Annotated in this window: 56 protein-coding genes, 1 tRNA gene and 1 pseudogene (1 of these 58 running past the window's edge); 26 read left to right on the top strand and 32 right to left on the bottom strand. The window is 40.7% G+C overall.

Going from position 1 to position 57,671, the window contains the following annotated elements; all coding sequences use genetic code 11:
- From AB5062_RS09815 to AB5062_RS09800, 4 genes are all read right to left on the bottom strand, one after another.
- Nucleotides 1-2,361, bottom strand: the 5' portion of a protein-coding gene (locus AB5062_RS09815; protein WP_032952483.1) for a TonB-dependent receptor. Its footprint begins 1,029 nt before the window's first position; only the first 2,361 of its 3,390 coding nucleotides appear in the window; it begins with the start codon at nucleotides 2,359-2,361; its stop codon lies beyond the left edge, outside the window.
- Nucleotides 2,362-2,376: 15 nt separating this feature from the next.
- Entirely contained in the window at nucleotides 2,377-3,546 is a 1,170-nt protein-coding gene (locus tag AB5062_RS09810) for a FecR family protein (protein WP_032945111.1), read from the bottom strand.
- Between the two features lie 103 nt (nucleotides 3,547-3,649).
- Nucleotides 3,650-4,201 (bottom strand): RNA polymerase sigma-70 factor, encoded by a 552-nt coding sequence (locus tag AB5062_RS09805; protein ID WP_005841792.1) that lies wholly within the window; start codon nucleotides 4,199-4,201, stop codon nucleotides 3,650-3,652.
- Between the two features lie 79 nt (nucleotides 4,202-4,280).
- Nucleotides 4,281-6,785: an endonuclease MutS2 gene (locus tag AB5062_RS09800; RefSeq protein WP_057280878.1), complete on the bottom strand. Its 2,505-nt coding sequence runs from the start codon at nucleotides 6,783-6,785 to the stop codon at nucleotides 4,281-4,283.
- 148 nt (nucleotides 6,786-6,933) lie between these two features.
- On the opposite strand from AB5062_RS09800, the gene AB5062_RS09795 reads away from it, so the two are divergent.
- From AB5062_RS09795 to AB5062_RS09780, 4 genes are all read left to right on the top strand, one after another.
- A tRNA-Ser gene (locus AB5062_RS09795) sits at nucleotides 6,934-7,018 on the top strand.
- A gap of 327 nt (nucleotides 7,019-7,345) precedes the next feature.
- On the top strand, nucleotides 7,346-8,551 hold the full coding sequence (mef(En2), locus tag AB5062_RS09790; protein WP_005924254.1) for a macrolide efflux MFS transporter Mef(En2): 1,206 nt from the start codon (nucleotides 7,346-7,348) through the stop codon (nucleotides 8,549-8,551).
- Between the two features lie 24 nt (nucleotides 8,552-8,575).
- Complete coding sequence (lnu(AN2), locus tag AB5062_RS09785) at nucleotides 8,576-9,088, top strand: lincosamide nucleotidyltransferase Lnu(AN2) (RefSeq protein ID WP_004308783.1); 513 nt, start codon at nucleotides 8,576-8,578, stop codon at nucleotides 9,086-9,088.
- 10 nt (nucleotides 9,089-9,098) lie between these two features.
- Nucleotides 9,099-9,242: a hypothetical protein gene (locus AB5062_RS09780; protein ID WP_004308782.1), complete on the top strand. Its 144-nt coding sequence runs from the start codon at nucleotides 9,099-9,101 to the stop codon at nucleotides 9,240-9,242.
- 292 nt (nucleotides 9,243-9,534) lie between these two features.
- On the opposite strand, the gene AB5062_RS09775 is transcribed toward AB5062_RS09780, so the two are convergent.
- From AB5062_RS09775 to AB5062_RS09730, 10 genes are all read right to left on the bottom strand, one after another.
- Entirely contained in the window at nucleotides 9,535-9,888 is a 354-nt protein-coding gene (locus AB5062_RS09775; RefSeq protein WP_004308780.1) for a nuclear transport factor 2 family protein, read from the bottom strand.
- Between the two features lie 88 nt (nucleotides 9,889-9,976).
- Complete coding sequence (locus tag AB5062_RS09770; RefSeq protein ID WP_005924248.1) at nucleotides 9,977-11,380, bottom strand: hypothetical protein; 1,404 nt, start codon at nucleotides 11,378-11,380, stop codon at nucleotides 9,977-9,979.
- Between the two features lie 211 nt (nucleotides 11,381-11,591).
- The gene (locus AB5062_RS09765; protein WP_004308778.1) at nucleotides 11,592-12,548 is read right to left on the bottom strand and encodes a toprim domain-containing protein; all 957 of its coding nucleotides are present in this window, start codon (nucleotides 12,546-12,548) and stop codon (nucleotides 11,592-11,594) included.
- 212 nt (nucleotides 12,549-12,760) lie between these two features.
- Entirely contained in the window at nucleotides 12,761-13,837 is a 1,077-nt protein-coding gene (locus tag AB5062_RS09760; protein WP_008766855.1) for an AAA family ATPase, read from the bottom strand.
- Between the two features lie 14 nt (nucleotides 13,838-13,851).
- Entirely contained in the window at nucleotides 13,852-14,160 is a 309-nt protein-coding gene (locus AB5062_RS09755; RefSeq protein ID WP_004308776.1) for a DUF3853 family protein, read from the bottom strand.
- Between the two features lie 224 nt (nucleotides 14,161-14,384).
- On the bottom strand, nucleotides 14,385-15,428 hold the full coding sequence (locus AB5062_RS09750) for a hypothetical protein (protein WP_004308775.1): 1,044 nt from the start codon (nucleotides 15,426-15,428) through the stop codon (nucleotides 14,385-14,387).
- A gap of 8 nt (nucleotides 15,429-15,436) precedes the next feature.
- Entirely contained in the window at nucleotides 15,437-16,732 is a 1,296-nt protein-coding gene (locus tag AB5062_RS09745) for a YhcG family protein (protein ID WP_005924237.1), read from the bottom strand.
- 63 nt (nucleotides 16,733-16,795) lie between these two features.
- On the bottom strand, nucleotides 16,796-18,079 hold the full coding sequence (locus tag AB5062_RS09740) for a site-specific integrase (protein WP_004308773.1): 1,284 nt from the start codon (nucleotides 18,077-18,079) through the stop codon (nucleotides 16,796-16,798).
- An 894-nt stretch (nucleotides 18,080-18,973) separates the two neighbouring features.
- On the bottom strand, nucleotides 18,974-19,417 hold the full coding sequence (locus tag AB5062_RS09735; RefSeq protein WP_005847401.1) for a PH domain-containing protein: 444 nt from the start codon (nucleotides 19,415-19,417) through the stop codon (nucleotides 18,974-18,976).
- A gap of 168 nt (nucleotides 19,418-19,585) precedes the next feature.
- A complete protein-coding gene (locus tag AB5062_RS09730) occupies nucleotides 19,586-20,020 on the bottom strand; it encodes a hypothetical protein (protein ID WP_005847403.1) in 435 nt (144 codons plus the stop codon).
- A gap of 530 nt (nucleotides 20,021-20,550) precedes the next feature.
- Here AB5062_RS09730 and AB5062_RS09725 point away from each other — a divergent pair.
- Together AB5062_RS09725 and AB5062_RS09720 are read left to right on the top strand one after the other, a co-directional pair.
- A complete protein-coding gene (locus tag AB5062_RS09725) occupies nucleotides 20,551-21,114 on the top strand; it encodes a Crp/Fnr family transcriptional regulator (protein WP_005848304.1) in 564 nt (187 codons plus the stop codon).
- 117 nt (nucleotides 21,115-21,231) lie between these two features.
- Nucleotides 21,232-22,383 carry an acyltransferase gene (locus tag AB5062_RS09720; protein WP_008670498.1) on the top strand — a complete coding sequence of 384 codons (1,152 nt, stop codon included), beginning with the start codon at nucleotides 21,232-21,234 and terminating at the stop codon, nucleotides 22,381-22,383.
- Nucleotides 22,384-22,555: 172 nt separating this feature from the next.
- Here the strand turns inward: AB5062_RS09720 and AB5062_RS09715 are convergent, their stop codons facing one another.
- Both AB5062_RS09715 and AB5062_RS09710 read right to left on the bottom strand, forming a co-directional pair.
- Complete coding sequence (locus AB5062_RS09715; protein ID WP_005847410.1) at nucleotides 22,556-22,981, bottom strand: Fur family transcriptional regulator; 426 nt, start codon at nucleotides 22,979-22,981, stop codon at nucleotides 22,556-22,558.
- Nucleotides 22,982-22,994: 13 nt separating this feature from the next.
- Nucleotides 22,995-24,713 carry a heavy metal translocating P-type ATPase gene (locus tag AB5062_RS09710; protein WP_008670499.1) on the bottom strand — a complete coding sequence of 573 codons (1,719 nt, stop codon included), beginning with the start codon at nucleotides 24,711-24,713 and terminating at the stop codon, nucleotides 22,995-22,997.
- A gap of 97 nt (nucleotides 24,714-24,810) precedes the next feature.
- On the opposite strand from AB5062_RS09710, the gene AB5062_RS09705 reads away from it, so the two are divergent.
- Together AB5062_RS09705 and AB5062_RS09700 are read left to right on the top strand one after the other, a co-directional pair.
- Nucleotides 24,811-25,629: an alpha/beta hydrolase family protein gene (locus AB5062_RS09705; RefSeq protein ID WP_008670500.1), complete on the top strand. Its 819-nt coding sequence runs from the start codon at nucleotides 24,811-24,813 to the stop codon at nucleotides 25,627-25,629.
- 4 nt (nucleotides 25,630-25,633) lie between these two features.
- Nucleotides 25,634-26,392, top strand: a complete 759-nt coding sequence (locus AB5062_RS09700) for an SDR family oxidoreductase (protein ID WP_005848295.1) — start codon at nucleotides 25,634-25,636, stop codon at nucleotides 26,390-26,392.
- Nucleotides 26,393-26,487: 95 nt separating this feature from the next.
- On the opposite strand, the gene AB5062_RS09695 is transcribed toward AB5062_RS09700, so the two are convergent.
- The 7 genes from AB5062_RS09695 to AB5062_RS09665 all read right to left on the bottom strand — a co-directional run bounded on the left by AB5062_RS09695 (nucleotide 26,488) and on the right by AB5062_RS09665 (nucleotide 32,733).
- Nucleotides 26,488-26,736 carry a cyclomaltodextrinase C-terminal domain-containing protein gene (locus AB5062_RS09695; RefSeq protein ID WP_005848293.1) on the bottom strand — a complete coding sequence of 83 codons (249 nt, stop codon included), beginning with the start codon at nucleotides 26,734-26,736 and terminating at the stop codon, nucleotides 26,488-26,490.
- Nucleotides 26,737-26,910: 174 nt separating this feature from the next.
- Nucleotides 26,911-28,071, bottom strand: coding sequence for a sodium ion-translocating decarboxylase subunit beta (locus tag AB5062_RS09690; RefSeq protein WP_005848291.1), 1,161 nt, complete (start codon nucleotides 28,069-28,071; stop codon nucleotides 26,911-26,913).
- A 1-nt stretch (nucleotide 28,072) separates the two neighbouring features.
- Nucleotides 28,073-28,504: a biotin/lipoyl-containing protein gene (locus AB5062_RS09685; RefSeq protein WP_005848289.1), complete on the bottom strand. Its 432-nt coding sequence runs from the start codon at nucleotides 28,502-28,504 to the stop codon at nucleotides 28,073-28,075.
- Nucleotides 28,505-28,527: 23 nt separating this feature from the next.
- Nucleotides 28,528-29,457, bottom strand: a complete 930-nt coding sequence (locus tag AB5062_RS09680) for an OadG family transporter subunit (protein ID WP_005847425.1) — start codon at nucleotides 29,455-29,457, stop codon at nucleotides 28,528-28,530.
- A gap of 27 nt (nucleotides 29,458-29,484) precedes the next feature.
- Nucleotides 29,485-31,038 carry an acyl-CoA carboxylase subunit beta gene (locus tag AB5062_RS09675; RefSeq protein WP_005847426.1) on the bottom strand — a complete coding sequence of 518 codons (1,554 nt, stop codon included), beginning with the start codon at nucleotides 31,036-31,038 and terminating at the stop codon, nucleotides 29,485-29,487.
- A gap of 102 nt (nucleotides 31,039-31,140) precedes the next feature.
- A complete protein-coding gene (gene mce, locus AB5062_RS09670) occupies nucleotides 31,141-31,554 on the bottom strand; it encodes a methylmalonyl-CoA epimerase (protein ID WP_117700366.1) in 414 nt (137 codons plus the stop codon).
- Nucleotides 31,555-31,710: 156 nt separating this feature from the next.
- Entirely contained in the window at nucleotides 31,711-32,733 is a 1,023-nt protein-coding gene (locus AB5062_RS09665) for a GNAT family N-acetyltransferase (RefSeq protein WP_228680446.1), read from the bottom strand.
- Between the two features lie 45 nt (nucleotides 32,734-32,778).
- Between AB5062_RS09665 and AB5062_RS09660 the strand changes: the two genes are divergently transcribed.
- From AB5062_RS09660 to AB5062_RS09635, 6 genes are all read left to right on the top strand, one after another.
- Nucleotides 32,779-33,315, top strand: a complete 537-nt coding sequence (locus AB5062_RS09660; RefSeq protein ID WP_005848283.1) for a nitroreductase family protein — start codon at nucleotides 32,779-32,781, stop codon at nucleotides 33,313-33,315.
- A gap of 2 nt (nucleotides 33,316-33,317) precedes the next feature.
- Nucleotides 33,318-33,644 carry a hypothetical protein gene (locus AB5062_RS09655; RefSeq protein ID WP_005848281.1) on the top strand — a complete coding sequence of 109 codons (327 nt, stop codon included), beginning with the start codon at nucleotides 33,318-33,320 and terminating at the stop codon, nucleotides 33,642-33,644.
- Entirely contained in the window at nucleotides 33,644-34,450 is an 807-nt protein-coding gene (locus tag AB5062_RS09650) for a Rossmann-like and DUF2520 domain-containing protein (RefSeq protein WP_008670504.1), read from the top strand. The genes AB5062_RS09655 and AB5062_RS09650 overlap by 1 nt, the downstream gene beginning before the upstream one ends.
- A 5-nt stretch (nucleotides 34,451-34,455) precedes the next feature.
- A complete protein-coding gene (locus AB5062_RS09645; protein ID WP_005847432.1) occupies nucleotides 34,456-34,974 on the top strand; it encodes an HAD family hydrolase in 519 nt (172 codons plus the stop codon).
- Nucleotides 34,975-34,991: 17 nt separating this feature from the next.
- Nucleotides 34,992-35,573, top strand: coding sequence for a Maf-like protein (locus AB5062_RS09640; protein WP_005847433.1), 582 nt, complete (start codon nucleotides 34,992-34,994; stop codon nucleotides 35,571-35,573).
- A 66-nt stretch (nucleotides 35,574-35,639) separates the two neighbouring features.
- Nucleotides 35,640-36,647, top strand: a complete 1,008-nt coding sequence (locus tag AB5062_RS09635; RefSeq protein WP_005847434.1) for a 2-hydroxyacid dehydrogenase — start codon at nucleotides 35,640-35,642, stop codon at nucleotides 36,645-36,647.
- Here AB5062_RS09635 and AB5062_RS09630 read toward each other — a convergent pair.
- Nucleotides 36,644-37,813: a DUF3843 family protein gene (locus AB5062_RS09630; RefSeq protein WP_032952479.1), complete on the bottom strand. Its 1,170-nt coding sequence runs from the start codon at nucleotides 37,811-37,813 to the stop codon at nucleotides 36,644-36,646. The genes AB5062_RS09635 and AB5062_RS09630 overlap by 4 nt on opposite strands.
- Before the next feature lie 118 nt (nucleotides 37,814-37,931).
- On the opposite strand from AB5062_RS09630, the gene AB5062_RS09625 reads away from it, so the two are divergent.
- The gene (locus AB5062_RS09625; RefSeq protein WP_005848274.1) at nucleotides 37,932-38,321 is read left to right on the top strand and encodes a DUF2721 domain-containing protein; all 390 of its coding nucleotides are present in this window, start codon (nucleotides 37,932-37,934) and stop codon (nucleotides 38,319-38,321) included.
- A gap of 1 nt (nucleotide 38,322) precedes the next feature.
- Here the strand turns inward: AB5062_RS09625 and AB5062_RS09620 are convergent, their stop codons facing one another.
- Nucleotides 38,323-39,498 (bottom strand): MFS transporter, encoded by a 1,176-nt coding sequence (locus AB5062_RS09620; protein WP_008670514.1) that lies wholly within the window; start codon nucleotides 39,496-39,498, stop codon nucleotides 38,323-38,325.
- Nucleotides 39,499-39,563: 65 nt separating this feature from the next.
- On the opposite strand from AB5062_RS09620, the gene AB5062_RS09615 reads away from it, so the two are divergent.
- Nucleotides 39,564-40,079 carry a TlpA disulfide reductase family protein gene (locus AB5062_RS09615; protein ID WP_032952585.1) on the top strand — a complete coding sequence of 172 codons (516 nt, stop codon included), beginning with the start codon at nucleotides 39,564-39,566 and terminating at the stop codon, nucleotides 40,077-40,079.
- Between the two features lie 133 nt (nucleotides 40,080-40,212).
- Here the strand turns inward: AB5062_RS09615 and AB5062_RS09610 are convergent, their stop codons facing one another.
- Together AB5062_RS09610 and AB5062_RS09605 are read right to left on the bottom strand one after the other, a co-directional pair.
- The gene (locus AB5062_RS09610) at nucleotides 40,213-40,575 is read right to left on the bottom strand and encodes a hypothetical protein (protein ID WP_005848268.1); all 363 of its coding nucleotides are present in this window, start codon (nucleotides 40,573-40,575) and stop codon (nucleotides 40,213-40,215) included.
- A 99-nt stretch (nucleotides 40,576-40,674) separates the two neighbouring features.
- Entirely contained in the window at nucleotides 40,675-40,962 is a 288-nt protein-coding gene (locus AB5062_RS09605; RefSeq protein WP_005847440.1) for a hypothetical protein, read from the bottom strand.
- A gap of 454 nt (nucleotides 40,963-41,416) precedes the next feature.
- On the opposite strand from AB5062_RS09605, the gene AB5062_RS09600 reads away from it, so the two are divergent.
- The 8 genes from AB5062_RS09600 to AB5062_RS09565 are packed head-to-tail and all read left to right on the top strand — an operon-like array spanning nucleotide 41,417 to nucleotide 50,812.
- Complete coding sequence (locus AB5062_RS09600; protein WP_008782093.1) at nucleotides 41,417-44,152, top strand: carboxypeptidase-like regulatory domain-containing protein; 2,736 nt, start codon at nucleotides 41,417-41,419, stop codon at nucleotides 44,150-44,152.
- 21 nt (nucleotides 44,153-44,173) lie between these two features.
- Complete coding sequence (locus AB5062_RS09595; RefSeq protein ID WP_032939627.1) at nucleotides 44,174-45,388, top strand: DUF4876 domain-containing protein; 1,215 nt, start codon at nucleotides 44,174-44,176, stop codon at nucleotides 45,386-45,388.
- A 38-nt stretch (nucleotides 45,389-45,426) separates the two neighbouring features.
- Nucleotides 45,427-46,977 (top strand): DUF6850 family outer membrane beta-barrel protein, encoded by a 1,551-nt coding sequence (locus AB5062_RS09590; RefSeq protein WP_008670521.1) that lies wholly within the window; start codon nucleotides 45,427-45,429, stop codon nucleotides 46,975-46,977.
- Between the two features lie 20 nt (nucleotides 46,978-46,997).
- On the top strand, nucleotides 46,998-47,582 hold the full coding sequence (locus AB5062_RS09585) for a hypothetical protein (protein WP_005847444.1): 585 nt from the start codon (nucleotides 46,998-47,000) through the stop codon (nucleotides 47,580-47,582).
- Complete coding sequence (locus tag AB5062_RS09580) at nucleotides 47,566-48,141, top strand: PepSY-associated TM helix domain-containing protein (RefSeq protein ID WP_005847445.1); 576 nt, start codon at nucleotides 47,566-47,568, stop codon at nucleotides 48,139-48,141. Before AB5062_RS09585 ends, AB5062_RS09580 begins: the two co-directional genes overlap by 17 nt.
- A 27-nt stretch (nucleotides 48,142-48,168) precedes the next feature.
- Nucleotides 48,169-49,056: an ABC transporter ATP-binding protein gene (locus AB5062_RS09575; RefSeq protein WP_005847446.1), complete on the top strand. Its 888-nt coding sequence runs from the start codon at nucleotides 48,169-48,171 to the stop codon at nucleotides 49,054-49,056.
- A 23-nt stretch (nucleotides 49,057-49,079) separates the two neighbouring features.
- Nucleotides 49,080-49,751, top strand: coding sequence for a hypothetical protein (locus AB5062_RS09570; RefSeq protein WP_005847447.1), 672 nt, complete (start codon nucleotides 49,080-49,082; stop codon nucleotides 49,749-49,751).
- A gap of 32 nt (nucleotides 49,752-49,783) precedes the next feature.
- Nucleotides 49,784-50,812, top strand: coding sequence for a DUF4857 domain-containing protein (locus AB5062_RS09565; RefSeq protein ID WP_005847448.1), 1,029 nt, complete (start codon nucleotides 49,784-49,786; stop codon nucleotides 50,810-50,812).
- A gap of 568 nt (nucleotides 50,813-51,380) precedes the next feature.
- Here AB5062_RS09565 and AB5062_RS09560 read toward each other — a convergent pair.
- Entirely contained in the window at nucleotides 51,381-52,391 is a 1,011-nt protein-coding gene (locus AB5062_RS09560; RefSeq protein WP_005847449.1) for a GGGtGRT protein, read from the bottom strand.
- An 18-nt stretch (nucleotides 52,392-52,409) separates the two neighbouring features.
- On the bottom strand, nucleotides 52,410-53,111 hold the full coding sequence (locus AB5062_RS09555) for an iron-sulfur cluster assembly scaffold protein (RefSeq protein WP_005847450.1): 702 nt from the start codon (nucleotides 53,109-53,111) through the stop codon (nucleotides 52,410-52,412).
- 236 nt (nucleotides 53,112-53,347) lie between these two features.
- Here AB5062_RS09555 and AB5062_RS09550 point away from each other — a divergent pair, with 236 nt between their 5' ends.
- On the top strand, nucleotides 53,348-53,857 hold the full coding sequence (locus tag AB5062_RS09550) for a DMP19 family protein (protein WP_005847451.1): 510 nt from the start codon (nucleotides 53,348-53,350) through the stop codon (nucleotides 53,855-53,857).
- A 169-nt stretch (nucleotides 53,858-54,026) separates the two neighbouring features.
- Here the strand turns inward: AB5062_RS09550 and AB5062_RS09545 are convergent, their stop codons facing one another.
- The gene (locus tag AB5062_RS09545; RefSeq protein WP_005847452.1) at nucleotides 54,027-55,406 is read right to left on the bottom strand and encodes a sodium/glutamate symporter; all 1,380 of its coding nucleotides are present in this window, start codon (nucleotides 55,404-55,406) and stop codon (nucleotides 54,027-54,029) included.
- Between the two features lie 214 nt (nucleotides 55,407-55,620).
- Nucleotides 55,621-56,235 carry a hypothetical protein gene (locus AB5062_RS09540; RefSeq protein ID WP_011965633.1) on the bottom strand — a complete coding sequence of 205 codons (615 nt, stop codon included), beginning with the start codon at nucleotides 56,233-56,235 and terminating at the stop codon, nucleotides 55,621-55,623.
- A 347-nt stretch (nucleotides 56,236-56,582) separates the two neighbouring features.
- Here AB5062_RS09540 and AB5062_RS09535 point away from each other — a divergent pair, with 347 nt between their 5' ends.
- Nucleotides 56,583-57,338, top strand: a complete 756-nt coding sequence (locus tag AB5062_RS09535; protein WP_005847454.1) for a hypothetical protein — start codon at nucleotides 56,583-56,585, stop codon at nucleotides 57,336-57,338.
- Between the two features lie 164 nt (nucleotides 57,339-57,502).
- Here the strand turns inward: AB5062_RS09535 and AB5062_RS09530 are convergent.
- Nucleotides 57,503-57,671: pseudogene (locus tag AB5062_RS09530) on the bottom strand (IS256 family transposase); the annotation flags it as partial.

The raw sequence follows: 57,671 nt of genomic DNA, 5'->3' as shown, positions 1-57,671 counted from the left end.
CTCCAAGTAACCACCACTAATGGAGCTTAATCCCATATAGCCGAAATAATCAGAAGGAAGAGTACCGTTTACACCGTATGATGCTCTTATACGCAAGTCTGTCAACCAATCTTTTACAGGTTGCATAAATTCTTCTTCAATAGTACGCCATGCTCCGGATACAGACCAAAATGTTCCCCAACGATTGTTACGGTGCAAACGTGAACTGCCATCAACACGAAAACTAGCTCCTAGATAATATTTATTTTTGTAATCGTAATTCAAACGGCTTAAATAGGATACCAGTCTGTACCTTGAATCACTTCCCCCTACAGATACTGTTTTCATTCCATTACTAATGGCATGTTTGTCGGGAGTTGTAAAATTGTAAGCTTCCCCTGATAAATAGTCATTGTAGGTATCATCAATTTCATATCCGGCAAGAAAGTCCAAATGATGAATGTTGTTGAAAGTAGTTAAATAGCTTAAGGTGTTACTCCATACCATTTTTTTATATTCTCTTATGCGTTTTACTACTTCTCCATTTTCATCTTCACCGTTGGAAGTACGTGGGTCATACCATTTCTCACCTTTTACAGTAGTGTAATCATAACTGAATGTTGTTTTGAATTTCAGATTTTTTATGATTTCGTATTCGGCATAAAGCGTATTGAATGCGCGTAGCATTTTTTCATGTTTATAATCGTATTCAGCTGATAATTTGGGGTTGCGGTCATTGGCTTTACGAATAAATTTACGATTCCAACTGCCATCTTCATTGTAGACCGGATCTGAAGGAGTAGCCCAATTACGTGAGGAATAGAAAGGAGATGTATAAGTGAATCCTTCGTCATAAACACTCTGATTTACATTTGAGAAAAGTATCTTGGCGCCTACAGTCAATTTGTCTGTTGCACTGAAATCTGCGTTCAAACGCCCTGTTACACGTTCCAAACCGGAACCTTGTACAATACCGTTCTGCTTCATATATGATAAAGAAGAGTAATATTTAAATTTATCGCTGCCACCGGCTAGTGATGCTTCATAGGTAGAATGATGTCCCTTTTGGAAAAGCTCTTTATTCCAGTCTGTGAAACCACACCATGGAATTGGAGCATATTTATCGATTTGCCCATCTGCATAAGTTTTACTTTGTGACATTAGCTCTTCCTCTGATATATTAGGATTTTTATCAGCTAGTTTACGTTGTTGATATAATATCAATCCATTGTAAATATATTCACGTCGTTCTTCTCCCCCCATAACTGGGCGATAATCCATTGCGAAATCATTGCTACCCCAGTCTGCTTTTAATGAAATTTGTGCTTTTCCGCTTTTTCCTTTCTTGGTGGAGATTAAAATAACTCCATTTGCAGCACGTGAACCATAAAGGGAGGCTGCTGCAGCATCTTTTATTACTGTAATATTTTCAATATCCGAGTTGTTTAATGTAGACATTATGTCAAATCCGGAGTCGGAGCTGGTAGCAGCAACAGAACCGGATTGGACGGGAACACCATCGATTACGTATAGTGGAGAATTGCTTGCATTGAAAGAACCCATACCACGAATACGGATAGAAGTGGAGGCACCAGGCTGACCTGAACTGGAAGTGACTTGTACTCCGGGAGCATTACCTTCTAGCAAACTGGAGAATGAAACTACGGGTAAATCTTTTAATTCTCCTGTCTTCACAGTAGAAGCAGAACCTGCGTATGCCGATTTCTTGAAAGTACCATAACCGGTAACAACCACTTCTTCCATAACATTATTATCAGGAGCCATGACTACTTTCAGTATCTTTCCGGCAGTGGCTTTTATTTCCTGCTTGCCATAACCTATATAGGAGATTATCAAAGTGGCAGGTATACGGTCTACATCTAATGAGAAGTGCCCGTCCAAATCTGTAGTAGTTCCATTCGTAGTACCTTTGACTAAGATATTCGCTCCAATAATAGGTTCTCCCGTCTCATCCAGTACTGTACCGGTTAATGTTGTTTTCTGTTGAGGAACAGCAGACTCTTTTTCTTCAATTTGCTTGATAGCAATAACGCCGTTGTGAACTGAATAGGTCAAACCGCTATTCATAAGACATTTATCAAGCACATTGGCTATTTTTTCGTTATTTACATTTAGGTTTTGGACTTTTATTTGTTTTACATCATTGGTGCTGTATACAAAAGTAAAGTCGGTTTGTCTTTGGATTTCCCAAAGAATTTCACTCAACGTGGCATTCTTGAATGAGGCTGTGACAGTGGCTTGTGCAAACACTTTGTTGGCAGCCTGCATAAAACCTGTGGTAATGATACAGAAAAATAGGAACGTAATCCACAAACGTTTACTACTTTTACCGTGATTGGTGTAGTTGTGTTTTTTGTCCATAATACATCATTTTTATTAGTTATAGAATGTGATTGTTTTGTTATTGACTTTTACGTGTACTTTTTGAGTCTCTTCCAACAAACGTACAAATGGAGTGATTTCCGAATACCGATCTACATTGCATCCGAAGCGTAGGTCTTTTATTTTCTCATTGGCAAAAATTACTTCCATGTCATACCAGCGTGATAGTATTTTCATGATATCTTCCAATCGCTGGTCTTTGAAATGAATTTTTCCTTTTATCCATGAGGTATAAAATCCGGCATCTACCATGCGTATCTGTATGCTGCTGTTTCCGAGGCTGATGGTAGCTTGCTGGGAAGGCTTTAAAATACAGCTTTCTCCAGTTTCTGTATTTACTTTGACAGAACCGTTTACCAAAGTTGTCTGATACTCTTCCTGTGGATAAGCAGAGATGTTGAATGTGGTTCCCAACACTTCTACTTGCATGCCTTGAGTGCATACTATAAATGGTTGCCCTGTTTTGCAGACTTCAAAATAGGCCTCGCCTTCCAGTTCCACTTTGCGTGGACCGTTATCAAATGTCACAGGAAAGCGGAGACTGGTCATTGCGTTCAGATGCACTTTTGTTCCATCACTTAACAATAGAGCATATTCTCCACCTCGTGGAGTTTCCACTTTATTATATACAGGCTTGTTTTTTGGGACTGTTTTTGATGTTACTTGGTAATTCAGCATTGTAGAGTCCATGTGGACTCGGGCTCCGTCTATTTTCTCAAGCAGACTCTCTGTTTCTTTATTTATATGGATTGTCTGGCCGTCCTCCAATGTCAGAATAGCTTGGGATTCCCCAGGTAGAATGGATTGTGCGATGAACTGTTTGTCCGAAAGAGAAACGGGCGAGGTGAATTTCATGGAAATACTTACAAAAAGGACAGGTAACAGAATGATTGCGGCATAACTTACTATTTTGATATATCTGCTTCTGTTATTATTTCTTTTGATTCGCTTTTCCACTTCTTTCCATCCGGATGAAGGATTGAATGCCGTATTTTTCCGGAAATGTTGCTTTTGGTTTTCTTCATCACAAATTTTCTTGAATAAAATCTCGTGCGCTGTAGATTCTTCTCTCCAAGCAGTTAGTTTTATTGTTTCTTCCGGGGTTATTTCTTCCGACAGATACCTTGCTATGAGGTTGGCTATATAGAAATCTTGTTTTATCATATTTTGACCTGTTTTTTATCTCTTTTATAATAAAACAGGTCTGTTTGAAATTTGGGTGAATAATAAAACGACTTTTTTTGAAAAAAAACAAATTAATGTCTTTTTATATAAAGAACAAGAGGAAGTAATAGTAGTCTTTCAAGTTCTCTCTGAGTTTCTTGTAGGCTATTTTCTTTAATGTATGGACTGTTTCTGTAGATATGTTTAGTCTGTCTGCTATTTCTGCGTTTTTTTTCCCTTCCAGAGATAGTTGCATAATGGCTTTCATTTGGTCAGGTAATTTATTTATGGCTTCAGAAACGATACGATAAGTTTCCTCTTCAACGATTGCATCGTGAAAAAAGGAATCCTTTTTCTTTTCGATGACATTTTGAGCGTATTCATATACTACTTTTGAATGCTCCAGTTCATTGAGTGCTTTATTGCGTACAGCTGTATATAAAAATGCTTTTACCTGATGCAGATAAAAAAAATCTTCTCTTATTTGCCATAGTTTGGCAAATGAATCTTGTACAATATCTGCTGAAGTTTCTTGGTTTTCTGTATATTGATTGGCAAATAAGCATAGAGTTACATAATATTTATTGAAAATATCATGAAACCCTTGCTCATTAAGCTTAATACTTATAGTTGTATGAGAAGTTCCCGCTGCCACCTTTGCTTTTAATTTTCTCTAATTTTAGTGCGAATATAGAGAAAATTAATTAAAAACAGCCTCTTATTCTATTAAAATATTATTTTAAGTCTACTACAGTAATACCTGCCCCACCAAATTGTACGTGTTCGTCTTGATAGTGTGCTACTCCTGGAACACTTCCCAAATAGCTGCGAATCAGGGTGCGCAGTATGCCTGTACCTGTTCCGTGAAGGATACGTACACGGTCTATTCCCAATAGTATGGCATCATCGATAAAATAAGTTACTGCCTGTATCGCTTCATCGCCACGCATACCGCGTACATCAATATCTTGTTTGAAATTTAGTTTCTTTTCATATACCCGATCTTGTGTTTCACTGCTGACGAAGGTACTTTTTACCATTGTTTTCTGGGTGGGCTGTATTGGTGTGCTACGTTCCAGCTTATCCAGTTTTACATTGGTTTTTATCATTCCGAACATAACTATTGCATTTTTGCCATTAATTCCTAGTACTTCTCCGACACTGGATTGACCTTTGATCTTTACAGTGCTACTTACAGTGATAGGCTGTTCTTTGGGTATTGACAGTTGGGAAGATTCCGTCTTGGCTTTATCCTTTTTGTTTTTTTTCCGCTCTTGTTTTTCACGGAGTTTTTCCATTTTCCGGATGATTTCATCTTCCTTGTTCTTTTTCTCGATATCTTCTATCTGATTTTTAAAATCAGTCAGTTCCTGACGTGCCGATTGTGTACGTTCTTTGTCGGCTTGTGCTTCCTTGATGATACGGATGGTATTTTCAATTCGGGCATTTGATTCCTGTATCAATCTTTCCGCATCTTCTTTGGCCTTTCGCAAAATCTCTTTACGACTTTTCTCCAGTTCCTGTAGTTCTTCTTCGTATTTGGCGATGGTTTCTTCCATCTGTTTTTCTCGTTTGCGGATGTTCTGACGCTTGGTTTCCCAATAACGTTTGTCACGTACGATATCTTGTAGATATTTATCAGCATTGATATATTCACTCCCTACAATTTCGGATGCGTCGGCTATTACTTCTTCCGGTAAACCTATTTTCCTAGCTATTTCTACTGCAAATGAACTTCCCGGATTTCCTATTTGTAATTGGAATAAAGCTTGCATTAAATGCCTGTCATATAACATGGCACCATTAACCACTCCTTCGTGATCTTCGGCAAAATGTTTCAAATTTTGATAATGAGTGGTGATAACGCCGAATGTGCCCTTTTCATTGAAACGTTTCAACACAGCTTCAGCTATGGCTCCTCCAATTTGTGGTTCTGTACCTCCGCCGAATTCATCAATGAGGATAAGGCTGCGTTCGTTACAGCTTTTCATCATTGTTTTCATGTTGGTAAGGTGTGAGGAGTAGGTACTCAGATCGTCTTCGATACTTTGTTCGTCACCTATGTCTATAAAGATACTGCCGAATAATCCGGCATGGCTACGTTCATGCATCGGAACCGGCATACCACATTGTAACATATATTGTAGTAATCCCACAGTCTTCAGACAAACGGATTTACCTCCGGCATTCGGTCCGGATATAATTAGAATGCGTTGATTTTTAGTTAGTTCTATATCTAGAGGAACAACCTTTTTATTATGCTTGGCCAGCGAGAGTTGCAATAGTGGGTGTATGGCCATGGTCCAGTCCAAAATCTGTTTGTCTTCCAATGATGGTTTGGTGGCGTTCGTCTGAATGGAAAAATGGGCTTTGGCACGGATGAAATCAATTTCTGCCAAAAATTCGTATGACTGGAGGATGGCGGGGACCTGTGGGCGGATTATGATAGAGAAATCTGTCAGGATACGGATGATTTCCCGGCGTTCTTCTCCTTCCAATTCCCGTATTCTATTGTTTGCTTCCACTACTTCGGCCGGTTCTATGAAAACTGTTTTGCCGGTGGATGATTCATCGTGTACAATTCCCTTGATTTTCCGTTTTAATCCCGGTGCGACAGGGATGACGAGTCTTCCGTCACGCATGGTAGGAGTTACATCTTTATCAACATAACCTTCTGCTTGAGCGTTGCGTAGAATTGCATTCAAACTGCGTGATATGCTTCCGGCTGTCGAGGCCAACTCTCTGCGGATGCGTAATAATTCGGAAGAAGCATTGTCTTTGATTTTTCCGAATTTGTCTAAGATGTTGTTAATACGCGTGATGAGTTGAGGAAACACGATAATATCTCCTGCCAGTTTTTGTAGGGCAGGGTAGGGGGAGTTTTCTTGTTCTTCGTCATTCGGGGTCAGTGTCAGAAAATGGATGATATCACGAATTGTTTCTAAAGAACGGCGTAAATCAAACAGTTCTTGCTCATCCAAATACATACCTTCTACGCGGATACGTTTTAGTGATGGTCGTACATCAAAAAAATATTGGTCGGGAAAACTGTCTTCCTCTTGTATGATGCGCATGAATTCCATCACCTGTTCCAGCCATTCATTAATATCCTTAAAGGATTCTGAGAAGTTCATTTCATCTACTCTTTCTTGACCTAATGTGCTGAGACATTTCTCTTTTAGTAAATGACGGATGGAATCGAAACCTATTTTCTGTTCGAAATTCTGAGGGTATATCATGATTTATTTCTTTCGTTTATTATTCGTATGCAAAAATACGATTTGAAAATTTTATAGCAAAAAAACTGGTAAACTATTTGCTTATTTAAAATAAAGTCGTACCTTTGCAGCGATTTCAACGGAAAGTACTTTTGAAAAAAGAAGTCTTGGAGAGGTGGCAGAGTGGTCGATTGCGGCGGTCTTGAAAACCGTTGTACTGCGAGGTACCCGGGGTTCGAATCCCTGTCTCTCCGCAACAAACGCTGAAAATCAGCAGATTGCAAAACAAACACCCAGTTTTACACCCAAGAATGTAAAGTCTGGTGTTTTTGTTTTATTTAAGATAATACAACCACTACATAATAAAAGAGTAGCGATATTAAAAGAATCCGATGAGAAAAGACTAATATTTATCTATCCATTCACTTTGATTTTTCAGGACTTTACATCGTCCTGAAAGTATTTGTTATTGTATTCCAACGTCAGGAGTGGATTATAATACAAGTTTTTTGTGTGGATAGAATTTCGTTTTGCTTAATGTACGAAAGTACTTATCTATAAACGCATGAAATATTAGCACAATGAATCATTGGAAATCAACTTTGGCCGTGATAGGAATAGGCCAACTCATATCTATTTTAACAAGTACGATTGTTGGCTTCTCCATTATTTTTTGGATTAGCAACGAATTTAAATCCCCGACAGCTTTATCTCTGGCTATTTTAGCTGGATTTTTACCACAATTTGTATTAGGCTTGTTTACCGGGGTCTATGTTGACAGATGGAATCGAAAGAAAACGATGTTTTATTCGGACTTGTTCATCGCGTTCTGTACCCTATGTCTTTTTATTGTGATAACCAAGGGTTATAAAGACCTTTCTTTTTTTTATCTATTGACTGCTTGTCGTTCAATAGGCAGTACGTTTCATGCACCTGCTTTACAGGCAAGCATCCCTCTACTGGTTCCCAAGCACCATCTTGTCAGGGTATCAGGTTTGTACCATTCCATTCAATCCTTCAGTGAGGTGATAGCTCCCGTTGTAGGGGCAAGCCTCGTTGTTTGGCTTCCCATACAGTATATTCTGCTCATAGATGTGATCGGAGCTGTTGCTGCTTGTCTGACCTTACTTTGTGTCCAGATTCCTTCTCTTCAAAAAACGAAAGTTCTTCCAGATTTCAAAAAAGAACTGACGGAATGTTGGCATACCTTGCGGCGTACAATGGGCATTTTGCCTTTATTCGTATGCTTTACGCTGGTGACTTTTGTCCTTATGCCTGTTTTTACGTTATTTCCTTTTATGACGCTTCTGCATTTCAACGGAAACATTTTGCAAATGGGAGTTGTGGAAATGGGTTGGGGCTCAGGGGCATTGTTGGGCGGTTTAGTACTTGCCTGTAAGGCTTTGAAAAGCAAGCAAACATTAGTGATGCATACGGCTTATGTGATATTGGGATTGTATCTGATTAGCGCCAGTTATTTACCATCAAGCGCATTTATAGGTTTTGTTTGCCTAACATTTACAGGAGGCATAGCCTATTCCATTTACCATGCGCTTTTCATCGCTATTATTCAGCAGAACTTGGCTTCGGACATGCTTGGACGGACTTTTTCTCTCATCTTTAGTTTGAGTACCTTTCCATCAATGCTGGGTATCGTAGCTTCAGGATATTGGGTGGAAGCATGGGGTATCACATCCGTCTTTATGATCAGCGGATGGGTTATCTTTCTGATTGGAGTGGGTGCAAATTTTATTTCTTCAATCAAGCAGTTGGATAATTACGCATAGTATTATTTATTAAAGAATTATTATATGACAAAGAAAGAACACACTACGATTACAGAGTTATTTCAAGTTTTGGACTTGTTGGAAAGCCTGGACATGCAGTTTTGGTTGGATGGAGGCTGGGGAGTGGATGTCTTGTACGGACAGCAAACCCGCTTGCATAGAGATATTGACATTGATTTTGATGCCAATTATACAGACCAACTCCTTGATCTTTTGCAGGAGAGAGGATATCAAATTGAAACAAATTGGTTGCCCACCCGTGTGGAACTGTATAGCAAAGAATTAGGCTATATTGATATCCATCCTTTTGTCTTGAATGCGGACGGCACTTCCAAACAAGCCGACTTGGATGGAGGCTGGTATGAATTTCAACCGGACTATTTTGGAACAGCAGTCTTTGAAGGCAGAAGCATCCCTTGCATTTCTGCAAAAGGGCAACAAGTATTCCATTCGGGCTACGATTTAAGAGAGAAGGATATTCACGATTTATCTATAATTAAACAATGTATAACAACAATGAGCCTAACAATTAGATAAGAACAAGAAAATGACAGAAAAACAAATTGTCTGGTATATCTTACTTACAGAAGTAAAGATAGACAGTGACACCCAGTCTGTCACATCCCTGAGTGTAGCTCCATTGGCAGTCTTGCCGGAATTCCAGCGTAAGGGAATTGGGGGGGGATGTTGATTCAGTAAGCCCATCAGAGGGCAGCACTTTTGGGTTACGGCACAGCAGTCGTATTGGGGCATAAAGAGTATTATCCTCGATTTGGCTATCGCAAGGCTATCGATTTAGGAATTGAATTTCCTTTCGAAGTCTCTCATGAATATTGCATGGTGGCTGAATTAATACCTGGAGCTACTGAGAATGTGAAAGGTATGGTTTGTTATCCAACTGACTTTAAATAGTTTAACAAGTAAAATTCATTATATAACTCGGACTGGGTATTTCAATTTCCCAGTCCGTATTCTGATAGTACTTATTCAATTGGAAGATTGTGTTGCTTCAAGAATGAAAGTTTATCCCAATACCCTCTTTGAAAGACGATTTTGTTATCTTTTACATGAAAAAATCCGCATCCACGAAGTCCAAGAGAGTCTTTCCATTCCATGATAGCCCATTCGCCATCTTCAAAAATATTTTCCACCATACAAACCATTTTAGCAGTGGCAAATTCATTCACAAACATTTTGTAGATTGATTCTTTACCTATTATTGGTTCGTTTGCGACTTGATGATTTACTGCATTAGTAGCATACAGCTCTGCTATATGATAAGCATCTGCTTTGTTAAAGCAATCTATCCATTTTTCCAAAACTTCTTTAGGCTTCATTTTTTATAAATTCTTAGGATTTTGATTCTGTAATAAAAACAATCTGTTTGGATGCATAGATACTTGATTTTATTAATAATAGGCTATTCTATATTCTAAATCCTCTGGATTTTTGCTCTCTCTGCACCGAGTTACGTAGATTCTGCTGTAACTTTTCCCATTGTTCCTTAAACCATTGTACTATGGGTTGTCGGTTTATGGTCAGCATAAGCTTACCACTATCCATCGGATGTTTCTCAACCCTAAAAATATCATTCTTGATGTCAAATTTCCACCTGTGTTCTTCGGAATAAATTTTGCCACTACATTGTATGGATTCTTTCTTTGTCAAGAGGTTTTCTATCATGTCTTTGGTAAACCCGATAACAGCGCATAATTTTTCCATTCTCAACATCTCTTTGAACATGGGAAACCATTTGTGGGCTTTTTCAAGCAAGGTGCTCAATCGTGATATTTCCTTGTCTTTGGCTTCAAGTTCTTGATTATGTATTCTTTGAAGATTACGAATTTGTCTGCTATGCTGTTCCTGTATTTGTTGTATCTGAATTTTTAATTCATCAGTAGCTTTGTCCCGTTTGGTAATTTCCTGATGTAGCTGCTCGATGTGATGTTCCAGTTCTTTCAGCTTACCGCTTCCGAAAAGAGAACCTACACCGCTTGCTATGGCGGTAGCAGCATTGGTGGCTGTTTTCTTTAGTTTGTCCGTGCGTATCTCTGCTTTTACCTGTTTGAGTTCCTGTTCGGCAAGGCTTACTTGTTGTTCCTTGTGTCGCTTGGTTTCCTCTATACGTTGCAGTTCGGCTTTCTGCTTCTCAATGATGAAATCATTTCGTTCCAGATGCTCTTTACCTGTGACAGCTTTTGCCTGTCCACGTTCCATCAGGAGAATATCGGAAGCAAGGGTCTGCATGGTTGCCATATCCTCGTCATTGAGCTTTCGGCTCTTTCCAGTTTCATGGTTCATCCAGTCGAATACGACATGAGCATGATAATTTGGTTTGAACCATCTGTTACCGACTTGGAAGCTCTCCTTGTCTTCTGCTTCCGGCTGACCGTTCAGCCAATGCCCTTCGTCTTTATGCAGGAAAATCTGTAGCGGAGTGATGCCCCAGCGTCTTTGGCACTCTTCACCGAATTTGCGTACATCAGCCAGTGTGGTGTCCGGTCTGATAAGCAATACTCCTTCACGGATGGGTGAGCATCCCGCCACCTTGATAATCTTTCCATTCTTTCCCTTGCGTTCCCTTTCCTTTTCCTGCATGGCACGTTCGGTCTTTTCCTTGACCATTTGCTTGATATTGTCATAATGAGTTCGCAGTTCGGGAGTGCCGAAGTCGGGATTTATCCACTGTTCGTTATCGGTGGAAAGTTCGGGAATGACATAGATTCTGGACTCCCCGATATTACGCATATACTCGGCAGTCCTTCGGTTGTGTGCCTCGCTCGATGCGATGTTGCAAGGCTTGATATGTATGCTTGATTTTGTTGCCATAGCTTCTTTCCTTTGTTTACAATTGATTTACTTTGCTCGCTTTCGCAGAGGGGTTCTTAGGGGTAACCCATAAGCGGAGATTGCAAAGAGAGGGTCACTCTTTGCTCGGGGTTCTCAGGGGTGAAACGCCCTGAGTGGGTCATTAGGGCAAAGCCCTAATCCCCTCGGGAGAGCCCACAACTACGAAAGCGAAGCGTGTAGTTATAGTGGGCTATAACTGGAAGCCGTTCTTCTTTTCCGGTGATTGGCTGCGCACCCCTTTGGCGGACTGGAGCTGCCTTTTTCTTTCAATCTGTTTCTGTAAGTATTCGTTCAAGTCCTTGCATCCTCTGTAAATCTGCGAAGCGTCCCGGATGTACCGCTCTCTGCCGTATTCCATGCGGATTTGCCGGAGTGCTTCCAGTCCTGCATGGTCGTTGTCGAAAAAGCAGTGGATGCGTTCGTAATTGCCCAACGGATAGAGAGCCTTGTTTACATTCGATACGGAGTTCAATACAATGTAGTCCTGCCCGTCCAATTCCGGATAATTTGGGCAGCTCTCTTGTCTCAATGTCAAAAAGGAGAGGTAGTCCATAAATCCCTCGAACACATAACAGGTATTCCTCGCTTTTCCCGACTGCCTGATGTGGGAGATTTCCTTTGGGGCGATGCAGCCCTTGAAATAGCGGTTGCGGATTTCATATCCACACGAACCATTGGGAAAGGCGATGGCAAAGTACCGCTTGCCGTTGTGAGTGAAACGTGCTTCACTACATTCTCTTTTCGCCAGTTTTATGTTAATTCCTCTACCTTGTAAGTAGGCAAGCAGGGCAGTAGATGACAGCGGAACAATCTCCAACTGTTGGAAGCTCGGCTCGGAAGAGTTTTGCTTTCCAAAAGAGAAAGATACCGGGCGCACGTGCGGTGTCTGCTCTGCTATCCGTTTCAAGATGTAAGGTACATGGTCGGTAGCGTACAGGTGTGCAGCCAGTTCTATGATACCACCACCTTTACCCAAACCGAAGTCATACCATTGTTCACGTTCGGTATTTACCTTGAACGAGGCTTCGGCTTCTTCCCTTAACGGTGATTTATACCACAGATTGACACCTTGTTGCTTGACGGGAGAATATCCTAAACTATGCAGATAATCCGCTATTCTGATTTGCTTGGCTGTCTGTATATCCATAAAATGATTGTTTTAGTAGTTGGTGAATTGGTTTATTTTTCTTTTTGCCCGTACCTTTTTAGGAAGTACGGTCTATAATCACTTCACTAAATTCTCGTATATATAGGATACGGTAATAAAGTGAAGTGATTTAGTCCCATTCCCCAAGCACTTCACTATATTCCTAATATATACACCCCGAGAATAAAGTGAAGTGATTGCAGGGAAATGGGCTAATAGTGGAAGTCAGGCATGAATGTGTATTTTCTGCCTGTCTCCTGCACTATCATCCGTTTGTTGCGGAGCATGGTGATGAGCGATACCGCCTTTTTATGGTTCAACTTTACACCCACTGACATATAGGTCTTGATTAAGGCATCTTCCAGTTCCTTGTAGCCGTATTCCTCTTTCAGCCCGAAAACGGCTTCCAATGCGATACGGTGCTGCTGCTCGGTGATATGCCTGTAAGGGTCGAACTTCTCTTCTTCGGGTCTTCCCGGCTTCTTTGTTTCAGGTTTGTATCCCTCAATGAGTTCGGGAAGGGCTTTGTCGTTGATACGGAATGCGAAAGGCTCAAAGTCCATTGCCCGGATGTGAATGGCTGAAACATGGCTGATGTCACCGTTGCCCTTGTCCTTTTCTACCTGCAATACGGTTTCCGCCTTGTTGTTCAACTCCGTACCAATGTGCCCTCTTGCGTTCTCATCCCCTTTGTTCTGATGCAGTATCGTATGGATATGTATCTGCCTGTCGTCCGTCCACTGCATCAGCTTGGATATGATGCGTGTTGATTCACTGGGGCTGTTGATGTCATACACCATATCCCGTATGCCGTCTATAATTACAAGACCGATTTCGGGTGTATTGTAAATAGCCTGTTCCACAATCCTGATACGCTGCTCAGGCGTGTATTTTCTTAAGGCAAGAAATTCAAGATTCTCATTGTCCCTATCATCTGGCAAACCAGCCATTCGCAAAATGCGCGTCATGACTTTCAGACAATGGTAAGGGCTTTGCTCTGTATCAACATAAAGCACTTTCCGCTTATCTTCAGGCAGTTCAGCCACATACCGCAGCACTGTGCCGTTCTTCAATGCAGCGGCTACGATAGCCGATACATTGAACGTTTTTTTACTTTTGGCTTTGCCGATGGATGCGCTGAAATTACCCAATGTCCCAATGACAGAATCATGTACTTTAAGGATTTCAGGTGCTTTCTCATAACTTTTCGACAGGCTCAAACGTGAGGCTTGCCAAAGGATTATGGCTTCTTCAGCCGATATTTCCTTAGTCTCTTTCATATAGTCCATAGCCATGCCTCCCGTTATTTCCGTCCTCCTGTTTTCTTTCCAGCCAGTTCAAGGGCAAGCTCAACATCCACGATAATCTTACGTCCTATCTGAGTGATTGCCTTGTCAATCTTTCCGCTTTTCTTGATACGGTTGGCGGTGGGTAGGCTGCACCCGAACAGTTTGGCTATGCCCAGTATTCCGTACACATATTTTCTTTCTGTGTCTGTAATGGGCTGTGGCTGCGTTTCCGTTTGACGGGAAGCGTGCTTACTTAGGAATATGAACTCTTCACCTGTCATCTGCCAGACGGGTTTTGATAATAATTCTTGAAGATTTTTCATCGTTCAATCTATTTAGTCGTTTAACAATCAGCCCTGCGCACTGGCTGTTATCTCTGTTCTCGAACGATGCAAAATTAGGTAGGGTTGTAAGTGGTAAGGATGTGGTTGATATAAATGGAATATCTTGTTATTTATCTGAATATCAGATAATAAAAATACCACTCAAAAATTTAATTTGAGTGGTAAAAGTGGTTGTTTCGTAAAATGTCAGGGCATATCACAGATTATCGGAATATACCATCCATTTCTTTGGCAAATTTCCGGTTGCTGTCACTGGGGAAATCGGAAACAGGCTCTTTGTACTTTGACTTGTAGTAGCTTTCCTCAATATCCAATATTTTCAGGATATTCCTCTTCCAATTCTCCCTGTCCTGTTTGGGCAGTTTTTCGCTCATCAGGAATATCAGATAGCAGGTACGTATTTTTTCTCTCGGTCTGATTTGGGGTTTGGTGTCGCTTGGTAGCAGGTTCATGCAGGTATAGAAATCATGTTCGGAAATATTCTCGAACTGTTCTCCCACGCAGGTTACATGAATGAGCGAAAGCAGTTCCATATTGAAATACTCAGTCTGTTTCGTTCCCAGCACTTCTTCCTGTATGTTGGGGGCATTTGGTTCTTGTTCGGCTGGCTCTTCCGGCTCGTTTGTTTCATCAAATACATATTTCGCCAATGTCTCTTTGAGGTGGCAGCCCAGCCGATAGATTTCATTGAAACGGCTTTTTGCATATTGCAGGGCTTTCTCTCTGGTCTGTTTTTGCAGATCGTAGAGTTCGGTCAGCTTGTTTTTTTTCTCCTCGTATTCATCTTTGCACCGTTCATATTCCATTTCCGCACGCTTTTCATCCTCTGCAGTGTGTTCCCGATAACCTATGGAATCGTATCGGTGGTATGCTTCGTTTAGCGGAGCATGGAGCTTGGTCGTCTTGTATTGCTGTTCTTCTATGGCTTCTTTATAGATTTCTGAAACTCGGAAGCAGATATTGTAAACGGTCTGTTCATCCGGCATACATCCTTTCTTGTAATAACTTATGTTTTCGCATACTTCCTTTTTCAGGCTATTCAGAATCAGTGTGTATTGCTCCTGTGGAAGATGAAACACCAGTTCAAGAATGGCTGTTTCAAGAACCGTTACATCATTGTAGTCCAGATAGAACTTGGTAATGAATTTCTGCTTTTCAAAAGAGAAACCTTTATTATCAAACCAGTCTTTATATATTCTGTTCAATTCTCCGTATCGGGGAATCAGCGTTGTAATTACATCTTTCATGGACGCAACTATTTTTGAGTGTTATTGTCTTTGTCAAGGAAAGAGGCCAGTTCTTCTTCCACTTCTTCCACGCTGGGCAACGCTGATTTCAGTTTCTCGGGAATCGCTTTGCTCAATTGGTAATCGCTGATGCCGATGGGCTGGTCATAGCCTGTCAATGCGTATTGTGCCACAACTTCGTCTTTTCCCTTGCATAGCAACAACCCGATAGTCTTGTTGTCATTCTCTCCCCTCAGTTTATCATCCACCACATTGATGTAGAAGTTCAGTTGTCCTGCATACTCCGGTTTGAATGGGGTAGCCTTTAATTCTACCACGATATATGCGTGCAACGGAATGGAATATAGAATCAGGTCGGCAAAGAAATCGCTGTTTCCGACTTGGAAGTGCTTCTGCCGGGCAACGAAGGCAAAACCGTTGCCCATTTCCAACAGGTAGCGGGTAACGTGTTTCACCAGCTGTTCTTCAATATCCCTTTCGTCTGCTTTTTCTTTGGCTCCTGCCAAATCAAAGATGTACGGGTCTTTGAGTAGGTAATTGGCAAGGTCGCTTTGTGGAGCCGGAAGTGTGGTCGTGAAATTGTTTACCTTGTTGTTGCTGATTTGTCGGCTATACAAATCACTGTCAATTTGCATTTTCAATACATTGCTGCTCCATCCTATTTCCACAGACTGCTTCATGTACCAGTAGCTTAGACCTAAAGGTAGCGAACTGTCAAGTATAGTCATTTGGCTTGTCCAGTTTATTTTGGCTATAGGAGAGGTCAAGAAAACTTCTTCTATTTCCCTGATTCCCATCCTGTAAATGGCAGACACGGTTTTTCCCACATCTTCAAATTGCGCAGGAACTTCCTGCGTAATTGCTAATGATTGACAATCAATCGATTGTATTTGCGCAGTAAGTTCCTGCGTAAATTGCTTGTCATTCAGTTTTAATACTTCATTGGTCACACTCTGTATGGTTGGGACAGACAGGCTTGCATCTGTTTCTATGAAACTTTGCAACGCTCTTAAAGGATATGCTTTTGCAAACTGGCACATATAGGTAAGGTTACGTTCCGAATAGCCTTTCTTTTCAGGGTAATGCAGTCGGATAGCCTTTGCCAACTGCTTGATGATTTTGCTTCCCCATCCGTGCAGCTGCTGGTGATAAAGGATGTAATTGCCTATCTTCCAGTAATGGAACAGCATTTGTGCATTGGCTGCAACAATCAGCCTTACTTGTGCCTGTTCTATTTCCGAACCGACCGCTTGTATGAATGTATCAAAATTCGTTTTCTCTATGTTGGATTCCTTGTTGCTCATATTGTGATGATAATTTCTACAAATATAGTCATTGGTAACTATCTATGAAACTGTTTGATACTTTTATAGTTGATTAAACTTGTTCATGGCATTTGCCTTAATATCATCCGCTATGTCAATGTAGGGTTTCATAGCTTTGTAGTCGCTGTGTCCCGTCCATTTCATGACCACCTGTGCCGGGATTCCGAGAGCCAGCGCATTGCAGATGAATGTCCTTCTTCCTGCATGGGTACTGAGCAAAGCGTATTTGGGTGTGACTTCATCAATACGTTCATTTCCCTTGTAGTAGGTTTCCCGTACAGGCTCGTTGATTTCTGCCAGTTCGCCCAGCTCTTTCAGGTAATCGTTCATCTTCTGGTTGCTGATGACGGGCAGAGCCATGTAATTCTCGAAATGGATGTCCTTGTATTTGTCCAGTATGGCTTTGCTGTATTTGTTCAGTTCAATCGTCAGGCTGTCGGCAGTCTTGACTGTGGTTATTTCGATGTGGTCGGACTTCACATCGCTTCTTTTCAGATTGCGAACATCCGAATACCGCAAACTCGTAAAGCAGCAGAACAGGAAAACATCACGCACACGTTCCAGGTATTGCTTATCCTTGGGTATCTGGTAGTCTTTCAGCTTGTTCAGTTCATCCCAAGTCAGGAAGATTACTTTTTTCGAGGTGGTTTTCAGTTTCGGTTTGAACGTATCGTATGCAATGTTCTGATGATGTCCTTTCTTGAAGCTCCAGCGCAGGAACCATTTGAGGAATCCCATTTGCTTGCCGATGGTGCTGTTTCTCATATCCTTGGTGTCACGCAGGAAGTTGACGTATTCGTTCAATCCAAACTCGTTGAAATAGTTGAACGTTGCATCCTCCTTGAACTCTTTGAGGTGGTTCCTCACTGCTGCAAATTTTTCATAGGTGGATGCCGTCCAGTTATTCTGGTTACCGCACTCTTTTACAAACTCATCGAACACCTCCCAAAAGCTGACAGGGGCTTCTTCCGGCTGTTCTTCGCTGGTGTCTTTCATTCTCATGTTGAAAGCTTCCTTCAACTGTTGGGTCGTTGGCATGACCTCCTGCACCTCAAATTCCTTGAAAATATTCTGGATTTCGGCATAGTATTTCAGCAAGTCCGTATTGATTTCGGCTGCACTTTGCTTTAGCTTGTTGGTACATCCGTTCTTTACCCGCTGCTTATCTGCATCCCATTTGGCTACGTCAATCCGGTAGCCCGTTGTAAACTCGATGCGTTGGCTGGCAAAGATGACACGCATACGGATGGGTACGTTCTCTACGATTGGCACACCGTTCTTTTTCCGGCTCTCCAATGCAAAAATGATGTTGCGCTTGATATTCATAATTGGGTGCGTTTGAAATTCTACACCCAAATATACACCCAATTATTGAGATAGCAAAAGACATTTAGAAACATTTACTTTTACTCTATATTGTAATTTACACTTGATTATCAGTCGTTTGCAGTTTTATGATATTCTGTGAAAGTATAAGTTCGAGAGCCTGTCTCTCCGCTGGAAAGAATTACAAAACAAAGAAAATCCCCTGTAAATTAATACTTTACGGGGGATTTTTTGTTTTTGGTGCATGGCAAATAAGCATATCACTTGCAACGGACTTTACTTTTATAAAGATCATTTTGTTTTCTGATAAATTTCCGGAAGTGTCTTTGACGTATTATCTTTTTCATTAGAAAGTTCGGGAGCATTTATGCCCTCATGCCCTCACTGTATGTATAATGGGTTTATTATGAATGACTTATATGATAATAGTAAAAAAAATTGCTCTCACTTATACTCTCATGCCCTCACTACGTTTTGAAGTTGATTTTCACATAATATGCTTGCTGTCAGCTATATATCCTTTTTTATAGACAGTTCCTGCCTGGTATAAAGTAGGGCGTTTTCAAGCCTTTTCCTCGTAAGAAATGCGCATGAAAGAGGAAACTTCCACGAAATGATAGCTTACGGATTCGCGGCAGCGGTAAAAAAGAACAAGACATTTTAAAAAAAGCTCTTGTTCTTTTAAAAAAAGGCGGTTATCTTTTTTAAAAAGCTCTTGATCTTTTTTTAAAACGCCCTTGTCTTTGATATGGAATTTTATTCTGGACTGAGGCATTTTACATATACATACGCATAAGCTCGTACGTACGTAGGTATAGCCTTGTATGGATGTATGTGCAAAAGCGTGTTTATACCCGTTCTCTTTGTATTTCTTTAAATGCTTTTCACTTATTCTTATTGAATTTGTGCATTGATTTCGTTTCTGAACTTTATAGGATTGGTGATAAAGTCAAATTTGTTGGTGACCCCGCCTGTAGTAACTACAATAGAACCAAAACCGAGCATACGTCCCATGAGGCTTTGATTAATCCGTATTCCTTCGCATTTGTTTAAAACCAATTCAAGGGCATCCCGGTTTAAAATACCGGATTTTAGAATGACTTTCTTGTTTGTGACAACATATTCAGCTCCCATCTTAAGAAGAATTCTTTTTATCAATTGGAATAATCCTGACAACAATAGAAATATGCTGACATAATAGAATAATCCGGTTTGTGCGGAAGAAAAGAAGGCGCTTAATAATAGTAGTATTACCGGATATGCAAATATATACCAGTGAATATCTGCTTTGTATTTAATTTCTTCACCAGCTTGTAGATTGTTTTGGATATAGCTCATCGTTTTTGTAAATTAATAAATTGCATAATTTTATTATCAAGAGACAAATATACAAATAATCAGAATGGTATGAAATAAATCTAGATTTATTTTAAGGCTGAAACTTAAAATAAAAACAATTCTTACTTGTTCTTATTCTTGTCAATCTCTCTCTTATTATCAAATGTTTTATTCTTGTACTTGCTGTTTCAAGAATTTGTAATCCTTATAATTTTTTCCTCTCTTTATTCGGAAAGTTAGTTTATGCCATTCATCTTTTGTTAGGGGGATATCCACGTTCATGCAAAAATAGCAGGTTTCGTAGCCAATAAGAGGAGAAATCCATATTTTTCCTATACATTCTTTCTTGCCGGAGTTGGAATAATATAAAAGACAGCGTACTCTTCTTATTTGTATGCTGTCTTCATTGCATACTTTGACCTCTATACGTTTACCTTTTCCGATGTTGTAGAATTGGGGAGCAGACATTTTTATTTTGTTTAAAATACTATCTTTATCATTTACACTGACTACGACGAACTTCTCTATATTGTTTGGCGATTGGGAGAAAGTGCTTTTTGTGGCAAACAACAATATTAAAAGTAATGTTATAATTTTTTTCATGTGATTGGACTTGTTGGTTAAAGCAGTAGCAGATTATTAATTAAGAATTTATTCTTCCGATAATAAATACTTCATACTGCAAAGTAAATGTTTTTTGTTTTAAGGGTTATAATTGTTAAAATGCAAAAATAGCCTGCATCCGCTAATCTGTCAAGGGCTGTTTTTCATAAAAAATGTTCAATTCTTTGGTATTTCTTTGGGGTTTTCTTGGTATGAAATTTCTGATAGATTATATGAAAAGTGATTTGGAGGCTATTGAAATACTTTTAGAGTTGGTGCATTAAGCGATGGGATGTTTTAAAAGTCTGGTTGGCATTTTAATGCTTTATCTTTGTAATTTGAACAAAAAGTAATAAATAAAAGAGGTATATGGACATTCTTGTATGGAGTGGTCTTGGAAACTCCGATTATTTGGAAAAATGATGTCGTTTTCCAATATATATTTGTACTTTTGGCTGAAAAGAAAAAAAAGGTATATCCCGTGTTTATATCGGGTGTGTTTATATGTATTTTAAATGGACTACGGTTTTATGACAAACATTATAGATAATATGCTCTCTTTGTGTCCGGTTTCTGAAGATACGATACAAGAACTGAAAAAATGTATGATTTTATGTCGTTTCCCTAAGAAATATCAGTTAATAAAGGAGAATACATTTTGTAAATCAGCTTATTTCATAGAAAAAGGAATGACACGTTCTTTCTGGCTTGTAAATGGAGAAGAAATAACAACCTCCTTTTCATGGGAAGGAGGTATTGTTTTCAGTATGGACGAGTTGTACTATAATAAGCCGAGCGAGGAATTTGTGGAAACGCTTGAAGATGTAGTTGTTTACAAAATATCATTAGCTGATTTAACCAGACTGTTTCAGACTAATATTGAATTGGCTAATTGGGGGAGGATTATTCATCAAAATGAGTACAGGCGTTTGCATCGTTCTCACAAAGAACGGCTGACTTTGCCAGCAAAGGAAAGATATGAGGAGTTTAAACAACAGTTTCCTCAGATATGCCAACGGGTGAAGTTAAGGTATATTGCATCTTATTTGGGTATAACACTTCCCACACTTAGTCGTCTCCGAGCTAAGAAATAATTTATGTATTGCTGATTTTTTGTCATAGGACAAATTTAAAAGCCTTTAAGTTGTGTAACTTTGCAGCATTATTAGTAACAGTTAAAAAGAATCAATTATTAAATCTATTAATTTATTATGGAAAAAATCTCTTCTGCAGCATTTACTGATACAAAGCCTCATTATGATCTTCTTGATGGATTGAGAGGAGTTGCTGCTCTTATGGTAATATGGTATCATGTATTTGAAGGTTTTGCTTTTGCTAGTGCCGGCAATATCGAAACTCTCAACCACGGGTATCTTGCTGTGGATTTCTTTTTTATTCTTTCGGGGTTTGTTATCGGTTATGCGTATGATGACCGTTGGGGGAAGAATTTCACTATGAAAGACTTTTTCAAACGCCGTTTGATCCGTCTTCATCCGATGGTAATTATGGGTGCTGTTTTGGGAGCTATTACGTTCTGTATTCAGGGTTGTGTGCAATGGGATGGAACGCATGTCGCTATTTCCATGATTATGTTGTCTTTACTTTGTACAATATTCTTTATTCCTGCCATGCCGGGTGTGGGATATGAAGTTCGTGGTAATGGTGAGATGTTTCCGTTGAACGGACCTTGCTGGTCCCTGTTTTTTGAGTATATAGGTAATATTCTTTATGCGTTGTTCATTCGTCGGTTATCTAATAAAGCATTGGCTGTGCTGGTTGTGATGCTGGGTATGGCATTAGCGTCATTCGCTGTTTTCAATGTGTCTGGTTATGGGAATATGGGAGTGGGATGGACACTCGACGGAGTGAATTTTTTAGGTGGAACTTTGCGTATGCTTTTCCCATTTTCATTGGGTATGTTGATGTCGCGTAACTTCAAGCCTATGAAGGTGAATGGGGCGTTTTGGATATGTACTATTATACTGATTGCGCTGTTCTCGGTTCCTTATCTGGAAGGATTGGAGCCGATTTGCATGAATGGTATTTATGAAGCTTTTTGTGTAATTGTGGTTTTTCCTTTTCTTGTGTGGCTGGGGGCGTCGGGTACTACTACGGATAAGCAGTCTACAAAGATATGCAAGTTCTTGGGAGATATATCCTATCCGGTTTATGTAGTACATTATCCGTTGATGTATTTGTTCTACGCATGGTTGATTGAGAATAAACTTTATACATTGGGAGAAACTTGGTATGTAGCTGTGGGTGTTTTTGTTTTGAGTGTCATTTTGGCTTGCCTGTGTCTGAAACTGTATGATGAGCCTGTGAGAAAATGGCTGACTAAGAAGTTTCTTGCTCCCAAATAAAAATACTGTATTTCTTGATTGATGTTCATTAAAAGGGCGGATACTATATAAGAAAATATTACAGCTTTGAATAACAGACAATTAGATGAATGGCATCCGATCAGTAAATTCGGATGCCTGCATTGGATTATATCAACTGGGCTTTGGGGTTGATTTCCTTTTCTGGCAATAGTTATATATGCTGATGAGAGCATTCCGAACATAGACCTTTCAGGACATAATTGATACTTTGTACGGTGAATCCGGGAGGTAGTGTCACGATGGGCACGTGGATACTTTTCATACAAAACGTGCGGTGACAGTTCTCACAGTAGAAGTGAGTGTGGAGGTCGTCTACCTCACAATTGCAATCATTGCTGCAAACTGCATATTTTAACGATCCTGTACCGTCATCAATGCCATGAATCAGATGATGGGCTAAAAAAAGGGTTATGGTGCGGTAGATGGTTGATTTGTCTACCGTATCCAATTCGTTTTCCAAATCCAACAGTGAAAATGCTTCTTTGTGCTGCATCATGGTTTTTAGAATAAGCAGACGTATGGCTGTCGGTTTGATTTCCCGCTGTTCCAGTTTTTTTAAATAGATTGTTTCATTCATAGGTCAAATCATTTTATTCTTTCCATTTCTGTATTCTCATTGCATTAAAAATGGCGAGTAAAGCTACGCCTACATCTGCAAATATGGCTTCCCACATAGTGGCCATTCCGCCGGCTCCCAATAGCAATACTAACAATTTCACTCCGAATGCCATTGATATATTTTGCCATACGATGCGATGGGTCTGTTTCCCTATTTTTATAGCTTCCGCCACTTTACTGGGTTGGTCTGTTTGTATCACTACATCCGCAGTTTCTATAGCAGCGTCACATCCTAGGCCACCCATGGCAATCCCAACATCGCTGAGTGCCAGTACGGGAGTATCATTGATACCGTCTCCTACAAAAGCTACACGATTTTCAGAATTTGCTTTTAATTGTTCTAAATGTGCTACCTTACCTTCGGGTAGCAAATCGCCGAAAGCCTGTGTGACACCTATCTTTTCGGCTAAATTAGAAACAATTGTCTGTTTGTCTCCCGATAATATTTGAATATTATTAATATTTAAGTCTTTCAGTTCGCGGATGGCTTGTACAGCATCTGGTTTTGGTGTATCCGCCAATGAAAGATATCCCAAATATTTGTTTTCCATTGCACATAACACGATTGTTTCTGTCATGTCGCTGATTTCATAGGGAAAAGAGATGCCGTATTTTGATAATAACCGTGCATTTCCTACATATACTTCTTTACCGTTTGTTACGGCTTTTATTCCATATCCGGCAAATTCGGTTATTTTCAGTGACGAGTTAAGGGATATATTTTGTTCTTCTGCATATTTGACAATGGCTTTTGCGATAGGATGATTGCTGAAACTCTCTATAGAGGCGATAAGTTGAAGCAGTTCTTTTTGCGAAACACCTTCGGCTGCCGATATTGCCTGGACACTGAATACACCTTGGGTGAGTGTTCCGGTTTTATCGAATACTACGGTGTTTATTTGGGTTATGGCATCTAGATAATTACCCCCTTTGAAAAGAATCCCTTTGTGAGATGCGGCACCAATACCTCCAAAGTATCCTAATGGAATGCTGACCACTAATGCGCAAGGACATGATATGACTAGGAATACTAAAGCCCGATAGAACCAATCATCAAAAACAAAAATGAATTCAGGTTTTATCAGAGAGTATAAATAGGGGAGTATGACAACTAGTATTGCCAGTCCTGTCACTATCGGTGTATAAATTCGTGCAAAACGGCGGATAAATAATTCGGCAGGGGCTTTTCTTTCTGCTGCATCTTGTACTAAAGTGAGGATACGTGCTAACGTACTTTGATCATACGGTTTGTTTACTTTGATCCGTACCACTTTATCTGAAGCGATCATTCCTGCTAAAACTTCTTCTTGTTTATATAGAGTCCGGGGAACACTTTCTCCGGTTAGGGCGGTCGTATTAAATGAAGCGGAATCTTCCAGTAAAAATCCGTCTAGAGGTACTTTTTCTCCAACTTTTACTTCAATGGTTTCTCCTGGCTGTACTTTTTCCGGTACTGTTATTTTATATGTGTTGTTATATATTACAGTGGCTGTTTCGGGACGTACATCCAATAATGCTTTGATGTCGCTGCGTGCTTTGTGTACAGCTTTGTGTTGGAACCATTCACCTATGAGATAGAACAGAATAACGGCAATACCTTCCCAGTATTCTCCTAGATAGAATGCTCCTGATACAGCTATTCCCATTAAAGTGAATTCATTGAAAACTGATTCTAATTTTATTTTTTTCATTGTTTCTTTTTATTTATGACAACAAAGATAGCGGAAAGAAGATGCAACTAAATTGCAAATTATATTGTACCTTTACATCGGGTAATTTTTTATATACATGAAAAAACGATATTGGGCTTTTTTGATAGGAAGCTGCTGTTTGTCTGTAGGAATGCAGGCAGCTAAGGTGGATACTTTGTCGGTACATAGCGATGCAATGAATAAAGAGGTTCAGGTAATTACCATCTGTCCGGATAAAGCCATGGCAGGTGAAAAATGTCCCGTACTTTATCTGCTTCACGGATATGGGGGCAATGCGGGAACATGGCTCGGGATAAAACCGGAATTACCTCGGATAGCTGATAAGGAAGGAATCATTTTTGTTTGTCCGGACGGGAAGAACAGTTGGTATTGGGACAGCCCTTTGAACAAGGAGTACCGTTATGAAACATTCGTGTCAAAAGAATTGGTGAACTATATTGATAAGAATTTTACTACGAAAGCGGAGAGAGGGGGACGTGCTGTCACCGGGTTAAGTATGGGTGGTCATGGAAGTTTATGGTTATCCATCCGTCATAAAGATGTCTTTGGAGGAGGAGGTAGTATGAGTGGAGGTTTAGATATCCGTCCGTTTCCCAATAATTGGGAGATGAAGAAGCAATTAGGTGAAGAAGCGAGCAACAAGCAGAGATGGGACGAACATACGGTAATTAATCAGTTGGATAAGATAAAGAATGGTGATTTGGCTGTTATAATAGATTGCGGTTGTGATGATTTTTTTCTGGAAGTGAATAAGGCTGTACACGAAAAACTGTTGAAGAAGAAAATAAATCATGACTTTATCATCCGTCCGGGTGGGCATACAGGCAGGTATTGGAATAATGCCATAGACTATCAAATACTATTTTTCAGTAAGTTCTTTAATAAATCGAAATAATAAAATGGATAAGATTGTTTTTATCACAGGAGCTTCCAGCGGTATCGGTGCCGGATGCGCTCGCAAGTTTGCTTCACAGGGAGCAAGTTTGATTTTAAATGCCCGTAACGTAAATAAACTGAGTGCATTGAAAGAAGAATTAGAAAAGCAATATGGTGCGAAAATATATTTGCTTCCTTTTGACGTGCGCGACCGTAAAGCGGCAACGTCTGCTTTGGAATCATTGCCCAAGGAATGGCAATCCATTGATATATTGGTGAATAATGCTGGGTTGGTTATCGGTACGGATAAAGAACAGGAAGGCAGTCTGGATGAGTGGGATATTGTCATAGATACTAATATTAAGGCTTTGCTGGCAATGACACGCCTGATCGTACCGGGAATGGTGGAACGTAAACGAGGACATATTATTAATATTGGTTCTATTGCCGGAGATGCTGCTTATCCGGGAGGTAGTGTGTATTGTGCTACAAAGGCTGCTGTGAAAGCTTTATCGGATGGACTGCGTATAGATTTAGTTGATACTCCATTGAGAGTGACTAATATCAAACCGGGGCTGGTGGAAACAAATTTTTCAGTTGTTCGTTTCCGGGGAGATAAGGAAAAGGCGGATAATGTATATAAAGGCATTCGTCCATTGACGGGAGATGATATTGCGGAAACGGTTTATTTTGCAGCTTCCGTACCGGAATATATGCAGATTGCAGAAATGTTGGTTATGCCTACTAATCAAGCTACAGGGACAATTGTTTCACGTAAATAAAAGAGGTGGACAGAGATATAAATAAAGGCGGCCCTTTAATAAAAGCCGCCTTTATTCTTACTTTCTCATTTTACCTTCTTACCTTAAAAAAACAATTATAATTCAATAATCAATGATTGACGTGCACCGACTGTCATATTTTTGGTAAGGTCAATTTTTTTGCCACTGATAAGTTCTTTACCGCTTTTTGAATCATTTGTCATTATGCGGTAGTGGTCATTTGCCACCACTTGTTCGGCATCGGTGCTGTTTAGGACAATGAGTTCAGTTTTCCCAGAATTAGTACGTGCGTACATATATATTCCGTGTTGGGGAATATGGTACTTAACTGTTTTCTTTTCCATCTTCGTTTAATTTAGTTTGGTTTTACGGCGGCAAATTTATATGTTTTTCAGCATATCTTATATAACTAATCGTTCAAAAATCATAATAAATCATTCATTTCTTAATCTATATCAATAAAAAATCCTCTTCCACATATTAGTTGAAGAGGATTTTATTTATTGTTGTTCAATGAATTACATCAAGAACCCAAGTAAAATACCGGCAGCTACGGCAGAACCGATTACACCGGCTACGTTGGGACCCATGGCATGCATCAGCAAGTAGTTGGTAGGATCATATTCCAGACCGATAACCTGAGAGATACGTGCCGAGTCAGGAACAGCAGATACACCGGCATTACCGATAAGCGGATTGATTTTGTTATCCTTACCTAATACCAAGTTGAATATCTTTACGAAGATAACTCCCGAAGCGGTAGCAATGATGAATGACAATGCACCCAGCGCGAAAATCAAAATCGAATCAATGGTAAGGAATTCTGAAGCTTGCGTGGAAGCACCTACTGTCAATCCTAATAAGATGGTAATGGTATCAATCAGCGGACCGCGGGCAGTTTCTGCCAAGCGACGGGTTACACCGCTTTCTTTCAATAAGTTACCAAAGAAAAGCATACCCAATAGAGGCAGACCCGACGGAACCAGAAAACAAGTAAGCAACAAACCAATGATAGGGAACATTACTTTTTCTGTATGAGAAACGACGCGTGGTGGTTTCATACGGATCAAACGTTCGTGCTTGGTAGTGAGCAGACGCATGATAGGCGGCTGGATAACCGGTACCAATGCCATGTATGAATAGGCAGATACCGCAATAGCTCCCATCAGGTTAGGCGCCAGTTTGGATGAAAGGAAGATTGCTGTCGGACCGTCCGCACCACCGATGATGCCGATAGCACCAGCCTGCATCGGATCAAAGCCCATTGCCAATGCAATCATGTATGCACCGAAAATACCAAACTGTGCGGCAGCACCAATCAACATCAGTTTAGGATTTGAAATCAATGCCGAGAAATCCGTCATTGCACCGATACCTAAAAAGATAAGTGGTGGATACCATCCGGAGGTAACTCCTTGATATAAAATATTAAGAACAGAACCTTCCTCATAGATGCCGACTTTCAGTCCGGCTTCCATGTTGAAAGGAATATTACCGATCAAGATACCGAAACCGATAGGAATGAGCAACATCGGCTCAAATTCCTTGGCCACGGCAAGGTATATGAAGAATAAACCTATCAGGATCATTACGATATGACCAACAGTAGCATTGGCAAAACCCGTATATGTCCAAAAGTCAGCTAGGTTATTCCCTAAAAAGTTGATAAATTCTCCCATATTATTCAATAATTACAAGGTCAGTACCTTCGAGAACGGATTCTCCTTTACTTACATTGATTGCGGTGATCTTGCCGTCTTTGTCTGCATTGATGTTATTTTCCATCTTCATAGCTTCAAGGATAATGATGGTTTGCCCCTTTTTTACGGTATCACCCACATTTACCTTGATATCAAGGATTACCCCCGGCAACGGAGATTTAACGCCCGATTTACCTGTAGAAGTTGCAGCAGGCTTTACTACTGTAGCTGGTGCCGGAGCAGGGCTGGTTGATACAGGACGAACTACCGGTTTCACTACAGCTTTCGGAGCTTTTTCCATTTCCACTTTGTAAGGAGTACCGTTCACTTCAACATGAGCGATATTGTCTTCTATATCTCCAATGGCAACTTTGTATACGTTACCGTTGATCTTATATTTATATTCTTTCATCATTTTATCTTTTTATTGGTGACTTACTTTTTGTGGGGAGTTTCACGCAAGGTATAAATCTTGGAACTCCACGGTGAATAACTACGTTTTACACGGGTAATGGTAAGAACGGTTTCTTCCACGTCATGTACATCGCTTTGCATTTCATGCATGGCCATGGCGATAGCGGCGAATACTTCGCCCGGAGCTTCACCCAATTTCTTTTCTTTGGCTTCTTGCTTGTCGGTAATACCTTTTACCTTCATGGCATTGCGCTTGCTCAGGTTTACAGAAATCTTACCTACACATTTGAAGAGAATGAAAAGTAAAAGAAGACCGCAGAATACAACGCTCATAGCAGAGATGGCCATACCGATACCACTACCGTCGTGTTCTTCGAATTTTTCCATCTTTGCATGACTGTTGATAGTCTTGTTATTGGTGCTCGGAGTCACATATTTGTCTGCGCTGGAACCTTTCACCTCCCATTCATTTGCTGCGTCGCTGACACGTGCGTATGATTGGTTTGCTTGCAATGTGCCTGCCGGAACAATAATCTGATCCAATAATTTTTTGCCTGAATCATACAATCCAATCCAATTGTCGGTTGCGGCATTCAGTGTGAAATTAGTGTGGAAAGTACCGCGGTTGGGTTCGCCGTCTGCCCAGAATAAAGCGTGCTGGCGAGGTTTGACCAAAGTCAATACATCACCTTTAGGGATAAAATAAGTAGCAGTATCTCCAGGCTGGCTGCTCACCTTCAGTAAACAACCGGCAAGGTCTGCGCTACCAAATGATCTGTTGAATATTTCAATCCATGCGCTGTGTACTCCGTAGTCATCCTGGAAATTGCTCTCATTTTCAATCAGCACTTCATTCAGTACCAGCTTGGTGTTCGATTTCTGTTCTCCACAAGAACATAACCCCACCATCAGCAGCAAAGAAAGGAATATTCCTATATTTAATTTCTTCATGTTCAATTCTCAATTTTTAATTTTTAATTAAAGAGGAATATTACCATGCTTCTTAGCCGGATTGGTTAATTTCTTAGTCTGCAACTGTTGCAATGCACGGATGATGCGGAAACGGGTATTACGCGGTTCAATCACATCATCAATGTAACCATATTTGGCAGCATTGTAAGGATTGGCGAACAGCTTGGTGTATTCAGCTTCTTTTTCGGCTAGGAATGCGGCAGGATTTTCCTGTTCTTTGGCTTCGCGTGCGTATAATACTTCTACTGCACCTGCACCACCCATAACGGCGATTTCGGCAGTAGGCCATGCATAATTCATATCACCGCGAAGTTGTTTACAGCTCATTACAATGTGAGATCCGCCGTATGATTTACGCAGGGTAATTGTCACTTTGGGTACAGTCGCTTCGCCGTAAGCATACAGCAACTTGGCACCGTGGAGGATTACACCGTTGTATTCTTGTCCTGTACCCGGAAGGAATCCCGGAACATCTACCAATGAAACAAGAGGTATATTGAAAGCGTCGCAGAAACGTACAAAACGAGCACCTTTGCGTGACGCATTGCTGTCAAGCACACCCGCCAGGTATTTGGGCTGGTTGGCAACAATACCTACAGACTGGCCGTTGAAACGTGCGAAACCAATGATGATATTTTTAGCGTAGTGAGGTTGGACTTCCAAAAACTCACCATTATCTACGATGGCACTGATCACCTCATACATATCGTATGGTTTGTTGGGGCTGTCGGGGATAATTTCGTTCAAAGAGTCTTCCAGACGGTCGATAGGATCGGTACAGTCTACATAGGGAGCTTCTTCCAGATTGTTCTGAGGAATATAGCTTAACAATTTGCGGATCATGGCTAACCCTTCTTCTTCCGTCTTGGCTGTAAAATGAGTAACACCGGATTTGGTTGAATGAACGCTTGCACCACCTAAGTTTTCCTGGCTTACATCTTCACCTGTAACAGTCTTTACCACTTTCGGTCCGGTAAGGAACATATATGATGTGCCTTCCATCATCAAGGTGAAGTCTGTCAGCGCAGGAGAGTAAACAGCTCCGCCTGCACAAGGACCGAAAATACCTGAGATCTGCGGAATAACACCTGAAGCAAGAATATTGCGTTGGAAAATTTCAGCATAACCAGCCAATGCATTGATACCTTCTTGAATACGTGCGCCACCTGAGTCGTTGATACCGATACAGGGAGCACCCATTTTCATGGCTTGATCCATTACTTTGCATATTTTCAGAGACATTGTTTCTGAAAGAGAACCGGCAGAAACAGTGAAATCCTGTGCAAAGATGTAAACTAAACGTCCTTCTATGGTACCACAACCTGTTACTACACCGTCGCCCGGATAATGTTTTTTCTCCATGCCGAAATTGGTGCATCTGTGTTCCACAAACATATCCATTTCTTCGAAACTGCCCTCATCCAGCAGCATGGCTATGCGTTCGCGGGCTGTATATTTTCCTTTATCATGCTGTTTTGCAATTGCTTTATCACCTCCACCCATGCGTGCTGTAGCCCGGCGTTCGATAAGCTCTTTTATTTTTTCAAGTTGATTGCTCATTTTACTTATGATTTTACAATTTACGATTAAAAAATAATTCTATTTACGCTTGAACCAGACTAAATATACTGACTTCAATCGTGAATAGTCAGATCTCGTGTGTTATGGTTTTTCGCAAAGCTCGGTCAGGACGCCCAAAGTTGATTTGGGATGTAAAAAAGCAATTTGCAAACCTTCAGCACCTTTACGCGGAGCTTTGTCAATGAGACGGATGCCGGTGGTTTCAGCTTCGGCTAACGCATTTGCCACACCATCTTCCACTGCAAAAGCCAGATGATGCATACCACCGTTGCTATTATTTTTTTCAATGAACTTTGCGATAGTGCTTTCGGGGCTTGTAGGTTCCAGCAGTTCTATTTTAACATCACCTACTTTCAGAAAAGCGGTTTTAACTTTCTGATCCTCTACTGTTTCGATATTGTAGCATTTCAGACCTAATACGTTTTCATAATACGGCAGGGCCTCTTCAATGCTCTTTACGGCAATGCCCAGGTGTTCAATGTGTGAGATTTTCATGATCTTATAATTTTAATAGTTTGGTTTTATACTCAAGTTTTCAGATAAAACTGCACAAAGAAAGTAATTTCGAGTTAAATAAAGAAATATTTCTTCAATTTTATTTCTTATTTGCAAGATGCTTCACAACACTTTAGACAAAAAGACAAAAATGAGTTAAATATAGAATTTGCACAAGAGTTTGTTCAGCCACTTCCAACTGAAGCGGAACCAGCGGCGTGTACTGCTCTGCTTGCCGCCAAAGCGGAGTATAAAGTCCCTGTAACCGTGCTTTTTGAACGGTAATCCTGCATCCATGAATTCCAAATGTGCATATCCTTTTTCGTAAGCATAGGTAATAGGTGCCCATACGGACAGAATACCGGGGTAAAGAAAAGCATAGGTTTTCCGCATACTTCCTGAGAACCACAGGTAGGCACTTTCTTTTGAGAAAAGACAGATAGAACCACCGATGATTTTGCCTTTATATTTCACAAGAAACACTTTGGCTAATTCTTTTTCCGGGTTCTGCCATGCTAATAACCGGAAAAAGCCGATGTCCGGGAAATGTTTTCTTATCTGTGAGGAATAGGCTTTTTTCAACATTCGTGAGAAATCTTGTATATCTTTCTCATTGTCGGCTATTTCCATGATGGCACCATTTCTCAGAGCTTTGTTTATTTGTCTTCTGCGAGACATGCTCAGCCGTTCGTAAGGAGCTTTACTGTGCAGTGAATTACGTACTCTTAGCCAATTAATGGCGAAATAGTTGTTCTTTCTGAAGGCTTTGTATCCGAATAGCGGATTTTCCAAGTTGCGGAACTCGATGAGGAACGATTTGCATAATACTTCGTTGGTGAGATGTTCCAATATTTCCCCGAACAGGTCTTCCTTATTCTGTTCTTCATCAAAATACTCGCCTGTGCCATAAATTTCGCATCGTTTGATGATTGCAGGGGGGAACAGGCGCACACTTTTCCGGATGACTGCCAGCAGTTTGCCTACAGGACGGTTTCCTATATAGGCAACGATAAGCAAAGGTTCGTATCCCCGGGTCATTTCAAAGACATGAAACAGCTCGGTAGAATGGAAAATGTTTGTTCCCGGCAGAGGGGGAATGGCATTTCCTTTGCGATATGTACTTAATCTGACAGGCATCTCTAATTGCAAATTTATTGTTTTTTGTTTATCAATCCACATTCTAGTTGTATATTTGTGCAGAAAAATAAATTAACAGGGTATATTATGGAACAATTTAGTGACTTAATAAAGAACAGACGCAGCATGCGTAAGTTCACGGATCAAGAGTTGACACAGGAAGAGGTGGTTGCTTTGTTGAAGGCTGCTTTGATGGCTCCGTCTTCTAAACGTAGCAATTGCTGGCAGTTTATTGTGGTAGATGATAAGGATATGTTGGAAAAACTTTCCCATTGTAAGGAGATGGGGGCGGCTTTCCTAGCGGATGCTGCTATGGCTGTAGTTGTGATGGCTGATCCGTTGGCTAGTGATGTCTGGATTGAAGATGCGTCAATTGCTTCCATAATGATCCAGTTGCAGGCAGAAGATTTGGGGTTGGGAAGTTGTTGGATACAGGTGCGTGAACGTTTTACCGCTACCGGGATGCCCTCGGGTGAATACGTGCATACGTTGCTTGATATTCCGTTGCAGTTGCAGGTGGTTTCCATTATAGCGGTAGGACATAAGGGTATGGAACGCAAGCCTTTTAATGAGGAGCATTTACAATGGGAGAAAATTCACATTAATAAATATGGAGGCAAGTAAACGTGGCTGCTGTCAATCATAAGGATACGTATAAAGCTTCTGCGGTGTTTCTCATTGTGATGGGGATGCTTTATCTGATCGATAAGTTTATAGGATTTGCTTCACACGGGTTGCCATGGGTTATGCAGAAAGACAATCTGTTACTGTATGCAGCTGTTATTTTCCTTTGGTTCAAGGCCGATAAGTCAGTAGGAATTGTATTGGCGGGTATATGGCTGATATTGAATATCGGTTTGGTGATAGCTTTGTTGGGACAGATGTCTGCTTATTTGTTGCCGGCGGCTTTGTTGCTGGTGGGAGTTATTTTATATTTAGTTTCGACCCGATGATGAAAATAGTTCTGATAGGAGCCGGCAATGTGGCAACCCATCTGGGAATTGCTTTACAAAAGGCGGGGTGTCTTATCTTGCAGGTATACAGCCGTACAGAGGAATCTGCTTCTGCATTGGCTGCCAGACTTTCAGTAGACTACACAATTGTGCCGGACGAGATACGTCGGGATGCCGATTTGTATATTGTAGCGCTGAAAGATGCAGTTTTGCGACAATTGGCTCCTGTATTGGTGAAAGGAAGGGAGCAGGCCTTGTTTGTACATACGGCGGGTAGTATGTCTATGGATTTATGGAAGGGATTGGTAAAACGCTATGGGGTACTTTATCCTATGCAGACTTTTAGCAAGCAGCGTGAAGTGGATTTCAATACTGTACCTTTTTTTATAGAAGCATCTGCTCCGGCAGAAGTGGAATTGCTGCGTATGGTGGCAGTTCGTCTCAGTCCTAAAGTGTATGAAGTGACTTCCGGGCAACGTAGGTATTTGCATCTGGCGGCAGTCTTTGCTTGTAATTTTGCAAACCATATGTATGCATTAAGTTCACATATACTGGAAAAGCAGGGGATTCCTTTTGAAGTGATGCTTCCGCTGATAGACGAAACTGCCGGCAAAGTACATGAACTTTCTCCCACACAGGCGCAGACAGGTCCGGCTGTACGCTACGATGAAAACGTAATAAGCAAACATTTGGAGATGTTGGCGGATGAGGAGTCTTTGCAGGAATTGTACGAAAAGATAAGTAAAAGTATTCATAATCTCCCTTTGTCTGTCATTCAGGCAAATAAAGAGGGAAAGAACTCATAAGTGGTATGATAAACTATGATTTAAAGAAAATAAAGGCATTGGTATTTGATGTAGATGGGGTATTGAGTGCGGAAACTATTTATTTGCACCCCAATGGTGAACCCATGCGTACGGTTAATATCAAGGATGGGTATGCATTGCAGTTGGCTGTGAAATGCGGGCTGCATGTTGCCATCATTACCGGTGGAAATACCGAGGCGGTGCGTAAGCGTTATGAGGGGCTGGGTATCAAAGATGTCTATCTGGCTGCTGCGGTGAAGACCCGGGAGTATGCCCATTTGAAGGAAAAATATGGATTGCAGGATGAGGAGATACTCTATATGGGCGATGATATTCCCGATTATGAAGTGATGCGTTTGTGTGGGCTGCCTTGTTGTCCTGCTGATGCGGCACCTGAGATAAAGGAAACAGCTGTTTATATTTCTCATCGTAACGGGGGATATGGATGTGGCCGTGACGTGGTGGAACAGGTCTTGAAGGCTCAAGGAAAATGGATGGCTCATGAAAAGGCCTTCGGGTGGTAATGAAATAAAGAAAAGTTATGTTGGAAAATTTAGAAAAATATAAAATAATCCTTGCTTCCAATTCTCCGCGCCGCAAAGAATTGTTATCCGGCTTAGGTATAAAATATGAAGTAAAAACACTACCCGGCATAGAGGAAACCTATCCGGATACATTGAAAGCAGAGGAAATCCCTTTGTATATAGCTTGCGAGAAGGCGGCTGCTTACCGGAATACCATGCATCCGGACGAATTGATTATTACTGCCGATACCATTGTATGGTTGGATGGTGTAGTCATGGGCAAGCCTCATAACGAGGATGATGCACGGCAAATGTTGTGGAAGCTTTCCGGCAAGACCCATCAGGTGATAACCGGAGTTTGTCTGACTACCGTCGGGGCTCAGCGAAGTTTTTCAGCTGTGACAGAAGTAACGTTTGCAGAATTGTCCGATGAGGAGATCGATTATTATATCCGGGTTTACAAGCCGATGGATAAGGCTGGTTCTTATGGTATACAAGAGTGGATAGGTTTCATTGGTGTCCGTGGTATTTCAGGTAGTTACTTCAATGTGATGGGGCTTCCTGTACAGCGCCTGTACACGGAACTGAAAAAACTATAAGTCAGTATGTGAACAGTAGGGGCCGTGTTTTTGTTATTTATATGAACTATAAATGGAAAAACAATTATGGCTTATAAAATAGCTTTTTACGACACGAAACCCTACGACGAACGCTCGTTTACGGAGGCTAATGAGAAGTTTGGCTTTGATATCAGGTATTACAAAGGCCATTTGAATATGAATAACGTGGTGTTGACCAAAGGAGTGGATGTGGTTTGTATCTTCGTAAACGATACGGCTGATGCCGAAGTTATCCGGGCAATGGCGGATAATGGTGTTAAACTGCTGGCTTTAAGATGCGCAGGTTATAATAATGTGGATTTAGCGGCAACGGCAGGTAAGATGAAAGTGGTACGGGTACCGGCTTATTCACCTTATGCCGTTGCCGAATTTACAGTGGCGTTGATGTTATCACTCAACCGCAAGATTCCCCGTGCCACAATGCGGACACGTGACGGGAACTTCTCCCTGCACGGGCTTATGGGATTTGATATGCATGGCAAGACTGCCGGAATTATCGGTACGGGTAAGATTGCCAAGATTTTAATTCAGATATTACGTGGATTCGGTATGAATGTTCTTGCATATGATCTTTATCCCGATTACAATTTTGCCCGTGAACATCAGGTGGTTTATTGTACTTTGGATGAACTTTATCATAGTTCGGATATCATCTCCCTGCATTGTCCTTTGACAGAACAGACAAAGTATCTGATTAATGATTATTCCATCAGTAAAATGAAAGACGGAGTGATGATTATCAATACGGGGCGTGGGCAGTTGATTCACACCAATGCCTTGATAGAGGGACTGAAGACTAAAAAGGTGGGATATGCCGGTCTGGATGTATACGAGGAAGAAGAGCCTTATTTTTATGAAGATAAGTCCGACAAGATTATTGATGATGACACTTTAGCCCGTCTTTTGTCTTTCAACAATGTGATTGTGACTTCTCATCAGGCATTCTTTACCAAAGAAGCAATGACGAATATTGCTCATACTACTCTGCAAAATGTGAAAGACTTTGCTGAAAGTAGATCTTTGGTGAACGAAGTAGCGGTGGGGAGAGTCTAATCTCCCCTGTAGTAATATAATAAGGAGTGGCGGGCTATAAAGTCCGCATTCTTTTGAACCAGTTCCCTTTCACCAAATTCGGGGAATTGTGCATCGGGGATATAGTGGTTGTTTATTACATATTCCATCAGGTCCGGTGGGCATTTGGTCGGGATAGTAAGCAGGCTGAATGCCTCTTGGGCAGCCGTTGCGGCATCATACATCGGGTTAAGAGGGTCACTGATATATTTGCATATATCTTTCGCCAGTAGAATACCTTTTTCGGAATTCACCATCATGATGAAATCCTTATGTTCCTTCATTTGGGGCAAAGTGTGATTGGAATCGTCCGGCCATTGTAATACTTGGGTAAGGAAACGGTGTAGTTCCTTATATCCTTCCAGATATACGATACGGGCACCGTTTGTGCCTTGCGTGAACAATTGATAGGTATGGTGGTTCCTTTCCTTCATTTCATCCGATATTTCGGGAATGGCAGGGTATAGTCCTTCTATCTCTTCCCAACATTCGGTTTCTCCGTTGGTCAGCAGGTCAATCCATTCATGAAGAAACAGGGCAAGGGGGCCACATGGAATGATGAATTTGTCGGTTTCTGTAACCTGTGCAATATATTCTTGTACAGATGGTTCTGTGAGATAAGTATGTCCGAACAGCCAGCGTAGTTTATGGTTTGCGTTCTCTTTTCCTTTGAAGTTCATAAAGAAATCCTGTAACGTGTCATTGGCGGGAGCCGTTTCATACTCTTCATCCAATATCCGGAAAAATAAATGCGAGGTTTCTTCGATATTCCTGTCCATCGGATTGATATACGGATGTTTATATGGAGCCTTCTCTAAAGTGTTCCAAATGATGAAGCGGATATCTTCTTCATTGATCTCATCTTTTATATAATCCGGCCGGATGGTATAGAAAGGAAGTGACGTATCATATAGTTCCAGATGTTTTTTGATGAATGCTTGCCATAGACCTAAACCTGAAATGACATCTTCAAAATAGGCAGCGGTGTAAAGACATAATTTCTTTTTTATGGATTCGGGAATCTCTCTTATCGTACAAGTGGAGTATAATCGGTTAGCCAGATCGACAAAATATCTGTCTGTAGCCTGTTGTTGGATGTAAGGATGGATAGCCAACCAATCTTTTATGTATAATTTTATGGTTTGCATATTAGTTTATTTGAATTATTTTTATTGCAAAGATATTCCTTTCATTGTAAAAAGGAAGGAGAATATCGGGATATTTACTTTATCTTTGCAATATTCTAACTTTGAAATACCTATAAAAATGGAAATAGATTTAACAACTCCTGCTTTATTATTTTCTGCCATATCGCTGATTATGTTGGCATATACTAATCGTTTTCTTTCATACGCTCAATTAGTGCGTACGTTGAAGGACCAATATCGTGAGAATCATTCGGCTGTGACAGCAGCACAGATTGCTAATCTCCGCAAGCGTCTTTATCTGACACGTGCCATGCAGGTGACAGGTATCGGAAGTTTGTTGCTTTGTGTGGTCAGTATGTTTTTAATGTATATACAGTTCTACCTTATATCCGTATATATTTTTGGACTGGCGCTTGTGCTGCTCATTATTTCTTTGGGGATTTCTGTGCGCGAGATTTATATTTCGGTCAAGGCGCTGGAATTGCATCTAAGCGATATGGATTCCTGATCTATTTTTTTGAGAAGATATTTATCATAAAGGAACAGGTTGCCAGTGTGATACCTGTTCCTACTACTCCCTGCCATCCAAACCAGTGCCAAAATATTCCGGCAAGAAGTGTACCTATGGAACCGCCAATAAAATAGGTCGTCATAAAAATGGTGTTGATACGGTTGGCCGCCTTCGGGTTAAGAGAGAAAATCGTAGTCTGATTACTCAATTGGATGCATTGCATGCCTATATCTATGATAAAAATTCCGATGATGATTCCCACATAGGAGTTCTGACCGGAATAAAGCGAGAACCACGCTGCAAATATCAAACCACAACCGATGTAATTCAGTCGTTTGACTCCCAAAACCTGTACATAGTTTCCTATATACGAGGCGGTGAGAGCTCCTGCTATGCCGCATAATCCCAATAACCCTACAATGTTGTTTCCCGCAAAAAAAGGGGCTTGTTCCATCTTAAATGCCAATGAAGTCCATAGAGCAAGAAATGAGCCGAAAGCAATTCCGGCACGTAAGGAAGAAATACGCAACTGGGGGTATTCCATAACCAATGAAAACAAGGATTTCATCAGATCACTGTATCTGCCTTTGAAATTACACGGCATGTCGGGTAGTACACGCATGATGATGATGACACATATCACCATCATCCCGGCTGCCACAAAGAAAATGAACCGCCATCCTAAATATTCACCGATAATTCCGCTTACTACGCGCGAGGCCAAGATACCTGTCAGCAATCCCGATACAATCATACCTACATTTTTTCCCTTGGTTTCGGGAGTGGAAAATTGGGCAGCTATGGGGATAAAGATTTGTGGCATCACCGAACAAATGCCGGTCAGTAGAGAGGCAAATAAAATGAGATGGATATAGGGAGTCAGTGCGATGGTTAGTAATGAAACGACCAGGACTGTGAAATTGATTAGAATAATGGTTTTCCTTTTAAATAAATCTCCCAAAGGAATAATGAACAGCAATCCGATGGCATAACCTATTTGGGTAATCATTGCTATCAGGTTGGCGGTGAACTCGGATGTTTGGAGATCACGGCTGATGCGGTTTAATAAAGGTTGGTTATAATATAAATTGGCAACGGAGATTCCCGCAATAATTGCTAGCGTCCAAAGTAAGGAGGCAGGTAGTCCTTGGTTTTCTTTTAATTCTTGTTTCATGCTGCAAAAGTAGTAATTTCATGAAAATCATGTTATCTTTGTAAAGAAGAAAAATGGGAATGAAAATGAAGAATTGGATAAAAACGGTCTGTTTTCTGCTTTGGACCTGTGTAATGTGTACGGCGTGTATTGATGATGATGTGGAGGAAGGTACTGTTGATTTACAAACAGGAGAGAGCATTCCTGTTTTCTCTGTGGTAATGGATGATGGACAAATAATAACTTCCGAAACTCTGAAAGGAGAGGTTTCTTTGATTGTGTTTTTTCATACGGGGTGTCCGGACTGCCGGAAAGAACTTCCTGTGCTGCAAAAAATATATACGGATTACGGTCGAAGAATCCGGATGGTTTGTATTAGCAGGGAAGAGAGCTCGGCAGAGATTGTCCGTTATTGGAACGAAAATCATTTGACCTTGCCCTATTCGGCCCAAGAAAACCGCACGGTATACTATCAGTTTGCTAAATCGGGGATACCTCGTGTTTATGTCATAGATAAAGAGTTGGTTATCCGTAGTGTTTTCACGGATAACCCGTTGGCAAGTTATGAAGATTTGGCTGAGGCTATAACCGCCAGTTTGTAATTTTAGGCATGGTATTTTAATTTATATTATTTCTTTTGTGGATGGTGTATGTTTATAGCATACTTTTCCCTCTTCATCTTTAGGGATAATGAATGTGGTTGATGAAGATATTGGTGATGGAGTATCTTGATGTTTATTGTGTTGGCTTTTTGAAAAAAGTTCCTTTATTGTCTTTAATCTCTATCATTCCATTATCGGCATCAAATAGGAAAGGAGGAAAGCTGAAAAATATGTATATTTCAGTATCTTTTAATTTATAGAGTTTGGGAGTTATTTTTTTGCTGACACCAGATGGGAATACTTGGTCATCCATTTCGGTGAGGATATAATAATCTGCTCCCTCCCTCAATACATTTTTGCTAATCTTGGCTTCTGCTTTTGATTTGGCAATAATATAGAATCCCTCTATATCATATTTTTCCCAATTTTTATACTCTTGTCCAAGCACCATACTTATGTTTAAACATAAAACCAGTAGTAATAATATTCTTTTCATATCTATCTGTTTTTAAGGTTATTCCAAGTTGGTATCACAAATATAAGAATTCTTATTGGTTTTTTCAAGGAATAAGAAAGAAAAATAGAGAGTGGAATTTTAAAGAAAAGTAATTCCTATCCATATCAGAACTCCTGCTATTAGAACAATGCCTAACATGATTAATTTTATTTTGAAGAGCTGGTGGGTTTCCGCTTCTTCTTTTTCTTGCGTTTTTATTCTGATCTCTTCTAATTGCTCAAGGGATAGATGGGAGGAGTGCCCTTTTTTGTTCAAATCAATCAGTCGGTTTCTAGTTTCATTCAAGCGTTCCTTTCCTGCCTTTCGTAGTTCACGATTTTCTTTATCTCTTCTCATCATGTTATTGATGCAACCTAAAGTACCCATAATCTAACTGTTTAATTTGAATTCATTTTCACAAATATAGTGTTTTTTGCAGTTGCTTTTCTTCATTTGCTAATTTAATATTTGAAGGATAGATATTACTTAATAAACCTGATGTGCCTTGACTGCCGGATATAAATATTCTGCCAATGGATTTGTAATATAAAGTTGTATGCCATTATGCTTTCATACCATTGCTTATGGGGTAATATGTTGATAATGAACTGTATTTATATGGCGTGGCATTTTCCCCATTGAAATAGGTAAAAAGTAGATGTATTTATCTTATCATTGAAAAAAAATGTGAATATAAAGTTTAGGTGAAAGTGATTTTATTTGTAAATTGTATACCGTCATGTAGGTATCTCCGATCTATGTATAATTTAGTATATACCTAGAAATGGGGATTGTGCCGAGCTTTTATGAATTGTAATTTTGCAAACCAATAGAGAATGAAATGATTTGTAAGATTGCATATATTTTTTTATTTATAATTTGTAGCAATGTGTCTCTTTTATGGGGGCAGACATTTGTATTTCGGGGAACTGTACTGGATGAGCAGACTCATAAAGCGTTGGATTACGCTACAGTTCAATTGTTTGTGGATAAGCAGATTGTTTATGGGGGAATAACAGATGCGAATGGACATTTTGAACTTCTACATATCCATCCTGGAACTTATCGGGTTATTGTATCCTATTTAGGATATGATTCTACAGAAAAAGAAGTGAAGGTCATTGGGGATATTTCAGCAATCTTTTATTTAAAACCTTCGGTCATGGCGCTGAACGAGGTAGTGGTGACCGCTTCTGAATCAAAACGCGCTACCAGCGCTTCTATCGTTGACCGTACAGCCATGAAACATCTTCAGCCCAGCAGTTTCAGTGACTTGATGGAATTAGTACCTGGAGGAAAGTCGGCTGATCCTCAGATGGGGCAGGCCAATCTGATCCGGATACGTGAAACAGGTAAGACGGAGGATATCTCTTCATTGGGAGTTGGATTTTATATTGATGGTATCTCCCAGAATACGGATGCGAATCTGCAATATATGCCAAACAGTACTTCCGCAGTGAATGCAACGAGCACAATGTCAAAAGGGATAGATATGCGTACCATCTCAACCGATAATATTGAGAAGGTGGAAATCATTCGTGGCATTCCTTCCGTGGCTTATGGTAATGTGGCAAACGGTGCGGTAATCATTCAGCGTAAAATGAATGAGAGCCCCTTGTCTGCGCGTTTTAAGGCTGATAAAACCAGTAAACTGTTTTCTGTAGGCAAGGGAATTCGGCTGGATGGGAACGGGCGTTATGTGTTGAATGCTGATTTAAACTATTTGGAGTCCAAAATAGATCCGCGTAACAGTGTGAAAAATTACACTCGCCTTACTGCTTCCGCCCGCTTGGATGGCAAATGGTTATGGAATGAACGTAATATTCATTGGAATATCAGTTCCGATTATACCGGCTCGTTTGATGATGCGAAGAGGGATAAAGATGCGACAGTAAAGGAAGATTCTTATAAATCGGACTTTAACAGCCTGAAGATAGCGGGGAAATGGAGCATGAAGTTTCCGGCCCATTTATGGATTCGTGAGGTTGGTGTGGCTACTTCTGTCAGTCAGCAGTGGGAGAAGATGCGTGAAATAAAGTCCGTTTCTCTGAATCGTCCGGCAGCTATTGCTACTCAGACAGAAACCGGAGAGTTTGATGGCATCTATCTACCTTATAATTATGTGGCACAGATGGATATTGATGGTAAACCTTTATATGTTACGGCTTCCGCCCGTACGCGGTTGGCTTTCCCGTTGGGGGTATTACAGAATGCGATGAATATGGGGATGGAATGGAATTATCAGAAGAATTTGGGAGAAGGCCAGGTATTCGATGTGACACGGCCCATCAGTGAAAGTTTGAGTACACGGCCTCGCCGTTTTAAGGATATACCGGAGCTGCAACCTTTCGCCTTCTATGCCGAGGAGGTGTTGAATCTTCCTGTAAATAGACATAAATTGGCTTTTACGGCTGGTATCCGTTTGCAGTCTTTATTGGGGCTGGACACTAAATATAAGATGCAGGGCAAGATATATCCCGATCTTCGTCTGGACTTGCAATGGAGTTTACCGGTATCAAACGGATGGGATGTTTCCTTTTCGGGAGGTTTGGGCTGGATCAGCCGTATGCCGACCACCGCACAGCTATATCCGGATTTTAAGTATGTAGATTTGATTCAGTTGAATTATTACCATACCAATCCGGATTATCGCCGTATCAATATGATGACATATAAATGGGATAATACAAACTATCAATTGGAACCAGCACGTAACATGAAATGGGAAGTGCGGGCCGACGTCAGCTATAAGGGAAACCGCCTGTCGATAACTTATTTCCGCGAACGGATGAATAATGCTTTTGATGATATCACTTATTATAGGTCATTGGCATATAAACTATATGATCCTGCTAGTATCGACGGATCAGCATTGACGGCTCCTCCAGAACTTTCTCAGTTGACTTATACAAATGAATATAATCTGGATGTGTATTCCACACAAGGTAATGTAATGAAGGTGTGTAAAGAAGGAGTGGAGTTTCAGTTCGCTTCCAAACGAATAGAATCGCTCAAGACTCGCGTCACTATGTATGGAGCCTGGATAAAGACAATTTATAATTCGGATTCTCCTCAATATAAGGCCTCTTCTATATTGTTGGACAATAAACAGCTGAAATATGTGGGATTGTACAATGGGGACAACGGAACAGAAAGCCAGGCATTCAATACGAACTTTATGTTTGATACCTATATACAGCGTTTGGGACTTACTTTCTCTACGTCGGCACAATGCACTTGGTATACCAACAGACGGAACTTGTGGAATAATGGCGTGCCAGTAAGCTATATAGATCAATCCGGTGAAACGCATCCGTTTCGCGAAGAGGATAAAAACAATATTCAGTTACAGCATCTGGTGGAGAAATATTCAGCCACTTATTTTGAGCGTACTACCGTGCCTTTTTATATGGATATCAATTTGAAGGCGAGTAAACGGATCGGTAAGTATCTGAATCTGGCTTTTTATGTAAACCGGCTTTTGGGTATTTATCCTGATTATACGTTACGGGGCGTACTGCAACGGAGAACGTCCGAATCGCCTTATTTCGGTATGGAAATGAACTTAACCTTTTAGTAAATGAACAATAAAATAGAGATGAAGATGAAAAAGAATCAATTGACAATGTTAGTCCTTTTTGTGACAATGCTGGGATTTACCGCATGTAGTGATGATGACAAAGTGAGCATATCCACTGTAGGTATTACCACTACTGTAGATACAACTATCGAGGGGCTGCAACTGACCGGTGGAACCTATACTTTTGAAAATGTAAATACATCTGTCAAGACAGACATTACCTATCCGGCTCAGAGTATTGAACTGGCGGACGGGTTGTATAATGTAACTTTCATTGGTAAGGGAACTTACTCACAGAATGGAACTCCGGTGGAAGTCGATGTACAGGGAGTACAACAGAATGTGGCCGTATCTGGAGGGTCGTACAAGCTGGAACTGAAGGTTCATGTACTCAATACAGGTGATCCTGATTTTGTGATTGCCGAGATATTTATTCCCGGAACCTATAATGAAGCAGGTAAGCAATATAATGGCGACCAGTATATACGTATCTATAATAACTCGGATAAAGTTTTGTATGCGGATGGATTGATATTTATGGAATCACAATTCCAAACTACTCAGAAATATCAATCGGTAGATCCGGATATCATGGATGAAGCTATTGCGGTAGGCTCTGTTGTAGCAGTACCGGGCAGTGGAACAGATTATCCGGTACAACCGGGAGAATCCTTTATCCTTTGTGACAATGCGATCAATCATAAAGAGGCTAATCCGAATTCTATAGATTTAAGTAAAGCCAATTTTGAGTGGTATATTGAATCAAAGCAAGATGTGGATAATCCGGCTGTTCCCAATCTAGATGTTTATTATTGTTATTCCAAAACTATCTGGGTGTTGAATAAACAGGGAAATCGCGCTTATGCTATTGGCAGATTACCCAAAAGTATGACTAAAGAAAAGTATATTTCAGACTATGCATACAACTATACGTATATTATGCAAAATGGAACAGTCAGTAAACCGCAAAGCAAATATAAGTTCCCCAATGAATGGGTGATTGATGCTGTAAATGTAGGTGCTTCCAATGAATGGCAGTGGAATGTAACCTCTACCGGGCTGGATATGGGGCATACTTATATCGGTATGAACAATACCGTTGCAGAAAACATCGGAAAGTGCGTAATGCGTAAAGCCGCCTACAAGGATGGTGATCGGGAAGTATTGCAGGATACAAATAACTCTACCGTTGATTTCACACCTGCGGCTACTCCGAGCCTGTTTAACAAATAATTGAATCCGTCTTATTGATATATAAATCTTTATTATTCATGATGCTAATCCGAATTATCATTATGTTGCTGATTGCTTTATTTGTGGAGAGTCGGCAGGAAGCCTTCGGGCAGACTACCGACACACTCTCCCTGTCCGATAAGGTAATCCGTACCGCTTCATTTGCGACTGGATTTCGTGGCGAGATATGGCAGAATCCGGCACTTTATTATTACTATACTCCGTATACATGGACAAGGCTGGACGTAAATGGAGCTTATCATGATAAAGGAAAAGCATCTTTGAAACAGGAAGGTGATAAGGATACCCGTATCGGGGTAGATGTCAATTCCTTCGTTATTCTTTCGGAACGTGATCGTGTATTCGGTTCAGCAGGATACAGGAGTGAGAAGCAGGAGAATGTGTTATGGAATGAAAATATAGACTGGAAATTGATCGCTCCTTACGTGACTGGTGATTCCATTGGTGGTTTCCTGAAGGGAGAAACTTATTATTTCAATGGAGGTTACGCCAGTGAGTCAGGTTCCTGGACATGGGGAATCACCGGTGGTTACAGAGCGTCTCATAATTATCGGGATAAAGATCCGCGTCCACGTAATACAGCTTCCGATCTCTCTTTTGCTTTGGGAGCAGGATATCGTCTGGGGACATATCGTTTGGGAGTTTCCGCAGATTTCCGGCTTTATCAGCAGAAAAGTGAGATTTCATTCCTTGCAGATAAAGGCTCTACTTCGGTATACCATATGTTGGGATTGGGCATGGATTATGTGCGTTTCGCCGGAAACCAGACCGGGACGAAGCATCAAGGCATCCGGTGGGGAGGAAGCATAGGCATTCTGCCAGTTGATACGGAAAAGGGGATATCGGCCACAGTTTCAATTGACCGTATGTCAATGGACAAGAAATTGAGCAATGCCAATAATCTCACTTTGCTGGAATTGAATACGACTGATTTGAAAGGAAACGTGACCTGGATGCGGGAACTTCAGCAGGCAGAACACCTTGCTGTGAAACTGGATGCAGGCTATATAGTTCGTAAAGGAATGGAGAATATTTACGGAGAGGCGGGCGGAAGCTCCTATGGAGCATTAATTAGTACATCTCCGGGAATGAAGGTCACGAATAGTCGGATTGCCGTAAGTGGTTTGTGGGAGAAGCTTTTGACCGATAAAGGTGTATGGGGAGGAGCAATTGTCCCAAACATAATCTACCATCGGTTGGAAACGGATTACAACGCCGTATCCCGGTTTGTTCACTTGTCTGTTTTGGAGAGTTCTTTGCGTGCCCGTTTGCTGTATCAGAAGAGGCTGCTACGATTGACCGCAGAAGCTAACGGTGGATATTATGCCAATTTATCGGCTGAATATTCTTTACCGGGATTGAATACCGCGAAGTCGTCCGCCCAGACTTTATTGGCAAATATTGACTATTTATCTGATAGTTATAGTATGGTGGGGATTCGTCTGCAAGGGGATTATCCCATCATGAAACAATATAACCTGTCTTTGTCTGTTCAATGGCAGGCGGCATATTATAAAAAATGCGGAACGGCCCAGTATGCCGTTTGTTCATTGGGCATCTTTTTTTAAAAAATAAAAACAGTTAGCATATGAAAATTAAGTTTATGGTCGCTGCAACCTTAATGGCAGCTTTAGTAACTACTACTTCTTGTGGAAACAGTAACAAACAGAGCCAGTCTGAAAAAACGGAGCAGGCGGCTCCGGCGGCATTGAGCATCGATAATCTGCTGGTGCATGCCGATTCACTGGCCAACAAGGAGGTGACTATCGAAGGAATCTGCACACATACCTGCAAGCACGGAGCTACAAAAATATTCCTGATGGGTAGTGATGATACCAAAACGATTCGTGTGGAAGCCGGACCTTTGGGCTCGTTTGATACCAAATGCATCAACGCTATTGTCACAGTGACCGGAACGTTAAAGGAACAGCGGGTAGATGAAGCTTACTTGCAAAACTGGGAGGCTAAACTGAAAGCACAGACTGAAAAATCTCATGGAGAAACTGCTGCCGGGTGTGATTCGGAAAAAAAAGCACGCGGTGAAACAGCCAGCACCCCTGAAGCCCGTATTGCGGACTTTCGCGCAAAGATAGCAGAAAGAAAAGCTGCTACCGGAAAAGATTATCTGTCATTCTACTATATGGAAGCCAGTTCTTATGAAATCGCAGAATAAAGGTACTGCATTCCGCAAGTGGAGCCGGATCATCCATCGTGATCTGTCTTTCTTCTTTGCGGGAATGATTTTGATTTATGCTATTTCGGGTATCGTGATGAACCATAGGGATAGCATAAATCCCCATTATACAGTTACACGAACGGAATATAAAATAACAGAGGATCTGTCGGACAAGAGCAAAGTTAATGAGAAGATGATTTTGACTTTGTTGGAACCGCTGGGCGAAGCCGGAAATTTTACTAAATATTATTACCCGGAACCGGATCTGATTAAGGTTTTTCTGAAAGGAGGCTCAAGTCTGGTGATTAACACCCGGACAAAAGATGCTGTCTACGAGGGGGTGAAGCGCCGTCCGCTGATCTCTTCCATGGTACAACTCCATTTCAATCCGGGTAAGTGGTGGACTTGGTTTGCCGATGCTTTTGCTGTCTGTCTGATTATTATCACTGTCAGCGGTATAGTGATGATAAAAGGTCCTAAAGGATTGTGGGGCAGAGGAGGAATCGAGTTGGTGGCCGGTATCTTGATTCCTATTCTTTTCCTGGCGTGTTTCTAATAGCAAACGAAAAATGATTTATAAAGCATGAGTGCAATTATAGAATGTAAGAACCTGACCCATTATTACGGTCAACGCAAGATTTATGAGAACTTGAGTTTTGAAGTTCCTCAAGGGCGTATCTTGGGGTTGTTGGGTAAAAATGGTACAGGGAAAACGACAACCATTAATATATTGAGCGGTTATCTTCAGCCGCGTTCAGGCGAATGTCGCATCTTTGGTGAGAACATTCAGACCATGAATCCTGCTTTACGCAGGAATATCGGTTTATTGCTGGAAGGTCATGTTCAATATCAGTTTATGAATATCACACAAATAGAAAAGTTTTATGCTTCTTTTTATCCGGGACAATGGAAAAAGGAGGCTTATTATGACTTGATGAATAAATTGAAGGTAGCTCCGGGGCAACGTATCTCAAGAATGTCGAACGGACAGCGTTCGCAAGTGGCATTGGGACTGATCCTGGCACAAAATCCGGAGTTGTTGATTCTGGATGATTTCTCTTTAGGACTTGATCCGGGCTATCGCCGTCTTTTTGTGGATTATTTACGTGATTATGCCCGTTCCGAGAACAAGACTGTTTTCCTGACTTCCCATATTATTCAGGATATGGAGCGGTTGATTGATGATTGTATTATTATGGATTATGGCTCTATCCTTATTCAACAGCCTATTGAAACGTTGATGAAAGAGCTGAGAAGATATACTTGTACTGTGCCCGAGGGTTATCAGCCTCAGTTGCCGGCAACTTGCTATCATCCGGCTGTCATTCGTCAAACCTTGGAAACGTACTCCTTTTTGCCTCCCGTGGATGTGGAGAAACTGTTGAAGGAAAGTCAAGTTCCCTTTACTGGTTTGCAGCACGAAAATGTAAGTCTGGAAGATGCCTTTATCGGTCTTACCGGAAAGTATTAATATGTAAACTAAATAGAAGAAATATGATACAAGCCATATTTTATAAAGAGTGGATAAAAACGCGTTGGTATTGGTTGCTGGCAACTCTTTTTATGATAGGGATCACAGGATATTCCATGCTTCGTATTGGCCGTACCATTGCCATACAGGGAATCGATCATTTATGGGTAGTGATGGTCCAGAAGGATGCTATATTTATTGATTTGTTGCAATTTGTCCCTTTACTTATCGGTATCTTGCTTGCTGCCGTACAGTTTTTCCCCGAGATGCAACGTAAGTGTTTGAAGCTTACTTTGCATTTGCCTTATTCACAGAAGAAAATGGTCATGTCAATGTTGGCCTATGGCGTACTTGCACTGGTGACCTGTTTTGCTATGAGTTTTATTATGATGGGAGTTTATCTGCCACAACATTTTACAAGTGAGTTGGTGCAGCGTGTTTTATTATCTGCGGCTCCATGGTTTTTTGCCGGATTTGCCGGTTATCTGCTTGTTTCATGGATTTGCCTGGAACCCACATGGAAGCGCAGGGTTTTGAATCTGATTATTGCGGCATTGATTTTCCGTGTCTACTTTCTGGCTCCGGGAGCGGAGGCATATAATAGTTTCTTGCCCTGTCTGACACTTTATACGTTGCTTGCCGCTTCTCTTTCGTGGATTTCTGTGGTACGGTTCAAGGCCGGTAAGCAAGACTAATTGAATGTTTATTATTAAAAAATCAAACAAACATGATTCGATTCAGCAAAATATTTTTTTATATTACCGTAGCTGTCCTGCTTGTATGGCAGTTGCCTTGGTGTTATGCTTTTCTCACACTGAAGCCTGTCAAAACTCCTTTTACTATGTATAGTTCCGTACTTGGTGATTTTGTTATTACACAACTAGATGAGAATAAGCAACTTCACCGCTATGATACGAAAGGCAATACATATACACAACAGCAGGTAGACAGTTTGTTGCCTTCTCTCTATGTGCGCCAGCTTACGGCGGACGAACGTTTCCCTGATACCATTTGTGGTAAGGCAGTTAGTCCGAAAGATATTCAATTGACAAACTTTACTTTCAAGAGTGTGCCGTCAGCCATCAATGCTCCCCAGACAGGACTCTATTTTCTGATGGAGTCCATGTCCAAACGGGTGGATTTGAAAATGCCCGAAGATGCATTCCGTTTTACCGATAAAGGTATAGAATTTATTCGTATGGAAACGAATTGTATCGATGAGGCGAAAAGTAAATTGTTTACGGATATGCTGGTTCAGAAAGGGTTTGCTTTTCCTGCATGCTATGCTTCGGGCAATCCAACTACTCGTAAAGACTATGATGAGGGATATCTGGTTTTAGATGCCAACCATAAATTGTTCCATCTGAAGTGCACCAAAGGACGTCCGTATGTGAAAGCTATTCAGTTGCCTGAAGGAGTCTTGCCGGAATATGTGTTTATTACTGAATTCCGTAGCCGTCGGACTTTGGGGTATATGGTAGATAGCAAGCATCATTTTTATATTATCAATAGTGATGGAAGTTTGGTGAAATCAGCTCTCCCCGGTTTCGATCCGGCAAAAGATGAGTTGACCATCTTTGGAAATATGTTTGACTGGACTGTAAAGTTATCGACAGATAAAGATGATTATTACTATGCTTTGGATGCTACAGATTATTCACTGATTAAAGAACATGCCTATAAAGATATCCGCCGTTCTGTTCCGGGGTTGTCTTTTACATCTCCAGATGACAAATTTGTAAAACCTCGTTTTTGATGTGAATTTGGCAGGGGAAGTCTGATATTAAAATGTATATTAGTTCGAACAGACCGAAAACAACTAGGTAAAGGGGCTATCATGTTAGGCATCAGCTAACTCTACCTTCTGTGAGATACTGCAAATACGGGATTATATAATTGTGCGGACAGACAGGAGGGCGTGAAAACAGCCTTCCTTTTTTTGATAATATTTAAGATACAGGGATTTGATCTAGTTTTTCTTGCTCGTCAATTTTATATTATGATAATCGTTCTTTGAGTATATGCAGGATAAAACAGGTTGTTGAATTTTGCTTGTTTTTAAATTTTCAAAAATGCCAGATTGCATATAAATAATCTTCGTTTTGACCTCCTTTTATCCTAAACCAACTCTTAATTGTATAACCGATTTATGATTTAAAGAACCAATTTCATTCCGTAATTTTAGACAATTATTTGCAATACTTTTGATTGATATTGAAAAATAGGAGGGGGTGGGTCATCAGTTAAACGAATGAAATTACTGGAAATAAAAATCCCTATAACTGCAATGGTTACAGGGATTTATATATTAGCAATGTATTATATTACTTGCTCAAAGCAGTAGCCACGTCAACCGCACAAGCCACTGTACATCCTACCATCGGGTTGTTACCGATACCCAGGAATCCCATCATTTCCACGTGAGCAGGAACTGATGAAGAACCGGCGAACTGAGCGTCTGAGTGCATACGACCCATAGTGTCCGTCATACCGTAAGAAGCAGGACCGGCAGCCATGTTGTCCGGGTGAAGAGTACGACCTGTACCACCACCTGATGCAACTGAGAAATAAGGCTTACCTGCAAGAACACGTTCTTTCTTGTAAGTACCTGCAACCGGATGTTGGAAACGAGTCGGGTTAGTAGAGTTACCGGTGATAGATACGTCTACACCTTCTTTCCACATGATAGCTACACCTTCGCGAACATCATCGGCTCCGTAGCATTTTACTTTTGCACGAGGACCGTCAGAATAAGCGATTTCACGAACTACTTTCAGTTCACCTGTGAAATAATCGAATTCAGTCTGAACGTATGTAAATCCGTTGATACGAGAGATGATCTGTGCAGCGTCTTTGCCCAAACCGTTCAAGATACAACGCAGAGGTTCTTTACGTACTTTGTCTGCTTTTGCAGCGATTTTGATAGCACCTTCGGCAGCAGCGAATGATTCGTGACCTGCCAGGAATGCGAAACATTTAGTTTCTTCGCGCAGCAACATAGCAGCCAGGTTACCGTGACCGATACCTACTTTACGGTCGTCGGCTACAGAACCCGGAATACAGAATGCCTGCAGACCGATACCGATAGCTTCGGCAGCTTCGGCAGCGTTTTTGCAACCTTTCTTCAATGCAATGGCAGAACCTACTACGTAAGCCCACTTGGCATTTTCGAAACAGATAGGCTGAGTTTCTTCACAAGTTTTATAAGGATCAAGTCCGGCAGCTTCGCAGATTGCGTTAGCTTCTTCGATGTCTTTGATGCCGTTTTCGTTCAAAGCAGCAATGATCTGTTTGATACGACGGTCTTGGCTTTCGAATTTTACTTCTCTAATCATATTCTTTCCTCCTTATAATTATTCGTGACGTGGATCAATTTTCTTAACAGCTCCCTGTTCTTCAGTTACACGTCCGTAAGTACCTGTAACTTTCTTCAACGCTTCGTTAGCATCAGTACCCTTCTTGATTTCGTCCATGAACTTACCCATGTGAACGAATTCGTAACCGCAGATTTCGTCGTTCTTATCCAGGAATACGTTCTTGATGTAACCTTCAGCCATTTCAAGGTAACGGGGACCTTTAGCCAAAGTACCATACAAAGTACCTACCTGGCTGCGAAGACCTTTACCCAAGTCTTCCAGACCGGCACCGATAATCAGACCGCCTTCCGAGAAAGCTGACTGAGTACGTCCGTAAACGATTTGAAGGAATAGTTCGCGCATTGCTGTGTTGATAGCGTCACAAACCAAGTCGGTGTTCAATGCTTCCAATACAGTCTTTCCCGGAAGGATTTCAGCAGCCATGGCAGCCGAGTGAGTCATACCTGAGCAACCGATAGTTTCTACCAATGCTTCCTGGATGATACCTTCTTTTACGTTAAGGGTTAGTTTACAAGCACCCTGCTGAGGAGCACACCAGCCAATACCGTGTGTCAAACCAGAGATGTCTTTAATTTCTTTTGATTTTACCCACTTTCCTTCTTCAGGAATAGGAGCCGGTCCGTGATTGGGACCTTTCTTCACAACACACATGTGTTCTACTTCGTGTGAATAAGTCATATTCTTTACGTTTTTTGGTAATAAAATAAATATTCGTAACCACGTGAAAAGATTGGTTATTCTTTTCGCCTACAAAGTTAGTCGTTTTATTCTTTTCTGCAACTTGTTGCCCGTCACTTTTTATCTTTAAATAAAATAAATTTATTGCAGGACAGCATTTTGCAAACTAGAGTTGCCAAAATGTTTTTTCTTTCCGATGAAATTTCTATCTTTGTACCTATATTATAATGATAGGAATGGAAGCAAATAAAATAGCAATTACGGACGAAGCTTTGCGCCGAGGTGCGGAAGAGGGCATGGATGGTTTCTTGAAGGTGTTTATAGATAAATACTTGGAGGTGACAGGAGGTGTTGTCAATGCGGAAACAATGCCTTTGCTCAATGGTTACCAGCATTCATTGTTGGGGTATCATTTCTTGCGTGAAGAAATAAATGAAGGTGGTTTTGTACAATTGATACAGAATGGTTTTGGACCTTATATCTTTGATAATCCTTTTGCAAAAGCAATGCGGCAGTTTGGAGCGAAAGAATTTGCCAAATTGATTTATAGCGCGAAGAAAATATATGATGAGAACCGTGCTGATTTGGAAAAGGACAGGGATGATGAGGAATTTATGGCAATGTATGAGCAATACGAGGCCTTTGATGAGTTGGAAGAGCAGTTCATGGATATGGAAGAGTCGGTAACTGCCCGGATTGCAGAATATGTGGACAATCATATTGAGGAGTTTGCGGAGATTGTATGACAAGGACTTTTGCGTACTTTGTCGGGTATAAGCTCATGCGTTTTGATATAAAAAAAGTAAGTTGGCTTCAATAGCTAAGTAAGATACGTTCGTTGGCTGACGAACCTATGTTGCTTGGTCAAGCAAGTTAACTTACTTTTTTTGTCTTGTTATTCCGGTGTCATTCCATTTATTGTTTCCTGATAAACCAACCTTTGATATAGGCGGTTGCCAGTACGGCAAGTCCTGCCGCCAGGCAGATTCCCGTAAACACCAGTCCGTAACCGTTCAAGAAAGCTACCGGAGCGAAAGTTATCAGAGAAATCTCTACCGGGGCGATGAACAAGTAAGCCAGTGCATAGTTATCCAGGCATCGGCTGCGCATTTTGGGGTCTGCAACGCGGAGCAATGCGATGCCCATAGCCATAGTTCCTGTAAACCATCCCCATGTGAAGATAGCTTTCTCGAACCAACATTCTTTCATTAGTTTGCGGGCCATGACCAGAACATAAATCAGGGTTGCGATTAATCCTGAGACTAACAGAATTAATAAGGGTATGATGTACTCTATTACAACAGATATTTTAATGGAAGCAATTCCAAAAGCTACCAGAAAATCGGTAAAGGCTCCGCTGATGTGGCCTATGGTTTGCGGGCAGACATAATCACTGGTTCTTGTTTTGTCGAATATCTTTTTGATGAATATACCTACCACAAATGCACAACTGAATACCGGCAGTTCAAACCCCGGCATAAAGTGGGATACTGTTTTGCTGATGCAGTATCCGCCTAATGCTATCACTGCTACGATGATAAGATTGAAGGTCAGCGGGTCAATGGAGATGGAAGAGCAAGAACTTTCACCCATGCTTTCCCGTTTGTCGCCGGGCAACAGGCCTGTCTGTAATTCGTGAGGAAGGTCATCGTAATTGGCGAGGAAGGAGGTGTGCCCTTTCTTTGTCCCCCATTTTATGATGATCAGTCCGATAATGACTGCCGCTACGATACCGAAGGTGGCGGCAGTCATGGCCAAAGTTAGAATTTCGTCATATCCGAACTGGCTGAAAGCCTGTCCGATGGCTGCTGCTGTACCGTGCCCGCCGCAATAGCCGCTTGGCATAGTGATGCCGAAGGCAGGGTTCAAGGGCCATATCCGGTTCAGGACAAGCAATCCCAACAGTCCTCCAAAAGCCCATTGCAACAACATTCCTGCCTGTGAATATGCCCACATGCTGCCTATATTGTCTGCATCTCCTTTGGCTGCCTTTTGTGAGATGAGGGGGAGAGCGCCGAAAATGAAGGCTATCAATATGCCGGCATAAGTTCCTGTTTGGGTGGAAAGAGGTATGATGCCGAAACCGTGAGGTCCCAAGGACAGTCCTATAAACCCGGCCAACAGGCTGGGGGGGATGAACAGCCTTTGGATGAATCTTATTTTTACTCTCATGAGTTTGCCGAGCAGTAGCAGTACTGAGATGATGCCTGTATCGACAAAGAGTGTCCACGGGGTGAAATCGGTCATAAATCTAGGGCTTGTTTGGATGTATTCGTTGAAGAATACAGCGTTCATAAATAGTTTATTTTACCGAATCGGTTAGGAATGGAAATTGATCTTATCGGCAAAAATAATGTATAAGATCATGTAGATTGCATATTTAACTATATATTTATCCCGATTCTTTTAGTCATAGGCTGATTAAAAAAATGTTTTTGAAAAATATAGGATAGATGAGGATTGGTTATGCTGTAGTCTACTTCATTACCCTATATTAAATTCAAATGTTTCATTTTATATCTTTAAGAATATAAGTAACCTTGGAACCTTTATTGAATGCTCCTTTCCATTTGCCACTCATCTCTATAGTTTCTCCTTTGTCATTTTCAAAAATAGCCAAATAGGTTGCTGTATATTCTTTGATATATATTTTACATTCAGTCGTTACTTTTGTATGTGGAGAAAGTTTTAGTGTTTCTTTTGATTTATATAGAGGGGAAAGCACTGTTTCGTTAAGGGACAGAGGTGCATGTAAGTCGGATGATAATTTTCTATATTCAGAGCTCAAGGTACTGGCATTAGCTGTAATATCAACCAATATATTCTCTTTTAAAGTCAAAGAATTGAATAGTTCCGGGTCGTCACTGTAAAATTGTGATGTTTCTTTTATGTTTTCTTCAAATGAAAAAGTGATAGACATAGGTTCTTCTGTATTGTTGCTGGTTGTTTTAGGAGGCAACTCAATTGTATCGACTTTCTCGGCATCATCTGCACTAAGTTTCCATTGAATAGATTGCAACTGATAACTGTTGATATCCAGTTCATCATTGCTGCTGCAAGAGTATATAAACAATGTACATAGGGCGGTGATCAATGCTTTACATGATTTCTTGAGTATTAGCATAATATTCTAGATTTTATGGTTAATGGGTGTTTTGTTTCAAAGATAGGAAATAAAGTGGTACTATAGCCCAACTGCTTGTTCTTTTATGTATTAATTTTTATTAATGGGTTAATGGCGGATAGGCTACAAGTGAATTTCGGTGAAAAAAATAGTTAAAACAAAAGATAAAGCAAGTCTTATCAGAGGATGAAACATGAATAAAAAATAATGTTAAAAGACAAGTGGCGACGCAGTATTTAAGCCAATTTTTCATTTAATCATTAAAACAATAAAAAGAATTAAGTTTCTTTCTTGGAAACCGATTCTTTTATTTAATTTTGCAAACCCTAATAATTATAAAGAAGAAAATGAAAAAAATGAAATTGGCAGCAATATTTGCTGGGTTAGTATCGGTGTTTACTTTTAGTTCTTGTTTGAATGATGGTGATAGCGGCCCCAATTATGATCTTTATGAGATCGTTACTGTGGAAGATGGTAGTATTTTTGGTGGACCTGTCCTGAAAGGAGATGCATGGGGATATACTTATACTCCAGTGGCTTCAAGTGTATTGGCCGGTCTTAAGGCATCTGATGGCAGTTATTACAAGCGTGTGCAGGTAGGGATCAAACTGATGGAAGGAGAAGCGATTACAGAGGGGAAAAAGTCTTATAAGGTAAGTGAAGTTGGCCTAATAGCTATTTTGAATTATAAAGATTTTAATGTTCAGGCTGATACATTGAAAAATGAGTATGCACTAGTGTCATTGGAGGATTCTAATAATAAGATATGGGCTATAAATGGATATGTCAACGTACCTTTTACCTTTAAAACTAAAGAACAGCTGAACATGAATGATTTCCATTTATATGCTGTAGAAGCCAAGGAGGATACATTGGTGACAAGACTTCGACAGACCAAAGGGGCTGATGATGCTTATCAGACAGGAGGTGCTTTGATTAGTTTCCATATGCCTTTTAATGATATGGAATTTCGTGACATTTTCGATCAAGTAGTGCCTAAGAGTGATACTATTGTAGTTAAGGTGACTGCAAAGGGAGAAAATGACAAAGAACTTGTTTCTACAGTGAAATGTAGTGCTTCGAATATGCAAGGAAGTTATTAATAATACTTTATTATATAGTGAAATCCCCTTCAGTTACGGTTGAAGGGGATTTTTATTTAATGGAACTATGTGGTTCAATTTATAAGATAAGGGGGGGAAGAAATTTGACGGTACTGTCCAAAATTTTGTGTAAATGGAAACAGGATTCAGTTGTAAGTTTGTTCTTATATCTGGATTCTGTTTTCAAATATAAGCATAAACTGGTTCATAATCAATCCCCAGTTTGAAATAGGCATTGTCCATTTCTTTTCAATCTCCATAAGTGAAAGATACACGTTTTTTTTTACGGCATCGTCCGACGGGAATGAAAGCTTTGATTTGGTGTACTTTCTG

Source organism: Phocaeicola sp. RTP21359st1_B8_RTP21360_211022, assembly GCF_040911965.1.
Lineage (GTDB): Bacteria > Bacteroidota > Bacteroidia > Bacteroidales > Bacteroidaceae > Phocaeicola > Phocaeicola vulgatus.
The sequence above is the reverse complement of the archived record's forward strand: the minus strand, read 5'-3'. Positions and strand labels throughout refer to the sequence as shown.

Coding starts and splice junctions, on each gene's coding strand:
- AB5062_RS09810 (WP_032945111.1), bottom strand. CDS start 3,546: ATGATAAAACAAGATTTCTATATAGCCAACCTCATAGCAAGGTATCTG.
- AB5062_RS09800 (WP_057280878.1), bottom strand. CDS start 6,785: ATGATATACCCTCAGAATTTCGAACAGAAAATAGGTTTCGATTCCATC.
- AB5062_RS09780 (WP_004308782.1), top strand. CDS start 9,099: ATGACAGAAAAACAAATTGTCTGGTATATCTTACTTACAGAAGTAAAG.
- AB5062_RS09775 (WP_004308780.1), bottom strand. CDS start 9,888: ATGAAGCCTAAAGAAGTTTTGGAAAAATGGATAGATTGCTTTAACAAA.
- AB5062_RS09770 (WP_005924248.1), bottom strand. CDS start 11,380: ATGGCAACAAAATCAAGCATACATATCAAGCCTTGCAACATCGCATCG.
- AB5062_RS09765 (WP_004308778.1), bottom strand. CDS start 12,548: ATGGATATACAGACAGCCAAGCAAATCAGAATAGCGGATTATCTGCAT.
- AB5062_RS09760 (WP_008766855.1), bottom strand. CDS start 13,837: ATGGACTATATGAAAGAGACTAAGGAAATATCGGCTGAAGAAGCCATA.
- AB5062_RS09755 (WP_004308776.1), bottom strand. CDS start 14,160: ATGAAAAATCTTCAAGAATTATTATCAAAACCCGTCTGGCAGATGACA.
- AB5062_RS09750 (WP_004308775.1), bottom strand. CDS start 15,428: ATGAAAGATGTAATTACAACGCTGATTCCCCGATACGGAGAATTGAAC.
- AB5062_RS09745 (WP_005924237.1), bottom strand. CDS start 16,732: ATGAGCAACAAGGAATCCAACATAGAGAAAACGAATTTTGATACATTC.
- AB5062_RS09740 (WP_004308773.1), bottom strand. CDS start 18,079: ATGAATATCAAGCGCAACATCATTTTTGCATTGGAGAGCCGGAAAAAG.
- AB5062_RS09735 (WP_005847401.1), bottom strand. CDS start 19,417: ATGAGCTATATCCAAAACAATCTACAAGCTGGTGAAGAAATTAAATAC.
- AB5062_RS09730 (WP_005847403.1), bottom strand. CDS start 20,020: ATGAAAAAAATTATAACATTACTTTTAATATTGTTGTTTGCCACAAAA.
- AB5062_RS09725 (WP_005848304.1), top strand. CDS start 20,551: ATGACAAACATTATAGATAATATGCTCTCTTTGTGTCCGGTTTCTGAA.
- AB5062_RS09720 (WP_008670498.1), top strand. CDS start 21,232: ATGGAAAAAATCTCTTCTGCAGCATTTACTGATACAAAGCCTCATTAT.
- AB5062_RS09715 (WP_005847410.1), bottom strand. CDS start 22,981: ATGAATGAAACAATCTATTTAAAAAAACTGGAACAGCGGGAAATCAAA.
- AB5062_RS09710 (WP_008670499.1), bottom strand. CDS start 24,713: ATGAAAAAAATAAAATTAGAATCAGTTTTCAATGAATTCACTTTAATG.
- AB5062_RS09705 (WP_008670500.1), top strand. CDS start 24,811: ATGAAAAAACGATATTGGGCTTTTTTGATAGGAAGCTGCTGTTTGTCT.
- AB5062_RS09700 (WP_005848295.1), top strand. CDS start 25,634: ATGGATAAGATTGTTTTTATCACAGGAGCTTCCAGCGGTATCGGTGCC.
- AB5062_RS09695 (WP_005848293.1), bottom strand. CDS start 26,736: ATGGAAAAGAAAACAGTTAAGTACCATATTCCCCAACACGGAATATAT.
- AB5062_RS09690 (WP_005848291.1), bottom strand. CDS start 28,071: ATGGGAGAATTTATCAACTTTTTAGGGAATAACCTAGCTGACTTTTGG.
- AB5062_RS09685 (WP_005848289.1), bottom strand. CDS start 28,504: ATGAAAGAATATAAATATAAGATCAACGGTAACGTATACAAAGTTGCC.
- AB5062_RS09680 (WP_005847425.1), bottom strand. CDS start 29,457: ATGAAGAAATTAAATATAGGAATATTCCTTTCTTTGCTGCTGATGGTG.
- AB5062_RS09675 (WP_005847426.1), bottom strand. CDS start 31,038: ATGAGCAATCAACTTGAAAAAATAAAAGAGCTTATCGAACGCCGGGCT.
- mce (WP_117700366.1), bottom strand. CDS start 31,554: ATGAAAATCTCACACATTGAACACCTGGGCATTGCCGTAAAGAGCATT.
- AB5062_RS09665 (WP_228680446.1), bottom strand. CDS start 32,733: ATGTGGATTGATAAACAAAAAACAATAAATTTGCAATTAGAGATGCCT.
- AB5062_RS09660 (WP_005848283.1), top strand. CDS start 32,779: ATGGAACAATTTAGTGACTTAATAAAGAACAGACGCAGCATGCGTAAG.
- AB5062_RS09650 (WP_008670504.1), top strand. CDS start 33,644: ATGAAAATAGTTCTGATAGGAGCCGGCAATGTGGCAACCCATCTGGGA.
- AB5062_RS09645 (WP_005847432.1), top strand. CDS start 34,456: ATGATAAACTATGATTTAAAGAAAATAAAGGCATTGGTATTTGATGTA.
- AB5062_RS09640 (WP_005847433.1), top strand. CDS start 34,992: ATGTTGGAAAATTTAGAAAAATATAAAATAATCCTTGCTTCCAATTCT.
- AB5062_RS09635 (WP_005847434.1), top strand. CDS start 35,640: ATGGCTTATAAAATAGCTTTTTACGACACGAAACCCTACGACGAACGC.
- AB5062_RS09630 (WP_032952479.1), bottom strand. CDS start 37,813: ATGCAAACCATAAAATTATACATAAAAGATTGGTTGGCTATCCATCCT.
- AB5062_RS09625 (WP_005848274.1), top strand. CDS start 37,932: ATGGAAATAGATTTAACAACTCCTGCTTTATTATTTTCTGCCATATCG.
- AB5062_RS09620 (WP_008670514.1), bottom strand. CDS start 39,498: ATGAAACAAGAATTAAAAGAAAACCAAGGACTACCTGCCTCCTTACTT.
- AB5062_RS09615 (WP_032952585.1), top strand. CDS start 39,564: ATGAAGAATTGGATAAAAACGGTCTGTTTTCTGCTTTGGACCTGTGTA.
- AB5062_RS09610 (WP_005848268.1), bottom strand. CDS start 40,575: ATGAAAAGAATATTATTACTACTGGTTTTATGTTTAAACATAAGTATG.
- AB5062_RS09605 (WP_005847440.1), bottom strand. CDS start 40,962: ATGGGTACTTTAGGTTGCATCAATAACATGATGAGAAGAGATAAAGAA.
- AB5062_RS09600 (WP_008782093.1), top strand. CDS start 41,417: ATGATTTGTAAGATTGCATATATTTTTTTATTTATAATTTGTAGCAAT.
- AB5062_RS09595 (WP_032939627.1), top strand. CDS start 44,174: ATGAAGATGAAAAAGAATCAATTGACAATGTTAGTCCTTTTTGTGACA.
- AB5062_RS09590 (WP_008670521.1), top strand. CDS start 45,427: ATGATGCTAATCCGAATTATCATTATGTTGCTGATTGCTTTATTTGTG.
- AB5062_RS09585 (WP_005847444.1), top strand. CDS start 46,998: ATGAAAATTAAGTTTATGGTCGCTGCAACCTTAATGGCAGCTTTAGTA.
- AB5062_RS09580 (WP_005847445.1), top strand. CDS start 47,566: ATGAAATCGCAGAATAAAGGTACTGCATTCCGCAAGTGGAGCCGGATC.
- AB5062_RS09575 (WP_005847446.1), top strand. CDS start 48,169: ATGAGTGCAATTATAGAATGTAAGAACCTGACCCATTATTACGGTCAA.
- AB5062_RS09570 (WP_005847447.1), top strand. CDS start 49,080: ATGATACAAGCCATATTTTATAAAGAGTGGATAAAAACGCGTTGGTAT.
- AB5062_RS09565 (WP_005847448.1), top strand. CDS start 49,784: ATGATTCGATTCAGCAAAATATTTTTTTATATTACCGTAGCTGTCCTG.
- AB5062_RS09560 (WP_005847449.1), bottom strand. CDS start 52,391: ATGATTAGAGAAGTAAAATTCGAAAGCCAAGACCGTCGTATCAAACAG.
- AB5062_RS09555 (WP_005847450.1), bottom strand. CDS start 53,111: ATGACTTATTCACACGAAGTAGAACACATGTGTGTTGTGAAGAAAGGT.
- AB5062_RS09550 (WP_005847451.1), top strand. CDS start 53,348: ATGGAAGCAAATAAAATAGCAATTACGGACGAAGCTTTGCGCCGAGGT.
- AB5062_RS09545 (WP_005847452.1), bottom strand. CDS start 55,406: ATGAACGCTGTATTCTTCAACGAATACATCCAAACAAGCCCTAGATTT.
- AB5062_RS09540 (WP_011965633.1), bottom strand. CDS start 56,235: ATGCTAATACTCAAGAAATCATGTAAAGCATTGATCACCGCCCTATGT.
- AB5062_RS09535 (WP_005847454.1), top strand. CDS start 56,583: ATGAAAAAAATGAAATTGGCAGCAATATTTGCTGGGTTAGTATCGGTG.